Annotated in this window: 54 protein-coding genes and 2 tRNA genes (1 of these 56 only partly in view); 48 read left to right on the top strand and 8 right to left on the bottom strand. The window is 45.6% G+C overall.

The window, feature by feature from the left end:
- The first annotated feature begins 18 nt into the window (after positions 1-18).
- The 16 genes from ACHWTJ_RS12255 to ACHWTJ_RS12180 all read left to right on the top strand — a co-directional run bounded on the left by ACHWTJ_RS12255 (position 19) and on the right by ACHWTJ_RS12180 (position 16,211).
- Positions 19-981: a PhoH family protein gene (locus ACHWTJ_RS12255; protein ID WP_294742970.1), complete on the top strand. Its 963-nt coding sequence runs from the start codon at positions 19-21 to the stop codon at positions 979-981.
- A 36-nt stretch (positions 982-1,017) separates the two neighbouring features.
- Entirely contained in the window at positions 1,018-3,075 is a 2,058-nt protein-coding gene (locus tag ACHWTJ_RS12250) for an HD family phosphohydrolase (protein WP_294742968.1), read from the top strand.
- Positions 3,072-3,548, top strand: a complete 477-nt coding sequence (ybeY, locus tag ACHWTJ_RS12245; protein WP_294742966.1) for an rRNA maturation RNase YbeY — start codon at positions 3,072-3,074, stop codon at positions 3,546-3,548. Before ACHWTJ_RS12250 ends, ybeY begins: the two co-directional genes overlap by 4 nt.
- On the top strand, positions 3,545-3,895 hold the full coding sequence (locus ACHWTJ_RS12240) for a diacylglycerol kinase family protein (protein WP_294742963.1): 351 nt from the start codon (positions 3,545-3,547) through the stop codon (positions 3,893-3,895). The genes ybeY and ACHWTJ_RS12240 overlap by 4 nt, the downstream gene beginning before the upstream one ends.
- A 49-nt stretch (positions 3,896-3,944) precedes the next feature.
- Positions 3,945-4,343 (top strand): cytidine deaminase, encoded by a 399-nt coding sequence (locus ACHWTJ_RS12235; protein ID WP_023467498.1) that lies wholly within the window; start codon positions 3,945-3,947, stop codon positions 4,341-4,343.
- A complete protein-coding gene (gene era, locus ACHWTJ_RS12230; protein WP_023467500.1) occupies positions 4,336-5,244 on the top strand; it encodes a GTPase Era in 909 nt (302 codons plus the stop codon). Before ACHWTJ_RS12235 ends, era begins: the two co-directional genes overlap by 8 nt.
- A gap of 3 nt (positions 5,245-5,247) precedes the next feature.
- The gene (gene recO, locus ACHWTJ_RS12225; RefSeq protein WP_023467502.1) at positions 5,248-5,997 is read left to right on the top strand and encodes a DNA repair protein RecO; all 750 of its coding nucleotides are present in this window, start codon (positions 5,248-5,250) and stop codon (positions 5,995-5,997) included.
- A 289-nt stretch (positions 5,998-6,286) separates the two neighbouring features.
- On the top strand, positions 6,287-7,177 hold the full coding sequence (gene glyQ, locus ACHWTJ_RS12220) for a glycine--tRNA ligase subunit alpha (RefSeq protein WP_029341034.1): 891 nt from the start codon (positions 6,287-6,289) through the stop codon (positions 7,175-7,177).
- On the top strand, positions 7,170-9,230 hold the full coding sequence (gene glyS, locus ACHWTJ_RS12215) for a glycine--tRNA ligase subunit beta (RefSeq protein WP_294742959.1): 2,061 nt from the start codon (positions 7,170-7,172) through the stop codon (positions 9,228-9,230). The genes glyQ and glyS overlap by 8 nt, the downstream gene beginning before the upstream one ends.
- 21 nt (positions 9,231-9,251) lie before the next feature.
- Complete coding sequence (locus ACHWTJ_RS12210) at positions 9,252-9,881, top strand: helix-turn-helix transcriptional regulator (protein ID WP_035398363.1); 630 nt, start codon at positions 9,252-9,254, stop codon at positions 9,879-9,881.
- Between the two features lie 12 nt (positions 9,882-9,893).
- Positions 9,894-10,703: a pyruvate, water dikinase regulatory protein gene (locus ACHWTJ_RS12205; RefSeq protein WP_294742956.1), complete on the top strand. Its 810-nt coding sequence runs from the start codon at positions 9,894-9,896 to the stop codon at positions 10,701-10,703.
- Between the two features lie 146 nt (positions 10,704-10,849).
- Positions 10,850-12,646: a DNA primase gene (gene dnaG, locus ACHWTJ_RS12200; protein ID WP_294742954.1), complete on the top strand. Its 1,797-nt coding sequence runs from the start codon at positions 10,850-10,852 to the stop codon at positions 12,644-12,646.
- A 34-nt stretch (positions 12,647-12,680) separates the two neighbouring features.
- Positions 12,681-13,766 carry an RNA polymerase sigma factor RpoD gene (gene rpoD / locus ACHWTJ_RS12195; protein WP_023467512.1) on the top strand — a complete coding sequence of 362 codons (1,086 nt, stop codon included), beginning with the start codon at positions 12,681-12,683 and terminating at the stop codon, positions 13,764-13,766.
- A gap of 153 nt (positions 13,767-13,919) precedes the next feature.
- A complete protein-coding gene (gene cccA, locus ACHWTJ_RS12190; RefSeq protein ID WP_294742950.1) occupies positions 13,920-14,261 on the top strand; it encodes a cytochrome c550 in 342 nt (113 codons plus the stop codon).
- 118 nt (positions 14,262-14,379) lie between these two features.
- Complete coding sequence (locus ACHWTJ_RS12185; RefSeq protein ID WP_365990029.1) at positions 14,380-15,099, top strand: tRNA (adenine(22)-N(1))-methyltransferase TrmK; 720 nt, start codon at positions 14,380-14,382, stop codon at positions 15,097-15,099.
- Positions 15,099-16,211 (top strand): Nif3-like dinuclear metal center hexameric protein, encoded by a 1,113-nt coding sequence (locus ACHWTJ_RS12180; RefSeq protein ID WP_294747650.1) that lies wholly within the window; start codon positions 15,099-15,101, stop codon positions 16,209-16,211. Before ACHWTJ_RS12185 ends, ACHWTJ_RS12180 begins: the two co-directional genes overlap by 1 nt.
- An 86-nt stretch (positions 16,212-16,297) precedes the next feature.
- Here the strand turns inward: ACHWTJ_RS12180 and ACHWTJ_RS12175 are convergent, their stop codons facing one another.
- On the bottom strand, positions 16,298-17,245 hold the full coding sequence (locus ACHWTJ_RS12175) for a 4-hydroxy-3-methylbut-2-enyl diphosphate reductase (RefSeq protein WP_294742945.1): 948 nt from the start codon (positions 17,243-17,245) through the stop codon (positions 16,298-16,300).
- Between the two features lie 144 nt (positions 17,246-17,389).
- On the opposite strand from ACHWTJ_RS12175, the gene ACHWTJ_RS12170 reads away from it, so the two are divergent.
- The 8 genes from ACHWTJ_RS12170 (at position 17,390) to ACHWTJ_RS12135 (ending at position 25,723) form a co-directional block, all read left to right on the top strand.
- A complete protein-coding gene (locus ACHWTJ_RS12170; RefSeq protein WP_294742942.1) occupies positions 17,390-19,153 on the top strand; it encodes a HAMP domain-containing sensor histidine kinase in 1,764 nt (587 codons plus the stop codon).
- Positions 19,150-20,103 carry a sugar ABC transporter substrate-binding protein gene (locus ACHWTJ_RS12165; RefSeq protein WP_294742940.1) on the top strand — a complete coding sequence of 318 codons (954 nt, stop codon included), beginning with the start codon at positions 19,150-19,152 and terminating at the stop codon, positions 20,101-20,103. Before ACHWTJ_RS12170 ends, ACHWTJ_RS12165 begins: the two co-directional genes overlap by 4 nt.
- A gap of 47 nt (positions 20,104-20,150) precedes the next feature.
- Positions 20,151-21,503 (top strand): DEAD/DEAH box helicase, encoded by a 1,353-nt coding sequence (locus ACHWTJ_RS12160; protein ID WP_064300313.1) that lies wholly within the window; start codon positions 20,151-20,153, stop codon positions 21,501-21,503.
- A gap of 98 nt (positions 21,504-21,601) precedes the next feature.
- Positions 21,602-22,504, top strand: coding sequence for a deoxyribonuclease IV (locus ACHWTJ_RS12155; protein WP_294742937.1), 903 nt, complete (start codon positions 21,602-21,604; stop codon positions 22,502-22,504).
- A gap of 20 nt (positions 22,505-22,524) precedes the next feature.
- Positions 22,525-23,142: a hypothetical protein gene (locus ACHWTJ_RS12150; protein WP_294747643.1), complete on the top strand. Its 618-nt coding sequence runs from the start codon at positions 22,525-22,527 to the stop codon at positions 23,140-23,142.
- A gap of 173 nt (positions 23,143-23,315) precedes the next feature.
- Positions 23,316-23,552 (top strand): FeoA family protein, encoded by a 237-nt coding sequence (locus ACHWTJ_RS12145; protein ID WP_290715567.1) that lies wholly within the window; start codon positions 23,316-23,318, stop codon positions 23,550-23,552.
- Positions 23,549-25,528, top strand: a complete 1,980-nt coding sequence (feoB, locus tag ACHWTJ_RS12140) for a ferrous iron transport protein B (RefSeq protein WP_394679786.1) — start codon at positions 23,549-23,551, stop codon at positions 25,526-25,528. The genes ACHWTJ_RS12145 and feoB overlap by 4 nt, the downstream gene beginning before the upstream one ends.
- 12 nt (positions 25,529-25,540) lie before the next feature.
- Entirely contained in the window at positions 25,541-25,723 is a 183-nt protein-coding gene (locus tag ACHWTJ_RS12135) for a FeoB-associated Cys-rich membrane protein (RefSeq protein ID WP_294742926.1), read from the top strand.
- Positions 25,724-25,778: 55 nt separating this feature from the next.
- Here ACHWTJ_RS12135 and ACHWTJ_RS12130 read toward each other — a convergent pair whose 3' ends face one another.
- The 3 genes from ACHWTJ_RS12130 to ACHWTJ_RS12120 form a co-directional block, all read right to left on the bottom strand.
- On the bottom strand, positions 25,779-25,949 hold the full coding sequence (locus ACHWTJ_RS12130) for a XapX domain-containing protein (RefSeq protein WP_023467523.1): 171 nt from the start codon (positions 25,947-25,949) through the stop codon (positions 25,779-25,781).
- 65 nt (positions 25,950-26,014) lie between these two features.
- Positions 26,015-28,168 carry an RNA degradosome polyphosphate kinase gene (locus ACHWTJ_RS12125; protein ID WP_294747637.1) on the bottom strand — a complete coding sequence of 718 codons (2,154 nt, stop codon included), beginning with the start codon at positions 28,166-28,168 and terminating at the stop codon, positions 26,015-26,017.
- Positions 28,165-29,703: a Ppx/GppA family phosphatase gene (locus ACHWTJ_RS12120; protein WP_394679785.1), complete on the bottom strand. Its 1,539-nt coding sequence runs from the start codon at positions 29,701-29,703 to the stop codon at positions 28,165-28,167. The genes ACHWTJ_RS12125 and ACHWTJ_RS12120 overlap by 4 nt, the downstream gene beginning before the upstream one ends.
- 215 nt (positions 29,704-29,918) lie before the next feature.
- Here ACHWTJ_RS12120 and ACHWTJ_RS12115 point away from each other — a divergent pair, with 215 nt between their 5' ends.
- The 5 genes from ACHWTJ_RS12115 (at position 29,919) to ACHWTJ_RS12095 (ending at position 35,459) form a co-directional block, all read left to right on the top strand.
- The gene (locus ACHWTJ_RS12115) at positions 29,919-30,686 is read left to right on the top strand and encodes a metal ABC transporter ATP-binding protein (RefSeq protein ID WP_294742920.1); all 768 of its coding nucleotides are present in this window, start codon (positions 29,919-29,921) and stop codon (positions 30,684-30,686) included.
- Positions 30,683-31,552 carry a metal ABC transporter permease gene (locus ACHWTJ_RS12110; protein ID WP_294742918.1) on the top strand — a complete coding sequence of 290 codons (870 nt, stop codon included), beginning with the start codon at positions 30,683-30,685 and terminating at the stop codon, positions 31,550-31,552. Before ACHWTJ_RS12115 ends, ACHWTJ_RS12110 begins: the two co-directional genes overlap by 4 nt.
- Positions 31,524-31,955 (top strand): Fur family transcriptional regulator, encoded by a 432-nt coding sequence (locus ACHWTJ_RS12105; RefSeq protein ID WP_294742916.1) that lies wholly within the window; start codon positions 31,524-31,526, stop codon positions 31,953-31,955. Before ACHWTJ_RS12110 ends, ACHWTJ_RS12105 begins: the two co-directional genes overlap by 29 nt.
- Before the next feature lie 89 nt (positions 31,956-32,044).
- Positions 32,045-33,478 (top strand): NAD(P)H-hydrate dehydratase, encoded by a 1,434-nt coding sequence (locus ACHWTJ_RS12100; protein WP_394679784.1) that lies wholly within the window; start codon positions 32,045-32,047, stop codon positions 33,476-33,478.
- Positions 33,479-33,629: 151 nt separating this feature from the next.
- A complete protein-coding gene (locus ACHWTJ_RS12095; protein WP_294742911.1) occupies positions 33,630-35,459 on the top strand; it encodes an EAL domain-containing protein in 1,830 nt (609 codons plus the stop codon).
- Between the two features lie 69 nt (positions 35,460-35,528).
- Here ACHWTJ_RS12095 and ACHWTJ_RS12090 read toward each other — a convergent pair whose 3' ends face one another.
- From ACHWTJ_RS12090 to ACHWTJ_RS12075, 4 genes are all read right to left on the bottom strand, one after another.
- On the bottom strand, positions 35,529-36,608 hold the full coding sequence (locus ACHWTJ_RS12090) for a diguanylate cyclase (RefSeq protein ID WP_294742908.1): 1,080 nt from the start codon (positions 36,606-36,608) through the stop codon (positions 35,529-35,531).
- Between the two features lie 97 nt (positions 36,609-36,705).
- Positions 36,706-37,275 carry a hypothetical protein gene (locus ACHWTJ_RS12085; protein WP_294742905.1) on the bottom strand — a complete coding sequence of 190 codons (570 nt, stop codon included), beginning with the start codon at positions 37,273-37,275 and terminating at the stop codon, positions 36,706-36,708.
- Positions 37,276-37,374: 99 nt separating this feature from the next.
- Positions 37,375-38,484 carry a flavodoxin-dependent (E)-4-hydroxy-3-methylbut-2-enyl-diphosphate synthase gene (ispG, locus tag ACHWTJ_RS12080; RefSeq protein ID WP_023467533.1) on the bottom strand — a complete coding sequence of 370 codons (1,110 nt, stop codon included), beginning with the start codon at positions 38,482-38,484 and terminating at the stop codon, positions 37,375-37,377.
- Between the two features lie 167 nt (positions 38,485-38,651).
- Positions 38,652-39,137, bottom strand: coding sequence for a hypothetical protein (locus ACHWTJ_RS12075; protein WP_394679783.1), 486 nt, complete (start codon positions 39,135-39,137; stop codon positions 38,652-38,654).
- 207 nt (positions 39,138-39,344) lie between these two features.
- Here ACHWTJ_RS12075 and ACHWTJ_RS12070 point away from each other — a divergent pair, with 207 nt between their 5' ends.
- From ACHWTJ_RS12070 to ACHWTJ_RS11980, 19 genes are all read left to right on the top strand, one after another.
- Complete coding sequence (locus ACHWTJ_RS12070; protein WP_394679782.1) at positions 39,345-40,988, top strand: Na/Pi cotransporter family protein; 1,644 nt, start codon at positions 39,345-39,347, stop codon at positions 40,986-40,988.
- Positions 40,989-41,115: 127 nt separating this feature from the next.
- A tRNA-Met gene (locus ACHWTJ_RS12065) sits at positions 41,116-41,189 on the top strand.
- Between the two features lie 11 nt (positions 41,190-41,200).
- Positions 41,201-41,274 (top strand) — tRNA-Ile (locus ACHWTJ_RS12060).
- Between the two features lie 116 nt (positions 41,275-41,390).
- Positions 41,391-42,851 carry an alpha-amylase gene (locus tag ACHWTJ_RS12055; RefSeq protein WP_294742895.1) on the top strand — a complete coding sequence of 487 codons (1,461 nt, stop codon included), beginning with the start codon at positions 41,391-41,393 and terminating at the stop codon, positions 42,849-42,851.
- Positions 42,852-42,944: 93 nt separating this feature from the next.
- Positions 42,945-43,553, top strand: coding sequence for a superoxide dismutase (locus tag ACHWTJ_RS12050; protein ID WP_294742892.1), 609 nt, complete (start codon positions 42,945-42,947; stop codon positions 43,551-43,553).
- A 133-nt stretch (positions 43,554-43,686) separates the two neighbouring features.
- Complete coding sequence (locus ACHWTJ_RS12045) at positions 43,687-45,759, top strand: penicillin-binding protein 2 (protein ID WP_294742889.1); 2,073 nt, start codon at positions 43,687-43,689, stop codon at positions 45,757-45,759.
- A gap of 225 nt (positions 45,760-45,984) precedes the next feature.
- Positions 45,985-46,929, top strand: a complete 945-nt coding sequence (locus ACHWTJ_RS12040) for a PstS family phosphate ABC transporter substrate-binding protein (protein ID WP_294742886.1) — start codon at positions 45,985-45,987, stop codon at positions 46,927-46,929.
- A gap of 89 nt (positions 46,930-47,018) precedes the next feature.
- Positions 47,019-47,960: a phosphate ABC transporter permease subunit PstC gene (pstC, locus tag ACHWTJ_RS12035; protein WP_394679781.1), complete on the top strand. Its 942-nt coding sequence runs from the start codon at positions 47,019-47,021 to the stop codon at positions 47,958-47,960.
- 1 nt (position 47,961) lies between these two features.
- Positions 47,962-48,870 (top strand): phosphate ABC transporter permease PstA, encoded by a 909-nt coding sequence (pstA, locus tag ACHWTJ_RS12030; protein ID WP_294742882.1) that lies wholly within the window; start codon positions 47,962-47,964, stop codon positions 48,868-48,870.
- 95 nt (positions 48,871-48,965) lie between these two features.
- Complete coding sequence (gene pstB, locus ACHWTJ_RS12025) at positions 48,966-49,742, top strand: phosphate ABC transporter ATP-binding protein PstB (protein ID WP_294743384.1); 777 nt, start codon at positions 48,966-48,968, stop codon at positions 49,740-49,742.
- An 18-nt stretch (positions 49,743-49,760) separates the two neighbouring features.
- Positions 49,761-50,423, top strand: coding sequence for a phosphate signaling complex protein PhoU (gene phoU, locus ACHWTJ_RS12020; RefSeq protein ID WP_294742880.1), 663 nt, complete (start codon positions 49,761-49,763; stop codon positions 50,421-50,423).
- 107 nt (positions 50,424-50,530) lie between these two features.
- A complete protein-coding gene (locus tag ACHWTJ_RS12015) occupies positions 50,531-51,256 on the top strand; it encodes a DUF4912 domain-containing protein (RefSeq protein WP_294742878.1) in 726 nt (241 codons plus the stop codon).
- Between the two features lie 32 nt (positions 51,257-51,288).
- Positions 51,289-53,472, top strand: coding sequence for a 1,4-alpha-glucan branching protein domain-containing protein (locus tag ACHWTJ_RS12010; RefSeq protein WP_394679780.1), 2,184 nt, complete (start codon positions 51,289-51,291; stop codon positions 53,470-53,472).
- A gap of 104 nt (positions 53,473-53,576) precedes the next feature.
- Entirely contained in the window at positions 53,577-53,726 is a 150-nt protein-coding gene (rpmG, locus tag ACHWTJ_RS12005; protein WP_012369771.1) for a 50S ribosomal protein L33, read from the top strand.
- 57 nt (positions 53,727-53,783) lie between these two features.
- Positions 53,784-54,329: a 5-formyltetrahydrofolate cyclo-ligase gene (locus ACHWTJ_RS12000; protein ID WP_394679779.1), complete on the top strand. Its 546-nt coding sequence runs from the start codon at positions 53,784-53,786 to the stop codon at positions 54,327-54,329.
- Positions 54,323-55,102: a DUF92 domain-containing protein gene (locus tag ACHWTJ_RS11995; protein ID WP_394679778.1), complete on the top strand. Its 780-nt coding sequence runs from the start codon at positions 54,323-54,325 to the stop codon at positions 55,100-55,102. Before ACHWTJ_RS12000 ends, ACHWTJ_RS11995 begins: the two co-directional genes overlap by 7 nt.
- A 163-nt stretch (positions 55,103-55,265) precedes the next feature.
- Positions 55,266-56,222: an L-lactate dehydrogenase gene (locus tag ACHWTJ_RS11990; RefSeq protein ID WP_294742856.1), complete on the top strand. Its 957-nt coding sequence runs from the start codon at positions 55,266-55,268 to the stop codon at positions 56,220-56,222.
- A 258-nt stretch (positions 56,223-56,480) separates the two neighbouring features.
- A complete protein-coding gene (locus tag ACHWTJ_RS11985; protein WP_294742853.1) occupies positions 56,481-56,990 on the top strand; it encodes a GNAT family N-acetyltransferase in 510 nt (169 codons plus the stop codon).
- A 158-nt stretch (positions 56,991-57,148) separates the two neighbouring features.
- Positions 57,149-57,671, top strand: the 5' portion of a protein-coding gene (locus ACHWTJ_RS11980) for a M42 family metallopeptidase (RefSeq protein ID WP_294742850.1). It continues 515 nt past the right edge of the window; the window shows 523 of its 1,038 coding nt (coding positions 1-523); it begins with the start codon at positions 57,149-57,151; the stop codon falls past the right edge of the window.

Below are 57,671 nucleotides of genomic sequence, written 5' to 3'. Positions count from 1 at the left end.
TAGGAGGCCATTCACAACGTGATATTCAACGAAAGAATCCCATTTGCATTTTCGAATTCAGAACAGATTCAAGCATTCGTCGGTCCGAATGACGCAGTCTTACGTACGATGGAAGCGGAACTCGAAGTTCAGCTTACACATCGTGGAGATGAACTGTTGGCACAATCCGAACAGGAACAGTCTGTGATCTTAGCAGGACAAGTCGTTGGTGTCCTAAAGCAACTTGTGAATCGTGGAGCCGTTTTGACGGAACGTGACGCGACGAGCGCCATTCAACTCGCGCGTCAAGATCGTGTGGATGAACTACTGGAACTTTACGATACGATCATCCACACGAATCATAAAGGAAAACCACTTCGTGCGAAAACGCTCGGTCAAGCGCGTTACGTCCGCGGGATTGATCGCTGTGATTTGACATTCGGTATCGGACCGGCGGGGACCGGGAAAACATATCTCGCAGTCGTGATGGCTGCAAAAGCACTGAAGGAAGGACACGTCAAACGGCTCGTCCTGACGCGCCCAGCAGTAGAAGCAGGAGAGAATCTTGGGTTTCTTCCTGGCGATCTGAAAGAAAAGGTTGATCCATATCTACGTCCTCTATACGATGCGTTACACGACGTGCTTGGTGTCGAACATACGGCTCGTCTGCTTGAGCGTGGTGTCATCGAAATTGCGCCGCTCGCTTATATGCGTGGACGAACACTGGAACATGCTTTTGTCATTCTTGATGAAGCGCAAAATACGACACGTGAACAAATGAAGATGTTCCTGACGCGTCTTGGATTTCATTCGAAGATGATCGTTACAGGTGATTTGACACAAGTCGATCTTCCGCGCGGAAAAGCGTCTGGTCTACAAGAAGCGTTGCATCTGCTCGGAAATGTCAAAGGCATTCATTTCGAACACTTCGGCTCAGCTGATGTCGTGCGTCACCCACTTGTCCGAAAAATCGTTGATGCTTACAGTCAGGAATTGACCTAAGCCGTTACGGAAATAGAGGGAAAAGGGGGAGATGATATGCGCAAGGTTGGGGTCTGGGTCGGACTTTTGACAGTAGTATTCTATCTCGTCGTATCAACGATGATGTATGTCAGTGTCCGACCAGAAGCCTTGTCCGCAGAACCATTCTCAATTGCAGAAGAAGACATTCGGTCGCCTTTGACGATAGAGGACCGGACAGCGACGAATCAAATAAAGGAAAATGCGATCGCTGCAATCGAGAGTCAATACACGATCAAACAAGAGTATGCAGCACAGCAAATTGATAAAGTCGAACAACTTTTTGCGAGTTTATCCGGTATTAAAAAGGCGGATGAAATTAGTAAAATCAAGCAACGCCTTCGCGGTACAGAGGCATCATCCTTGCTCAAGGATGATGAACTGCGACTGCTCGTGACATCGACCACGACTCTTCGGAATACGACGCGTGATGTCGTCATCACCGCAATCGAAGAAGCAATGCGTCAACGCATCTCGTCCGATGGCGGCGAAGTAGCGGAGGCACGTGAGAATGCCCGGACTGATATCGAACGATCACCACTATCCTTTTCACTAAAAGCGGTCGCTAAAGCACTGACTGATCAACTGATCGTGACGAACTACGTCTATGATCCGGAAAAGACAGAACAACTCCGTAAACAGACGAGTGATAAAGTCGAACCGGTCATCATCTCGGAAGGGGAAGTAATCGTCAAACGAGGCGAAGTGATTTCGCAAGACGCTTATCGGCAACTACAACTGGTCGGTTTAATTTCTGACCGTCAGTCGTTGAAACCGTTACTTGGGGCGATGCTTGTCAGTGCATTGATGACCGCCTTCTTATTTGGGTTCATTCAACGCTCGAAGTTGCGGTATGCACAAATGGGCCGTATCCGACTATTTGGTCTTGTCTACCTCGTCGTCAGTTTACAATTACTCGTCATGTACGGCATGGCCTTTTTAGCAGACGACATCAATCCTGCTCTTTACTTACTCACACCGACCGCTTTTGCTTCGCTTGTCCTGCGTAATTTATTGAACGAACGGATTGCATTATCAAGTTCGCTCTTCACAGCTCTTGCCGGAACGTTCTTCTATAGTACGAATCAGAACTTCAGCTTCAACATCGCGATCTATTTATTAGTCGGCGGTTTAGTGGCGACGTTTTTCTTACGATCCAGTTTGTCGCGACGTCGTATTTTTATGAGTAGTGTGTCGATTGCCGGAGCAAACATCGCCATTTTCTTAGCATTCGTTCTATTGCGTAGTGGCACGTTCGAATTACGTGAAACATTGATTTTAGTCGGTTTTGCGATTGCTAGTGGAATTTTGAGTGCCGTCCTAGCGATTGGACTATTGCCGTTCCTTGAAATGACGTTTGGTATCTTAGCACCGACGCGTCTGCTCGAACTATTGAATCCGACGCATCCCTTGTTGAAGAAACTCTTGGTCGAAGCGCCAGGAACGTATCATCACAGCATGATGGTCGCGAACCTCGCGGAAACGGCTTGTGAAGCAATTGGAGCAGATGGGTTGCTCGCACGAGTCGGAGCCTACTATCATGATTTAGGGAAAACACGACGACCGCTTTATTTCATTGAAAATCAGCATGGACGTAATCCACATGATCGATTGACACCGGAAGAGTCGGCACGTGTCATCTTGGCACATACGGAGGATGGTGTTGAATTGCTCGCGGATGCTAAACTGCCTGCCGCGATCATCGATATTTGTCGCCAGCACCATGGAACATCGTTGCTTCGATATTTTTATGTCAAGGCAGCAGAACAAGGTGAGGTCGACGAGGAGACGTTCCGTTACACGGGTCCGAAACCACAAACGCGTGAAGCGGCCGTCATCATGATTGTCGACTCGATTGAAGCGGCCGTTCGTTCGATGAAAGCTCCTTCGGAAGAAGGAATTCGGGACTTGGTCGCGAAAATCATTCGTGAAAAGATGATGGATGACCAATTTGCGGAATGTGACATTACGACACGCGAGATTTATCGCGTCGGTGAAAGTGCATGTCATACCTTATCCGGTTTGTTCCATGAACGAATCGAGTATCCAGAATTAAAGAAAGAGGCAACGAGATGAACATTTATATGACAGACGAAAATAATCGTCTAACGGAAGAACAACGACAGCTTGTCGAATCGATTTTGATTTATACGTCGGAACAAGAAGAAGTAGATCCGAACAGTGAGTTGTCCGTGACTTTCGTCTCAAACGATGAGATTCAAGAGATCAATCGTGAATGGCGTGGGAAGGATCAAGCGACAGACGTGATTTCCTTCGCAATGGAAGAACTCGGTGAAGATGAAATCGATTTTGGATTACTGGAAGACGAACCAATCGTCCTCGGCGATTTGATTATTTCCGTAGAACGATGCCGTGAACAAGCGGCAGAGTATGGCAATCATTTTGAACGCGAACTCGGTTTCCTCGCCGTCCATGGCTTCCTCCATTTACTCGGATACGATCATATTGAAAAAGCGGACGAGGAAGTCATGACGAAGCGACAGGAGGAAATCCTGCATCACTTCGAGTTATATCGGGGCACATTGTGAAAAGCTGGTGGCAACCGTTTCAGCATGCCATGAATGGATTGCGCCAATCGATTCGAGAAGAACGGCACATGAAAGTTCACGTAACAGTTGGTGCTATCGTGTTACTTGTCGCCTTTTTATTACCATTGACGTCTGTCGAGCGAGCGATCATCTTCTTGACGGTCGGAATTGTCATTAGTGCGGAGATGTTTAATACAGCGTTTGAGCGTATCGTGGATCTCGTGACACGAGAGTGGCATCCGCTGGCTAAAGCAGTCAAAGATATCGCGAGTGGTGCTGTTTTAGTGTTGGCGCTTACATCTGTTGCAATTGCACTATGCATCTTCATCCCATATTTGGTACAATAAGAATCCGGCCTTTTTGGCCAATACCGTTCCTAAGAAGGGGAAAATGAACATGAAAACAGAACAATTACTCGAACAAGCTAAACGTGCACGCGAAAAAGCGTATGTTCCATATTCGAAATTCCAAGTAGGTGCTGCTTTACTAACGAAGGACGGACAAGTCTTCCACGGCTGTAACATTGAAAACGCTGCATACGGTCTTTGTAACTGTGCAGAACGGACAGCCATCTTCTCTGCGTGGGCACAAGATGCGCGCGAGTATGCAGCGATGGCTGTCGTTGCAGACACGGAAGGACCGGTCGCACCATGCGGACAGTGTCGCCAAGTGTTATCTGAAATGTGTGATGCGGATATGCCGATCTATTTGACGAACCTTAAAGGAGATGTCACTGAAACAACAGTGGGTGCCTTGTTACCAGGAGCATTCACGAAAGGGGATTTACATGTTTAAAGAAGGATTCAAATCGGGCTTTGTCTCGATCATCGGACGCCCGAACGTCGGAAAATCGACATTTCTCAATCGCGTCATCGGACAAAAGATTGCCATCATGTCTGATAAGCCACAAACGACGCGAAATAAGATCCAAGGTGTTTATACGACAGAAGACGTTCAGACGATCTTCATCGATACACCAGGGATTCACAAACCAAAACATAAACTCGGCGACTTCATGATGAAGGTCGCGACGAACGCATTGCGTGAAGTTGATGCGATTTTGTTCATGGTCAACGTGACGGAACCAAAAGGAAAAGGTGACGATTTCATCATTGAAAAATTGAAGGAACTCGATACACCCATCATTCTCGTCATGAATAAGGTCGACTTGATTCATCCGAATGATATTCCGCCAATCATCGAGTCATATAAAAATGAGCTCGAATTTGCGGCAGTCGTTCCGATCTCTGCGTTACAAGGGAACAACGTCGGACCGTTACTTGAAGAAATCGCGAAGATCTTACCGGAAGGACCAATGTATTACCCGGCGGATCAAGTCACTGACCATCCGGAGCGTTTCATCATCTCAGAGATGATCCGTGAGAAAGTCCTGCAAAAGACACGCGATGAAGTACCACACTCGATCGCGGTCGCGATTGATCAAATCAAGACGCGTGAGAATGGAAACATGGTCGATGTCCATGCGACGATCTTGATCGAGCGCGATTCCCAAAAAGGAATCATCATCGGTAAACGCGGAGCACTTCTAAAAGAAATCGGCTCTGAAGCACGAACGGACATCGAGATGTTACTCGGAACGAAAGTTTACCTGAACTTGTGGGTCAAAGTCCAAAAGGATTGGCGCAATAAGGCCGGTCAATTGCGTGAACTTGGCTTCCGCGATGACGAGTATTAAGCGATGATCGATAAGGCGGAAGGGCTTGTACTACGAACGGTCGTATACGGTGAATCGAATAAGATTGTCACGCTACTGACACGTGAATACGGCAAGCTCGCCGTCATGGCGCGAGGAGCGAAGAAGCCGGGTAGTCGTTTCAATGCGGCAAGCCAGCCTTTCGTTCGAGCCGTCTATATCTATCCACGGTCACGTGGTCTCGGTCAGTTGAAATCGGCAGACGTCATCACGAGTCATGCGCATATCCGGCAAGATGTCGTCTTGATGGCGTATGCGATGTATCTACTGGAACTTGCAGATAAAGCGCTTGATGAACGAGTGCCGCAACCGGCACTGTACGATTTATTCGTCGAAGGACTGGAGGCGATGGATGAAGGACTGGATCCCGACGTCGTCTCCTTCATCATTGAGTTGCGCCTGTTGCGTCATCTAGGGATTGCGCCACACTTGAACGGTTGTACGATTTGCGGGAGTGCTGAAGCACCGTTTGCTTTTTCGTTACACCACGGCGGTCTACTCTGTCGCCGGCACCGTCATGAGGATGAACATGCCGTCTTCATGTCAGAAGCAGTCGCGAAGATGCTCTATGTGTTTTCCGTCTATGATTTCTCGCGGATCGGTACCGTGACGGTGAAGCCGGAAACGAAGCGTCTACTACGTCAAATCATGGACGCTTATATGGAACGCTATAGCGGGTTACGTCTGCGGTCCAAACGCGTTCTCGACCAGTTGATTGATTTCGGCAACGATTGACAGCAACAAGCGGGTTCGGTAGAATGAATGCGGAAGAAGCAACTAAATGAACACGATGACGAAAAGGAGTACCGTCTTTTTCTCAATCAAGCGATTCCAGGGTGGTGTGAGCTGGGAGTGAGAGGGGCGCGAACGGCGTTTCGGAGTGTTCTTTGTCAAAAAGAGTGGCATGCGATTGCATGCAAGTAGGGTGGAACCGCGGGCTCGTCTCGTCCCTATGTGCAACGATTGTTGTACATAGGGGCGTTTTTTGCGTTCCTTAATCATTTCGGAGGTGAAAGTCGTGAAGATGACAGTACAAGACATGATCTTGACATTACAAAAATTTTGGGCAGAACAAGGCTGCTTGACGATGCAAGCATACGACGTAGAAAAAGGAGCCGGTACGATGAATCCGATGACATTCTTACGGAGTCTCGGACCAGAACCATGGAACGTTTGTTATACAGAACCATCACGCCGTCCAGCTGACGGTCGTTACGGGGAAAACCCGAACCGTCTGTATCAACACCATCAATTCCAAGTCATCATGAAACCATCACCTGACAACATTCAGGAATTATACTTACAAAGTCTCGAGTTGCTCGGTATCAATCCACTCGAACATGATATCCGTTTCGTAGAGGATAACTGGGAGAACCCGACATTCGGTGCTGCAGGTCTCGGCTGGGAAGTATGGCTGAACGGAATGGAAATCACGCAATTCACGTATTTCCAACAAGTCGGTGGAATCGAGTGTAATCCGATCGCAGTAGAGATCACTTATGGAATCGAGCGTCTTGCGTCGTACATTCAAGACGTTGAGAGTGTCTTTGATCTCGTTTGGACGGATGGCTTCAAATACGGTGATATCTTCTATCAACCGGAGTTCGAACATTCGAAGTATACGTTTGAAACATCAGATGTCGCCTTACTCTTCACGTTGTTCGATCAATATGAAAAAGAAGCGAATCGTGCCTTGGACGAGAACCTCGTCTTCCCAGCGTATGATTACATCTTGAAATGTTCACATACCTTTAACCTTCTCGACGCGAAGGGTGCGATTTCCGTCACGGAACGTACAGGATTCATCCATCGTGTCCGGAACATGTCGCGCCGTTGTGCGCAAAGTTTCATCGAAGAACGGGAACGTCTTGGCTTCCCATTGATCAAGTCGAAAGCAGGTGAGTCACATGCATGAATTATTACTTGAAATCGGTTTAGAAGAGATGCCGGCTCGATTCGTCCTTCAATCCGAAACACAACTCAAGGAACGCGTGACGCGTTTCCTTGAAGAAGCTCGGATTGAGTTCACAAGTGTCGAATCCTTCTCGACACCACGCCGTCTTGCAGTGTATGTCAAAGGTCTCGCAGCACGTCAAAGTGACCTCGAAGAGACGCTAAAAGGACCAGCAAAACGCATCGCGATGGACGAGGCAGGGAATTGGACGAAAGCAGCCGAAGGATTCGCGCGTGGTAAAGGGTTAACGACGGACGATCTCTTCCTTGGAGAAGAAAAAGGAGTCGAATATCTCTATGCGACACGGAAGGAAGTCGGACAAGCGACAGCCGATCTACTTCCTGGACTAAAACAAGTCGTCGAAGCGATGACATTCCCGAAAAACATGCGTTGGAGCACACAATCATTGCGTTACATGCGCCCGATTCGCTGGTTGATTGCGCTTCTTGACGATCAAGTCATCCCGTTTGAAGTCGCATCCGTCGAAACAGGTCGGACATCACGTGGACATCGTTTCCTCGGACAGGATATCACGATCCTGCGTCCGAACGCTTATGTCGAAGCGCTCGCAGGAGAAAACGTCATCGTCAGTTATGAAGCACGTCGTCAATTGATCGAAGAACAAATCGCAGCGCTTGCGGCACGCGAACAATTCGAAGTGCCAATTGATGCGTCTTTACTTGAAGAAGTCACGAACCTCGTCGAGTATCCGACAGCCTTGTTCGGTGCATTCGATGAAGCGTATCTTGAGTTACCAGAAGAAGTCTTGATTACGACGATGAAAGAACACCAACGTTACTTCCCGGTCAAACGTGACGGTGCATTGCTCCACTATTTCGTCACGGTACGAAACGGAAACGCAACACATCTTGAAAACGTCGCACGCGGAAACGAAAAAGTCATCCGTGCCCGTTTAGCCGATGCGCAGTTCTTCTATGAAGAAGATAAAAAAGCAGATATCGATGAACAGGCGAAGCGTCTTGATAAAATCGTCTTCCATGAAAAATTAGGAACGACAGGTGAAAAAGTCCGTCGCGTCCGTCAGATGGCACTCGCACTTGCCGATCGTGTCGGTGCGGACAAAACACGTGTTGAACGTGCAGGACAAATCTATAAATTCGATCTCGTCAGTCAAATGGTCTATGAATTCACGGAATTACAAGGTCTGATGGGTGAGCGGTATGCAAACATGAAGAATGAGGATCCGGAAGTCGCGGCTGCGATTCGTGAACATTACATGCCACGCTTCGCGGGGGATGCAAGTCCGGAGACACCGACAGGAACACTCTATGCGATTCTTGATAAGATGGACAGCGTCGCTGGATTCTTTGGTGTCGGTATGATTCCGAGTGGATCAGCAGATCCGTATGCATTGCGTCGTCAAGCACAAGGGATTGTTCAGATTTTATCCGATCGTAAGTTGAATCTGACATTGACTGAACTGATTGCTTTCGTCGTTTCAGAACAGGTGGCAGCAGGTCTTTATGCGAAGGATGCCGAAGAAGTTCAAGCTGCATTACAAGACTTCTTTGCACAACGCTTGAAATACCGTCTATCGGAAATGAACTTCCGTCATGATGTCGTCGAAGCCGCTCTGGATCATACGTTGACAGTCGAAGCGAATGAGCAACGTGCTGCGATGCTTGAAAGTGCAACGAAAAAAGAATCGTTCAAGAAAACGGTCGAACAACTCAGCCGTGTCTTAAACATCTCGAAAAAAGCAGAAGACGTCACAACTGTTAATCCAGCGCTCTTTGAAAATGATGCAGAACGCGCGTTGCATGAGGCGATTGAGAAGACCTTGCCAGAGGTCGATCAAGCCATCGCGTCACTTGATTATGAACGAGCGCTTGAGGCACTTGAGGCAACCGTTCCGTCGATCACAGCCTACTTTGACGGTACGATGATCATGACGGACGACGAAACAGTCCGTACGAACCGCCTTAGCGAAATGAAACGATTTGCGCAAGCCATCGAATCAGTCGCCCGGTTCAATGCACTTACTTTAGCGTAAAGAAAAAGGACGGATGAGCCGATGAAGTTAAATGAACGGCAAAAAAAGATACTCCAAATCGTCAAAGAAAACGGTCCGATCACGGGAGAGCAGATTGCTTCTGCACTCTCCCTGACACGGGCGACACTACGTCCCGATTTGTCGATTTTAACGATGACCGGCATGTTAGAAGCACGTCCACGTGTCGGCTATATGTACGTTGGAAAGAAAAATGCGTCCATGCTTCATGAGAAACTCGACACCTTGACCGTCGGCGAATTCATGTCGTCGGCAAAGGTCATTCATGAAGGGATGACCGTATACGATGCGATCGTTCACTTGTTCCTAGAGGATGTCGGTTCGCTGTTCGTCGTCAGTAAAGACCATGCGTTGGTCGGTGTGTTGTCACGAAAGGATTTTCTACGTGCGGCAATCGGTAATCAAGAGTTAGACTCGTTACCGGTCAACATCATCATGACACGGATGCCGAATTTGACGGTCTGTGAAAAATCGGAGACGTTGATTGGTGCTGGCATGAAACTGATTGAAAAGCAGATTGATTCAATGCCAGTCGTCGAAGAGGAGAACGGCGTCTTGAAAGTCGTCGGTCGAATGACGAAGACGAACATGACGAAAGTGTTGGTCGCTTTAGCACGTGATGAAGAAATTTAAGGAGGGCTCCTGATGCGTCAACGGATTTATGTCGTGAGCGATTCTGTCGGAGAGACGTGTGAGCTCGTCGTCCGCGCAGCCGCTATTCAGTTCCCGGAACAAGCCATCGAAACGGTCCGCATTCCGTTCGTCGATGATGAACAAGTCATTTATGACTTGGTTCTTCATGCGAAAGAAGAACAAGCGACGATTGCCTTTACGATCGTTCATGCGACGCACCGTCGTCTACTTGCGGATACAGCGCTTGCGCATGGTGTAAAAGCAATCGATCTACTGGGTCCATTGCTTGATACGATGGAAGATCGTTTGCAGATGCAACCAAAGGAAGAACCAGGATTAATCTATCGTCTAGATGAGGAGTATTTCCGAAAAATCGAAGCGGTCGAATTTGCTGTTAAGTATGACGATGGACGAGATCCGAAAGGAATTAAACGTGCGGATATCGTCTTGATTGGTGTCTCACGTACATCCAAAACGCCACTCTCGCAGTATTTAGCCTTAAAGCGATATAAAGTAGCGAATGTACCACTCGTACCTGAATCGATCCCACCGGCAGAGCTATTCGATATTCCAAAAGAAAAATGTTTTGGACTACTTATCTCACCAGAAAAGTTGATCGATATCCGAATGGAACGTCTGCGTTCATTAGGACTTAAACCAGAAGCAGCGTACGCACAGATGGATCGAATCAATCGGGAACTTGAATACGCACGGAATTTATACGAACGAATCGGTTGCCAAGTCATCGACGTTACGAATAAAGCAGTCGAGGAAACAGCGAACATGATTTTGACCGGAATTTCCGGGAAAGCGCATGACTAGTCAAGCAGTCAGGAACATAGTATACTTGTTTAGCTGATAAATGAGATAATGCCCTTTTTCTAATGAAACGGAACGAGTCATCGTTCCGTTTCATTGCGGGTATGGTCATGTAAGGATAAGTTCTCAAGGAAAGGGGAGAGGACGGAATGAAGCGAATTCCTGATGAAATCGTCGATCAGGTCCGCCAAGCAACGGACATCGTCGAATTGATTTCAGAACGTGTAGAATTAAAAAAACAAGGGAATCGATATTCAGGGCTTTGCCCGTTTCATTCTGAGAAATCACCTTCCTTTTCTGTTTCTCCTGATAAAGGGATGTACTACTGTTTTGGATGTGGTGCAGGTGGAAATGCAATCACTTTCGTCATGGAAACAGAAGGAATGAGTTTCAAGGAAGCTGTTTCGAAATTAGCCGATCGAAGCGATGTCACACTTCCAGAGCTAGAACCGGATCGATTCGAGCAGTCGGAATCGACACCGGAACAGGAAAAGAAGTTCCGGATGCGCGAAGCGCATCGAATCGTCACCGAGCTATATCATGAGGTATTGATTCAAACGGAAGCAGGCGACGTCGGCCGAATCTATTTAGAGAATCGCGGTATTCGTGAAGGTGCGATGCGTGAGTTTCGACTCGGATATGCACCGGATCAAGATCGTTTTACGGTGGATTCCTTGGCACGACGTGGGTTTGATTTAGATGAGATGGTCGAAGCGGGATTGATTTCAATCGGACGTGATGGTGATTATCGAGATCGATTCAACGGTCGGGTCGTATTCCCTATCTCCGATCGTGATGGCACGATTGTCGGATTTAGTGGTCGTTCGATTGACGGTCGTGACCCGAAGTACGTCAATACAGCGGAAACACCTTTGTTCAATAAAAGCGAACTGTTATTCGGATTCGCTCAAGCACGAGGGGCGATGCGCAAAATCAAACAAGTCGTTCTCGTTGAGGGGAATCTTGATGTTGTGCGTGTAGCTCAAGCGGGTATACCTTATACGGTAGCCTCTTTAGGAACAGCTTTAACACCAGTTCATGCCCAAAACTTGGCACGCATCGTCGATGAAGTCATTATTTGTTATGACGGAGACAAAGCAGGACGCGCTGCGACGCTAAAAGCCTTGCAATTGCTTGAAGCCGTTGCCGTCGACTGTTCCGTCATCCGTTTACCGGATGGCGAAGACCCTGACTCTTTCATTGGGAATCAGGGAGAAGAGACATTTTTACACTGGATCGAACAGGAACGAGTTTCAAGTCTTGAATTCAAATCTTTTTATTTTCGACAAGGAAAAAACTTGCGATTAGAAGGAGAACGCGTTCGATATATTGAAACTATGCTTGAAGAGATTGGTCGAACATCCAATCCGTTGTTACGGGACATCTATTTAGGAAAACTTTCTGAGGAATTTAAACTCTCGAAAGACTCCTTGATCACACAAGTGCGTCCAACCGTTCAACAACCGAAAAGAGAACAAATCGTTTCAGATCGCCCAACCGCTGTACCGACAGCACCTCCTGATCGAACGTTCGCGAACTGGAAAAAGGCAGAACGCTTCTTGCTTGCCTACATGATTCGTTCCGAAGAAGTATGTCTAGAAGTGCGTGAGCAGCTGGGTGTCCAATTCAATGATCCGGCACATCAATTGATTGCCGGCAAGTTATATGAATTTTACGGGACAGGTACGCAAGGAAGTCCAGATCGTTTTTTGACGATGCTCCATGATGCTTCCCTGCAACGAATCGTAGCGGATCTAGAATTCATGCTGATGCCTGAATATGATCCTGACTTGCTCAGTCACTACATTCGTGCCGTCCAAAATGAACAGCAACGTCGGTTGCTCGAAGAAGAAAAGTCACGATTGAATCAACAAACAGATATCCGTGCTCAAGCGGAGCTGATGCAGGCGATCATAGAACGGAAGCGTCGTTTAAAAGATCGATGACCTGCTGCATGATGTGGAAGGAGTGTATGGTTCGATGGCAGAAAAAGCAAGATCAGAAGCTGAATTACTCCGTCTCGCGAAAGAGGAACTCATCGCGCTCGGACATAAAAATGGTGAATTGTCACACCAAAAGATCGAAGACAAACTAAGTTCGTTCGAATCAATGGATGCTCAGCAGTTCGAGGAATTCCTTCAATTGCTTGAAACAGAAGGTATCAAGGTCAACAATGACGGCACAGGCGATGAGAAAGAAGAGGCGGATCTAAACGATTTGTCTGTTCCTCCTGGCGTCAAGATCAATGACCCTGTCCGAATGTATCTAAAAGAAATCGGTCGCGTTGATCTGTTGAATGCAGAAGACGAAGTCGAGCTCGCGAAACGAATCGAACAAAACGATGAAGAAGCAAAAAAACGATTGGCGGAAGCAAACTTACGTCTCGTCGTTTCGATTGCGAAGCGTTATGTCGGACGCGGTATGTTGTTCCTTGATTTGATTCAAGAAGGTAACATGGGGCTGATCAAGGCGGTCGAGAAATTCGACTATACGAAGGGATATAAATTCTCGACGTATGCAACATGGTGGATTCGTCAGGCGATCACACGTGCGATCGCCGACCAAGCGCGGACGATCCGGATTCCGGTTCACATGGTTGAGACGATCAATAAATTGATTCGTGTCCAGCGTCAACTCTTGCAAGATCTCGGACGTGAACCTTCACCGGAAGAGATTTCAAAAGAGATGGAAATCACGCCTGAAAAAGTTCGTGAAATCCTGAAAATTGCGCAAGAGCCAGTTTCTCTTGAGACACCAATCGGAGAAGAAGACGATTCACACCTCGGTGATTTCATCGAGGACCAAGATGCGACGGCACCACAAGATGCTGCGGCATATGAACTCTTAAAAGAGCAACTCGAAGATGTGTTAGATACACTGACAGATCGTGAAGAAAACGTCCTTCGTCTTCGCTTCGGACTTGATGACGGTCGGACTCGGACACTCGAAGAAGTCGGTAAGGTGTTTGGCGTCACGCGTGAACGGATTCGTCAAATCGAAGCAAAAGCACTTCGGAAACTTCGTCATCCAAGTCGTTCAAAACGTTTGAAAGACTTCCTCGATTAATTCAAAGTGTGAAGAATATATGAAATTTTAGTGGGAAGGGAGAAAAAAGTTTCGTTTTTTTCTTCCTTCCCTGTTTTTTTTACAGTAGAATAGTAACGGGGAATACCATTCAGTCACCAACTTGGTTGGGTATAGAATATGGGGGGAATCCAAATGCGTAATCCATTAGTACCGTTCGCGGCGATCGCAGTCATCGCCATCATCGCAATGATTTCATTGTCTTACTTTGGGGTCGATCAGGTGAAGGAAGCTCGCAAAGGGCCGTCAACTGCAGAAATGAAGCCAGAAGACTTATTTGCATCTAAAGGATGTACAGGATGTCACGGTGGAAACTTAGAAGGCGGCGTTGGTCCGAATTTAACAAAAATCGGAGCGAAGCTGAAAGCAGACGAAATCAAGAACATCGCAATGAACGGTAAAGGGCAAATGCCTGGCGGTCTTGCGAATGACGAAGAAGCAGAAGTCCTGTCAAAATGGTTAGCTGCTAAGAAATAAGAACAAGAGCATCTATCTCGTTACGAGATGGATGTTTTTTTATGGGCGGATGGTTTCTTTTTTAACGTAAATCCGCTATTTTTAAAAGAGAGTTTTTCGGAAAATAGGAAGGGTGAAGATGATGCAAATGAACGTCGTATTGGATCAACGACTCCAAAAAGTCGTGTCGTATATTCCACAAGGAGCCATCCTTGCAGATATTGGTTCGGATCATGCATTCGTACCGTGTTTTTGTATCCAACAACATAAAATCGAACGCGCAATCGCGGGAGAGGTAAATGAAGGACCGATGGAAGCAGCAAAAGGACAAGTGGCGCTTGTTGGTCTTGAATCGCAGATTGATGTACGTCTCGGGAGTGGTCTATCAGTATTGAAACCGGGAGAAGCGACAGCGATTACGATTGCGGGAATGGGCGGAACATTGATTGCCTCGATCCTTGAAGAAGGAAAAGATCGGTTGTCGGGAAATGAACGTTTAATTCTACAACCGAATGTCGATGCAGTCGATGTTCGGAAGTGGTTGCTGACGAATTCATATGCGTTATTATCTGAAGCTATCGTCGAGGAGAATGGGAAGATTTATGAAATTCTCGTTGCAGAACGTGGAGATGAAACACTTTACTCAGAGGACGAAACAACACGTCAGTGGGAATTGTTCTTTGGACCACAGTTAATGCGGGAACGTGCACCAGAATTCATCGAAAAATGGCAGATTGAAAAACAAAAGCGGGAGTATATCCTAGCTCAGATGAAACAAGGACAAACGACGGAAGTTTTATCTGAAAAAATCGAAGCCATCGAACAATTGATTCAAAAGATGGAAGAGGTGACGAACTAATGGCGAACGGGAACCATGTCATTGAGCAGTTTGAAGCATTCGCTCCGAAAAAATTCGCACTCGAAGGTGATCCGATTGGTCTACAGATTGGATCATTGAACAAGGACGTGAAACGTGTGCTCGTGACACTTGATGTCTTGGAGTCTGTCGTCGATGAAGCGATTGAAAAGAAGATCGATCTCATCATCGCGCATCATCCACCGATTTTTAGTAAGTTAGCAAATGTGACGGATCGTTCTACAACAGGACGGATCGTCACAAAATGTATCAAACACGATATTGCGGTGTATGCTGCACATACGAACCTTGACGTAACACCAGGCGGGGTCAATGACTGGATGGCAGATGCGCTTGGTCTTGAGTCTTGTGAAGTACTAGCACCGACGTTTGAAAATACGCAATATAAACTAAGTGTTTTCGTACCGACTGAGGCTGTAGAGCGCGTTTCAACAGCTCTTGCACAAGCGGGAGCAGGAAAAGACGAAGATTACAGTGATTGTCAATTCCACGTAAATGGAATGGGTCAATTTCGACCATCGCAGGAGGCTACACCTTATATCGGGAAAGCGGGTCAACTCGAGCGGGTATCTGAAGTCCGAATCGAGACGATCGTCACGGAACTGAATCAGAAACAAGTCATTCGAGCGATGAAACAGGCTCATCCATATGAGGAAGTCGCCTATGATCTCGTTCGTCAAGAACGCCCGGCAACATCACTTGGTCTTGGGCGGATTGGTCGGTTACCGGAAGCAATGACGTTACGGGAATTTGCAGAGCATGTTCGCAATGCGTTTGGTGTACAAAACTTACGCTTCGTCGGAGACGAAACACGCCACATTCAAAAAGTAGCAGTCCTTGGTGGTGACGGCAATAAGTACGTCTCGACTGCAGCATTTGCGGGAGCAGATGTCCTTGTGACTGGTGATCTCTATTTCCATGTGGCGCACGATGCGATGGCACTTGGACTAGCGGTTGTTGATCCCGGACATCATGTGGAGTCAGTCATGAAAAAAGGCGTCGTCAACGAATTAAGCAAACGATTCAAAGAAAAGAAGATGGATGTGGAACTCATCGTCTCGACAGCCAATACGAATCCTTTTCAATTTTTGTGATATGCGAAATAGACAAAATTACGATAAAACACCGGACGGCGATGATTCGCTGTCCGGTGTTTGTTATTACTTCTAGCATATTCAGATTAAAGGATTTTTACTTTTGGTAAAATTCGACGTAGTTCAAGGAATGGTGTTTTGTCATGTGTACTGATGTCTGCTGGATCATATTGCTGTAAAAAATCAATGACTTTTTTCGTGATCGGTGTTGGCGTCGATGCACCTGATGTGACGCCAACTTGCTGTACACCTTCAAGCCATGATAGATCGAGTTCTGTTAAATCACCAATCCGATGCGCTGGAGTTCCTGCAATATCGAAGGATACCTGTGCTAGGCGATTCGAGTTGTTCGAACGCGGATCACCGACGACGATGACGAGATCGCAATCTCCTGCTTGATCAGCCACCGCTTCTTGCCGGACTTGTGTTGCGTTACAGATTTCATTGTGTACTTCTACATGCGGATACTTTTTACGAACGTGTTCCATCAAAGCTTGGACATCCCACTGGCTCATCGTTGTCTGATTCGTGACGATGATTTTTTTGTGGGCAAGCTGAGGCGGAAGCTCATCAATATCTTCGACTTTTTCGATGAGATGGACGTGCTCCGGCGCTACACCAACCGCACCTTCAGGCTCAGGATGTCCATGTTTTCCGACATAGATGACTTCATAGTCATCTGCGACGACTTGACGAATCAAATCATGTGTACGCGTTACATCAGGACATGTCGCATCGACGACATGCAGATTTTTTTCGGCAGCGCGTGCATAAACAGCAGGTGAAATACCATGCGCTGTAAAAATGACGGTTCCTTCTTGAATTGTCTCAAGTGCTTCGAGGCGATCGGGACCATCTACTGTGATGACACCCATACTTTCGAACTCACGTGTGACATGAGCATTGTGAACGATCATACCAAGAATATGAATCGGGCGTGGCAAGTCTTTATTCAATGCCGCTTGTTGTGCAAGTTTCATTGCATCGACGACACCGTAGCAATAGCCACGAGGGCTGATTTTTTTTACTAGCATAGTTGTAGATTCTCCCTTTGTGAAAAAGAATGATTAGTTAGAGTGTACCATTGTTTAGACGGGAATGAAAATAGAGGAGTCTGTTTCAGAAACAGAACATGGTATACTATTAAAGTTGCAATTATTCAATAAGGGGGCGAAAGGATGAAGTCTAAGAAAATGATGCGGTCGTATTTTTTTCAGATCACCGCTATCTTATTCATCCTGTTGTGTCTTGTCATTTCAGCGCTTGCCTTCACTGCGGATCGAGTCACGATTTCACGGGTCGAACAGCAAACGGAAAAACAGAGTGAAAAAAGTGTCGAAGTTTCTGGAAATGCGATTCGTGATAATATCGGTAATTTGCATGAAGAAATCATGGGTCTTCAATTGAACGTAAAAAATCTAGAAAAGCTAGATCAAAAAATTGAGGAATCCAATCTTTTGGATATAGATACAGGATTCAAGAGTCTGTTTTATTTTGATCGAGAAACAAAGCGGATTACATGGTTCTCGAGTGAAGAACGTCGAGTTCCGGATGATATGATTGTTCAAGATGATGATTTTTTGCAGACATTAACAAGTACAGATTTTCATATGAGTAAGTTGTATCCGATGGAGTCAGATGCAGTCACGTATATGTTCGTACCTGTTCGAGATGGGAATAAGCGTGTAGGGGTTTTTGGAGGTGGATTAAGTGCGATGAATTCGATCATTTTCCGGAAATCCTTAGAGTCATTCGACGATCAGACGATTGCCTATTTGTTTAATAGTAAAAAAGAGCTACTCGCGACATCAAGTAATCTTGTGACAGATGAAGAAAGACTTGTATCTACAAGTGTCATTAATCGTGCCTTTCAATCCATCGAACCTTCTGAAATCTTTAGTACGAATCAAGATATGTATTATTTTGCGAAAGATTTAAAGGTGACGGACTGGAAAATCCTTGTTCGAACTCCACGGAATGTTTTTTATGAACCAGTTTATACAACACGCCAACAATATTTGATCATCGCTGCGTTGACGCTCGTCCTTAGTCTGATCGTCGGTTATCTGATGTCGAAGCAGTTGACAGCACCTTTGCTAGAACTCGTTCATAAAATTGAAAAAAGCAGTTCTCCGAAACCGATTGTTCTTGAACGAGCGGGGTCCAACGAGGTCAAGACACTTGTTGCCGCTTATAATGAATATTCACAGCGTATGGAAAATGCAAGACTGGAACAATTGAGTCAACAACAAACGATGCTTCATCAAGAAAAACTAGTATCGCTTGGTCAATTGGCAGCTGGAATTGCGCACGAGATTCGTAATCCGTTGACACCGGTGAAGATGACCTTACAGTTGTTAGCGGCTGAAAAAGATCGAGATACCGAAATGTTGATCCTTGCTCTATCGGAACTCGATCGAGCGAATGGTATGATTCAGACGATGCTCGATTTGTCAAAAGGTGAGAACAATGCATTGCAAAAATCAACGATTGATATGAATGATTTAATGAAGAAATTAACCTATATCCTGGAAGCAGAAGCGCATCTGTATGAAGCAGACTGTAAAATTTACACACCTTCCTTTATGCCGAAAATTTATGCGTCAGAAGAAGGGATTTTGCAAATTTTAGCAAATTGCTTGCGGAATGCACTTCAAGCCGTAGCGTTTAAGGGATCAGATGGGATTTGTCATTTGCATGTACACGTTTATCCAGAAGAAGTCGTCTTCATTGTGCAGGACAATGGCGTTGGGATAGACGGAGACCAGATTGATCATATTGGTCAAGCATTCAAAACATCAAAAGTCGATGGGAATGGTCTAGGACTGTTCATGTCGAAACAAATCGTTCGTGATCATAAAGGAAAGATGATCATCGATAGCAAACCTGGCGTTGGCACGACGATTCAAGTACATCTACCACGAAAGGAGCATACGGAATGAAATTCAATAAGGCATGGTTATTCGTCTTAGTCATTTGGGTATCGTCCGTCCTTCTCATTTCGAATATGTTCGTGAATTCAGATTCAAGTCCACGGCGCCATCTTGTTGGTTTTACGATTGTTAACGATAAGCATGAATTTGCCCAGCGGCTTGTTGACGCCTTCAAAGAGCAGGCGAAAATTAATAAATATGATGCAGTAGTAGCGACATCACATAATTCACGTATTAGTGAGAGAGAACAAATCGAAGAATTCATTCGAATGAAAGTGGACGCAATCTTCGTGACGACGCTCGATGACGTGTATATTGCTAGTACATTGGAAAAAGCGGCCCGAGCGGATATACCCGTCTTTGCCATCGATCGATTGATTCGATCCGACGCGGTCGTTAGTTCGATTACCTCAAATAATCAATTAATCGGAGAACAACTCGCTTCGTTCATCAAACATGAACGGATCAAACGAACCGGGCGCGCAACAGCTAATGTCGTTGAAGTTACAGGAACAGCAAACGTCAATACGACGAATGAGCGGCATCATGGATTCTTGAACGGTATTGAGCGAGAGTCAGGAATCCAGATTGTTGATTCTGTGAATGGAGATTACGATCCCGTTACTTCAGAAAAGGTCATGACGCAGGTCATTGAGTCGGGCATTGCGTTTGATGCTGTCTATTGTCACAATGACGATATTGCGCTCGGAGTTCTCGAAGCATTGAAAAAAGCAGGCATTAAAGGAAAAATAATTGTCGGCATTGACGGGAATCGTGCTATATTAGAAGCTGTTGACATGAAATCGATGGATGCGACGGTCGTCCAGAGTGCTGATGAGATGATGAAAGTCGCCTTCAGTGCATTGAAGCTTCATACGAATAACAAAAAGATTCCAACTCGTTTTTATACGTACTCCTATCTGTATGACGGTAGTAGACCCATAACCATGTTGAACTAATCGAGAGGCAGATGCCTCAGCAAATAAGGAAAGGACGGTGTCAATTCATGAATGGATTCAGCCATTATCAATTACACCCGTTCGTCATCGAAGCACTCGATGACGCCCGCATCACAAAACCGACCGATATTCAGTCGCGAATCATCCCGGCTGCAGTAAAGGGACGCGATATCATCGGTCAATCACAAACCGGAACCGGTAAAACGTTATCGTTCCTTCTTCCGATCGTTCAAAACGTCGATCCAAAGCTTCAAGAATTACAAGCAATCATCGTTGCTCCAACGCGCGAACTTGCATGGCAAATTCATGAAGAACTGAAATCATTACTCGTGAAGGAACCAGACTTCATCAAAACGAGTCTTATCACAGGTGGAATGGATCGCGAACGTCAAATCGGTCGTGTGAAAGTCTCACCCCAAATCGTCATCGGAACACCGGGACGTATTTTAGACCTATTCAAAGAACAGGCTTTAAAACCGCATTTCGTGAAGCACTACGTCATCGATGAAGCGGATCAAATGCTCGACATGGGATTCTTGCCAGAAGTTGACCGGATTGCTCAAGCTCTTCCTGAACAGCTTCAGATGATGGTCTTCTCAGCAACGATTCCTGAGAAATTACAACCGTTCTTGAAAAAATACATGAACAATCCACGTTACGCGCATGTGGATCCGAAACAACAGACAGCGAAAAAAATCGTTCACCATACGATTCCGGTCAAGCACCGTGAACGCTCACAATTGACGTTGAAAGTCGCAAAAGCACTGAATCCGTATATCTGTCTAATCTTTACGAATACAAAAGCAGAAGCAATCGAAGTCGAAGCTTTGTTCCTAGAAGCAGGATTGAATGTTGGTTCTCTTCACGGCGATCTTCCAGCTCGTCGTCGTAAGCAAGCGATCAAGGAAATTAACGATGCGAAGTATCAATATGTCATCGTGACGGACCTTGCTGCACGCGGAATTGATATTTCAGGCGTCTCACACGTCATTAACCATGGTATTCCAAAAGATTTAGACTTCTACGTCCACCGTGTCGGTCGGACAGGTCGAGTCGATCAAGATGGATTGGCCTACACACTGTTTGAAGACCACGAGAACGGCATGATCAATCGCTTAGAGGACCGTGGCATTCAATTCACGAACGTCGATGTCAAAGGCAGTCAAATCGTTGAGGTAAAAGAACGTCGTCGTGCGAAGCCGCACATGAAAACTGCTGTCTCGAAGACAGCGCATAGCCGCCTGTCGGGTGAAGCAGCAAAAGCGAAAAAACGCGTTAAACCAGGTTATAAGAAGAAGCATCAATATAAGCTGAAAGAAACAGCAAAACGTGAACGCATCAAAGAACAACGTGGTGTCGGTCGCGCGCAACGTAAAGAAAACGCACGCAAATCCAAATAACACCATCGAAGACACCCGTAAAATGAAAAAACATTTTTCGGGTGTCTTGTCGTTTTTAAGATTTGGTACACTGTAAAAAGAGAAAGGTGGAAAAGAACATGAAAATAGGTTCACACGTCTCCGTTTCGGGGAAAAAAATGCTATTAGGTGCAAGTGAGGAAGCGGCATCTTATGGTGCAACGACAATGATGGTTTATACAGGGGCACCTCAAAATACACGCCGTAAGCCGATGGAAGAGTTACGGATTCCAGAAGCATTACAACATATGAGTGCTAATGGAATAGAGGAAATCGTCGTGCACGCGCCGTATATCATCAACTTGGGGAATACGACGAAACCCGAGACATTCGAACTCGCTGTTTCGTTTTTAGCAGCAGAAATTAAACGAGCAGAAGCGCTTGAAAAGGCGCAACACATCGTATTACATCCAGGTGCGCATGTCGGTGCTGGGGAAGAAGTCGGAATCAAACGGATCGTCGAGGGACTCAATGAAGTACTGACAGGTGACGAACAGGTCAAGATCGCACTTGAAACAATGGCTGGAAAAGGATCAGAAATCGGAAAAACCTTTGAGGAACTTGCTCAGATCATTGAAGGTGTCACACATCATGATCGTTTATCCGTCTGTCTCGATACATGTCACGTGCATGATGCGGGATATGATATCGTACATGACTTAGATGGTGTACTTGAACAATTCGACCGAATCGTCGGACTAGATCGTCTTGGCGTCATCCATGTGAATGACTCAAAGAATATCCGTGGTGCTCGAAAGGACCGTCATGAAAATATTGGTTTCGGTGAGATTGGATTTGATGCCTTACATCGTGTCGTGCATCATCCTGCCCTGGCACATTTACCAAAAATCTTAGAGACGCCATACATCGGGCTCGATCCGAAGAAAAAAGTGGCACCGTATAAACAAGAAATCGATATGTTACGTTCAGGTGCGTTTGATGCAGACTGGCGTCTACCGATTCTAGGAGCACCGGTCGAATAACTCATAAAGGGGTGTCTGTGATGTGTCATATACTCGTCGTTGATGAGACTCGTTTTGCGATACGGCAAGCTGTTGTCCACTATTATGAAACAAAAGAACCGTTTTATTTGCCGGCAGAACTGGCAGAGGGAGAAGAAGTGTTTATTGCGACGACTGATGGAATCATGGCGTATGCAGAAGCCTTGTTCACGGAGTATACAACACGTCCAGAAGATCCGTTTTGGTTGACCGCTGCTGACGATTTAGAAGGATCTTATGTATGTCTTGATCTCATCAGTGTAGATTTACGTCATCCGTTACTTGGACGACCACTCGATCAACTCGGTCTTAAAACAGGACCAGTCGAAGGCGTATTTCGCACGCGTCTGCTTGATTCATGGCAGTATGGGTATTTCGAAACGGATGTGCTGACACTCGAACAGTCTAAACAACGTCGAATCGAGCGATTCAAGGAGCGAAATCATCAAGAACAAATTGCGCGTCAATGTGTTCATTGTGAGGAGTCTCGGCAGTCATTACTTGAATGGCATTTGACACCAGAAGGGTACCAGACGGTGTGTCCGACATGCCACCGATGGTTGCATCAACAGATGCTCCATGCCGTGGATACAGCGGCCGCGACGGAAGAACATGAATAAAGAAAGGCTCTGCTTTCTCCTGACGTTGTTCAGGAAAGTAGAGCTTTTTTGTCGACACGGACACATTCGGTTGATTCATTTGATGAATTCCTATGTAACTAAGGAAGTGATGATGTTATAATCAGGAATGATAATTGTTATCAATGAATGTGAAGATAAATGGGGGAGCAGCTATGATGGATTTAGCTACGGTTCCAATGAACCAGCCTGTCGTGATGACGAACATGAATCACATCGATGATCGATTACGTCGGCGATTACTCGCGCTTGGTTTTTATGAAGGATGTCCGATCATCGTGCGACGAAAAGCGATATTTCAGGGTCCTATGACGATTGAGCAGCAGGATCATCACCAAATGGTTGCTATCCGTCGCAGTGATGCAAAACGAATCGAGGTGTATGTACCATGACAACCCAACGCATTGCATTACTCGGAAATCCGAATACCGGAAAAACGTCTTTGTTCAATCGATTGACGAATTCCTATGCTCATGTCGGGAACTGGTCGGGGGTCACGGTGGACAAAAAAATCGGACAGTTGCGTGGAAATCGTGGGCAATTGATTGACTTACCGGGTGTATACGACTTAGATCCATTGTCTGCAGATGAAGCAGTCGTTGCTCGATTTTTAATGGAGGACTCATTTGACTCGATGATTAACATCATCGATGCGTCCCAGCTTGAGCGAAATCTACAATTAACTGCGCAGTTACTGGAAATCGGAAAACCTCTTCAAATTGGGCTGAACATGATGGATGTAGCCGATCATCGTGGGATGAAAGTCGATCCAGTACGTTTAGCAAGTGTGTTACAGGTTGATGTTTTCCCGATCGTCGCCCGAACGGGTGATGGATGTGATGTATTATTATCTTCCTTACAACAGGAACCACAGCCCGTCCTTCGAATCGATTACGGTTCAGAAACCGAACAGGCGATTGAGGATATCCTCGAAATCGTCGACATGCCGGAGATGGAACGATGGATGGCTGTTCAATATTTAGCAGGGAACCGTGTTTTTGTTGATGTGCTAGAGCAACGGACACCACAGATCGCAACGATTCGTAAACAGCTAGAACAACAGCTAGGACGATTCGTTCATGCGCATATCACGGAGTGTCGCCGGCACTGGGCAGTGGCGACGAGAGCTGCTGTCGTCACGGAAGAACAGACGACAAGAACGAACTGGACGGAACGGATTGATGCGGTCGTCACACATCCGATTTTAGGATTACCCATTTTCTTTGCGATTCTTTATCTTTTGTTCCATGTGACGTTCAACTGGATTGGATCGCCGATGTCGGATTTACTGGACGGATTCATCGCCGGACCACTTTCAAAAGGGCTTAATAGTCTGTTAGGTACGCTTGGTGCCTCACCGTTCATTCAAGATTTACTCGTTGAAGGTGTCGTGGCTGGGGTTGGTGGGGTACTTGTATTCGTCCCGCAAATCTTCGTCCTCTTCTTCTTCATCTCGTTTTTGGAGGACTCGGGTTATATGGCACGTGTCGCGATCGTCATGGATCGATTCATGCAGATGGTTGGCTTAAACGGGAAAAGCTTCATTCCGATGATCATTGGCTTCGGTTGTAATGTGCCGGGCATCATGGCTGCTCGTTCTGTAGAAGAAGAACGAGAGCGCTTAGTGACGATTTTTATCTCGCCATTCATGTCTTGTTCTGCTCGTTTACCGATTTACGCTGTTTTTGCGGGAAGCTTCTTTGCGACGAATCAGGCACTCGTCGTCTTATCGCTCTATATCCTTGGGATTGTACTAGCCCTCATTGCAGCAAAAGTCTTTTCAAAAGTCTTAGCTGCAGAAGATGCGACGAGCTTGTTCTTAGTCGAACAACCACCATACCGGATTCCGCAAGGGTTGACTTTGTGGCGGAGTACATGGCAAAAAGGAAAAGGGTTTGTTCGAAAGGCGGGAACGTTCATCTTTGGGGGATCGGTCGTCATTTGGCTGCTTGCTTATACTGGGCCTGGTGGACTGGACGTCAATATGAATGATAGTTTTCTTGCGATGATCGGTGGCATCATTGCTACCGTGCTCGTACCGCTTGGATTCGGAACATGGCAGGCAGGTGCTGCCCTCATTACCGGATTTCTTGCGAAGGAAGTCGTTGTCTCAACGATGGCAATCATTTATGCTGTCAATGAATCGGAACTAGGACGTCATATCGCGCAACAGTTCACACCGCTCAGCGCGTATAGTTTCATGGTCTTCGTCTTGCTTTACGTCCCGTGCTTAGCAACGGTCGCTGTCATTCGTCGTGAAGTCGGAAGTGCGAAGTGGACGTGGATTGCTAGTTTATATGGCTTATTCGTTGCTTACGGGGTGGCGTTCATCATTTATCAAACAGGACAATGGTTAGGATTCGCTTAAGGGGGAGAACAGATGCATTTCATCGATATACTCATCGGATTGATCGTCTTTAGTTATGCTGGTTTTTCACTTGTTCGCTTTACGAAAAAAGCGAAAAAAGGAAAATGTGCGACATGTGAAGTAGAGCCGACGTGTGAGACGGCATGCGATGAGGTCAACTGGGATCGTGTGATCGCAGAAGCCTTAAAAAAATAATTAAAAACCGTTCTCTTTTCTGCTTCGGGCAGTCAGAGAACGGTTTTTGTTTGGATTAGAAAAAGCGTTCTACTAAAAATAGATAGATTTTCATCCCAAGGAAGACACCAAAGATTCCGACGACGGCTGGAAAAACGGGTGGAGCAGGAATCGGCAGTTTCAGTGCGGTGAACACAACGCCGCAGATGACTCCGGCGAGAAGAGATAATAAGATTTGCTGAAGCATACATTTCGTCCTTTCTGCTGTAAATCAGCATTTGAAGTAGAATACGTGGTAAAACATGACCAAAATCATGTAGCATTTTGATCAAGAATGACTTTGTCCTCCTTCTTTTCAATCGTGATCCACTTTTGTGTCAATGGAGCTGTAAAACTAGGTTTTTGTTTTAGTTTGCCGCTCGTATAGTCTTGAATCAGCAATTGTGATTCACAGCTCTGTTTTCCATCCTTCACGTAATGATAGGATCCATCAGCTGCCTGCTCACGCGACTTCACATTATCAGCAAGAGCGAGGGCGAGACAATCCTTTAAATACTCTTTATGTTCTTCATCCATGATTGGGAACAAGATTTCGATCCGTTTTCGCATGTTGCGTGTCATCCAGTCCGCGCTTGACCCATACATCAAATCCTGACCGTTATGATGGAAGTAGAAGATGCGTGAATGTTCCAAGTAACGATCGACGATCGAAATGACGCGAATGTTCTCTGAAACATCTGGAATGCCAGGACGCAGACAACAGACACCACGAACGATAAGTTCGACTTGCACACCAGCGCGCGATGCCTTGTAGAGACGTAAAATGATGTCCTTCTCCGTTAAACTATTCATCTTAGCGACGATTCGACCATTTCCATGTTTTTTATGATGATGAATTTCTTCGTCAATCAATGACAGGAACTTTTCGAGCATCGCGTTCGGTGAAGTTTGGATGACGTTCCATTCTGGTTGTTCTCCGTATCCAGATAACCAGTTGAAGAAGTTCGTCGCATCTTCGGCAATCTCTTCCCGAGCGGTCAATAATCCGACGTCCGTGTATAGCTTCGCCGTCGAATCGTTATAGTTGCCGGTACCAAGATGGACGAAACGCTGAATCTTGCCTTCATGGAGTCGGACGACGAGCGTAATCTTCGAGTGTGTCTTTAAGTCACTATATCCATAAATGACATGAGCGCCAGCCTTTTCCAGTTGTTTTGCCCATTCGATGTTCTTCGCCTCGTCGAATCGAGCCTTGAGTTCGACGAGAACGGTGACTTGTTTCCCATTTTCTGCTGCCGTTTTTAAGGCCTTGATGATCGGTGAATCACCAGATACGCGATAAAGCGTTTGTTTGATGGCAAGAACGTTCGGATCATTCGCCGCTTGGACGATGAACCGGACGATGGGATCAAACGTATGATACGGATGATGCAAAAGATAATCGCGTTCCAGTAATTGATTAAACAGATTTTTTGAACTATCGAGTGCCGGTGGGTCGACTGGCATGATCGTCTGATAGATCAAATGATCATATTCAATACCGATTTGACTGTAGAAGGCAAAGGAGAATGTTAAATCAATGGGACCATCCACGGCAAAGATGTCGCGTTCCTGCAAATCCAGTACATCGCGTAACATGTTGAGCAGTTCGGTGTTAATGGCAGCTTTTTGGACTTCAAGTCGAATCGCAACCCCCCAACGCCGTTTTTTTAATTCTTTCTCAATTAGCTTTAATAAATCATGCGTACCTTCCTCGTGAAACGGAAGGTCGGCATTTCGGGTGATCCGAAACGGCATGGCAGATAACACGCGATAGCCTTTGAATAGACTATCGATGAAGGCGATGATGACGTCTTCGAGTAAGATGATAGCTGTCGTCTCGTCATCTTCTACCGGTAAATCGACGAATCGCGGTAAAACAGCAGGTACTTGTACGAGTGCTAAATTCCGTTTCGTCCCGTCCTCTGCCTCGAGTACCGTTGCGATGTTGAGTGACTTTGAAGACAACATCGGGAACGGACGATAGGCATCGACAGCAACGGGCGTGAGAACCGGAAAGACCTGTTCGCGGAAAAAGGATTTCACATAGGTCGTTTGTTCTGAAGTCAGAGCGTCGTATTTCAAGAATGTAATGCCTTCATCTGATAACGTCTGATTGATTGCTTGAAATGCTTCGTATTGTCGATCGACAAGCTCTTTTGTTTTCGCCGCAATCGCACGTAACTGTTGTTTAGGTGTCATCTGTTGTTTGTTTTCTGGTTTATTGAATCCGGCGAGTACTTCATCCTTTAAACCACCGACCCGTACCATATAGAATTCATCTAAATTGGAACTAAAGATACCGAGAAATTTAAAACGTTCCATTAACGGATTTCGTGTATCAAACGCTTCATCCAGTACCCGTTCGTTGAATTGAAGCCAACTGAGCTCACGATTATTGAAATGTTCCGGTATGTCGAGCTTCATGAAGGAAGATCTCCTTTCGTTTCGAAGGTAATCGTACAATCAATGATTCGTTCCAAATGTTTCTTTTGTTTTTCCGCTTTTTCGACTTCGAACCCATAATCATGATCCCCTGTATCGAGGACGAATTGGAGTTGATCCTTCTCAAGGAACAGCTCCAAGTGATCGACTGCTTTTCGTTCCGTCACGTCGAGCGCATGACTTAATTTGAGGAGAGAACCGAGCAAGTCGAAGCGATCCAGCGATTTTTCTGTAAACCAGTCCTTAAAAGGTTTCGCTAATTGATTCATCCGTTTCGCTGAAGAATAGGAGCTGACGAGCGACAGAGCAACGCGATCCTTGTGCGTCATGCCATTCAGTTCGGTGTTCGTCAATAAATAGAACGTCTGATCCGATCGCGTGTCCGGATTAATATATTGTCCACAATAAAATAAACGGCTTGCGGAATCGAGGAGGCGTAAATCGGATGCTCGTTCTGATATCAGGTCTAACGTGACGAGTTGTCGGTACATCGATTTCGCAAGTGTACCGATATACGTAGCGCGATCACGATTGACCTTATAATCACTCTCGAGCTGATAAAGACTCTGCTCACGTACGTTTTCGATCCGGCGATACGCTTCATCTTGAACGTCAAATTCATAAACGAGACCTTCACGAAGACCGAGATTACTCATGACGAACTCTTCGGCTTCGATGTGTTGAGCTAACTCTTGAATTGCAATCAATGCCGGCAAGAAAATATCGATTCGATCTTTCGATAAGCCTTCGATTTTTGAAAGTTGCTTTGCCGACTTTCCTTCGAGATCGTCGACCATCTTCGCGAGTTCCTTCGCTTTAATTTGATATTGATGAATGCTTCGAAGTGGATAGTCCTGATTCGACTGATGGATCCGAACAAAGTTTCGGGCAGAACCACCGACACCGATTAAAGGAAGCTTTTTGTTACTCAGCCATGGAATCGATTCGAATTGTTCCCGTAGGAATTTCACCAATTTCTTCTTATCACTTGCACTTAGTGTTTCGTCGTAAACGAATTGTCGTGTCAAGGTGACGGCACCAAATGGAAAGCTATGATACGCCACCATTTCGCGATTCTCAATCAAGGTGACTTCCATGGAGCCACCACCGATATCGACAGAAAATCCGTCTTCAAGGAAGGTTGAGTTGATGATAGCAAAATAGCCATAGTATGCTTCTTGTTCATCTGTCAGAACCTGAATGGCAAAAGGCGTATTCTCGGTAACGGATTCAACGATGGCGTCTCGATTCGTTGCGTTACGAATGGCAGCGGTCGCGACACAGATCGTCTCTTCGACCTCATGGGTGACACCGACTTCGTAAAATCGATGTAACGTTTCTTCGAGTAAGGCAATTCCTTCATCGTCGAGTGCTCCATCCTCATTGATATGAGCAGATAAACGCGCGACGACTTTAATGTTAATCTTCTCGATGTAACGACCGGAAGCGATCGGATGGAAGATGACATAACGAATTGAGTTGGAACCGATATCGATGACTGCAAGTTCTTGTTTCAAATGACTCCGACTCCTCTCTGCGATGCGTGCATTAAAAGATTTCCCTCTCTGAACAAGCCGGAAACAGCTAGCTTCTGTCTTTATTGTACCTTGATTGTTTTCAAAGGAGGACAGGAAGTTGCCAGAGTTGCACCAATAATTAGCGGACGCTATAATAAGACAGTTGATTAAGACGTAATTATTCCGTTTTACGAAAACGGAAGGAGTGAAAATAAATGGAAACACCAATCATCGAAATCGATCAAGTCAGCTATGATTATCCGGATCGCCGGGTGCTGAATCAAGTTTCGTTTCAGGTCCAGCAAGGACAATTCTTAGCAATCGTTGGAGAAAATGGATCCGGGAAATCGACGCTGATCAAATGTATTTTAGGTTTATTGCAACCGAAAGGAACGATTCGCTTATTCGGACAATCACAATCACAATTCAGTGAATGGTGGCGAATCAGCTATGTCTCGCAAAAAGCGGCAGCGTTCAACTCCGGTTTTCCGGTGACTGTCGCAGAAGTCGTCGAGATGGGATTGTACGCTAAAAAAGGACTTTTTCGTCGTTTGTCTCGTGACGATCGAGACAAAGTGCGAACTGCTCTTGAAACGGTTGGGATGTGGGAGCGACGTGATTCAAAAGTCGGCGACCTATCCGGTGGTCAGCAACAACGCGTCTTCATCGCACGTGCGCTCGTTAACGATCCCGATTTAATGATCTTAGATGAACCAACTGTTGGTGTCGATCAGCGATATGTGAAAGAATTTTATGAAATTCTAGAAGAACTTCGTCGAGATAAACGACGGACGTTCGTCCTTGTGACACACGATATCCATTTCGTCAGCAAACTCGTCACGGATGTCATTCATTTGGTCGATGGACGTTTAGGGTGTAACTGTGGCATTAAAGAATACTGGGAACTAGATGAACAGACGATTCGCTCCCTCTACCCGGTTCCAGGACGCGTTCTTGTTCATGAAGGGAAGAGTGTCCAATGATCGAAGCGTTCATGACGTTGAAGTTTTTACAGTATGCATTGGTGGCTGCCATTTTGATCGGATTCACGGCACCATTGATCGGTTCATTCGTCGTCGTCCGGCGGATGAGCCTGATTGCAGATGCACTTTCGCATGTCACGTTAGCTGGGATTGCACTCAGTCTCTTGATTTCTGGTATGGTCGCACAACTAGCAGATCTGAATCCATTGTATTTAGGCATCGTGACGGCTGTCATTGCGGCACTGACGATCGATTGGTTGCGTTCGAAATATAAGCATTTTCAAGAACTTGCGATTCCGATCATCATGGCGACAGGGATGGGACTTGGTGCGACGTTCATTAGTCTTGCGAACGGCTTTTCGATGGATCTTGTTTCCTTCTTGTTCGGAACGGTTTCGGCCGTCGCCTTGACAGATGTATATACGATCCTAGCTGTGACGGTCGTGGTCATCATCTTCGTATTTGCCTTTTATAAGGAATTGTTGTTCCTCTCCTTTGACGAGGAGCAGGCGCGCGTTTCCGGGATTCGCCTTCGCTTAGTGCATATTCTCTTTATGATCGTCGTTGCGCTCGTCATCGCGATCAGTATGCGGATCGTCGGGATTTTACTTGTCTCAAGCTTAATCACGTTACCGGTTGCGGCAGCACTTCGCATTGCGAAGAGTTTTAAGATGACGATCTTTTTAGCAATTATCTTCGGCGAAATCGCAACAGTACTTGGTCTTGTCCTGGCTTATCAGTTTGATTTAGCACCAGGTGGAATGATCGTCTTGCTTGCGGTAATTGAGCTGATCATCGTGATGCTGTTGGAACGTTTTTGGATAGGAGGGAAAACACATGAAGACGAACATCGAACAAGCGCGTGAACGCATGAAAGCTTCCGGGTTTAAAATGACCCCGAAGCGTCTTGATTTGCTATCGTATCTGTTTGAAGTGAACCGGTATGTCAGTGCGCGGGAAGTAGCAGAAGCTCTCCGGACGTCTCATCCTTCGTTAAGTTACGATACGATTTATCGAAACTTAAATGATTTTTCAGGAATCGACTTATTAGAAGTGACGGAATTAGACGGAGAGATGAAATACCGGGCTGCCTGTGCTTCTGGTCATCACCATCATCATTTGATATGCCGAATCTGCGGCAAGACGGAGACGTTGAATGTCTGCCCGATGGAGTGGATTTCACCCGTCCAAGAGACTGGTTTTGAAGTTGAAGATCATAAATTCGAAATCTATGGACGTTGTGCGAATTGTCAACGCTTGACGTCTTAAATAGAGGGAATGTCCATATGGGCGTTCTCTTTTTTGTTTTAGAAGACTAGTCCTGCTTAAAACGGGAATAGTCGAACAGAGGTGATAAGATGATGATTTATGATACGCAGGAAGCACGACAAATTGATGAATGGGCACGAACATCCGGACTACCGCTTGAGGTATTAATGGAGCGAGCTGGAAGTCACATCGCAACACGTATCAAGGAGCGTCATAGAAAGACGGAGCGAATCTTGATTTTATGTGGGACAGGCAATAACGGTGGGGATGGGTATGTCATTGGTCGCGAATTGATACGCGACGGATTTGATGTCACGCTACATGCGCCATTTGGAGAGAATCGTTCGGATACATCCATCATTCATGTCCATTATGCAGAAGCGTTTGGACTCGTGACCGAACAACCGTGTGGTCAATATGATGTCATTATAGATGCCTTATATGGAACGGGATTTGATCCAAAACGGATGAATAAGCTATTCGAAGTGCAGTGTGAATTCGTATCGGAACAAAAGCGGCAAGGGGCACGTATCTATGCAATAGATGTTCCAAGCGGAGTGCCGACAGATCACGCAACGGAATTTAAAGAGACAGCGATTCGTGCAGACGTGACATTCCAATTGCATGCAATGAAACGATCTGCCTTTTTAGTACGAACAGCACCGTTTTATGGAAAATCAGAAACGGTTGATATCGGATTACCGACTTTTGGTGAATGGCGCGTATCACCTGAGGATGTGACCACTTTATTCAAGCGGGAACTATACGGTCATAAAGGGACTTATGGGACGGCGCTATTGATTGGTGGAAGCGAGACGATGCCGGGTTCCATCCAACTCGCGACACGGGCAGCCCTAAGAACGGGAGTCGGTAAACTACAAGTGGCAACGACGGCACTTGCAAAACAGGGAATCATCGTCCAAGCGCCGGAAGCGATGGTCATTGATCAGACGTTATCAGCAATTCAGGAGATGCTCCCCTCCATCTCAGCAGTTGGAATCGGTCCCGGATTATCGCAAGAGGCAGTCGAAACATGGGTGGACTATCTGCTTGAGAGTGATTTGCCAGTTGTATTAGATGCTGCAGCTCTAGTAAAAGAAAGTTATCCCGAACGAACAGCGCCGATCGTCGTCACACCACATATCGGTGAATTTGCCCGGATGACGAATCAGAGTGTCGCAAGTATTCAAGATGATCTTTTCGGTCAGGCAACCGACTATGCCGTCTTGCATCAAGTAACTGTCGTCTTAAAGTCCCACGTCATCTTAATCGCAAAACCGGATGGAGGCGGATTTGTCGTCTCTGGTGCATCGAGCGGTCTCGCAAAGGGCGGAAGCGGAGATACCCTGTTCGGAATTTTGACGAGTCTCCTTGCGCAACAGCCAACAGGAGATATCGAAAGAACAATAGCGCTAGGAGCAGAGTGGTATGCGCGTGCTTCAAAACAAGTCGAACGACGGTTACATCCCAGCAGTTTATTAGCAACGGATGTCATCGAAGAGTTAGGTCGACTTGACTTATAGAACACTAGATGTGAGTGAAAAGTCTTCCGTGGCAAGTATAAGGGAAGACTTTTCTTTTTAGGAAAGAATTGACACATTCTATATGACAGGAGTATCATCAAGCGATGTCGAAACCTATATACGAAAAATCTACTGGAAAGGAGGGGAATACATGGAGGACATTGTCCGGAAACAACAATGGTGGATTGGAAATTTTGCTCTTTTCATGATGCTTGTTGGTGCTCTAATCATTTATACGACGACGGAAGAGACGATCAAGAATGCATATTTGAGTCGTTCTGTCATTATTTCATTTTTAGTTATCATGGGATTTTTTATTTTTTATATCAGTCGTCGTAATATGGGCATGGTGCTCCAAACTCACTTATTGTCCTTGATGTTGCTCGTCGTTCCAATCACTTCGATTAGCTTTTTACCTTATGCGGCGGTCACTGTTTGGGCTAGCAGCTTTCTGTTTTTAATGATCGCTTTAATCTCGTATCAACGAATCATGATGTGGTATGCCATCGTGATTGCTGTGGCAACTAGTTTTTACGTCATGTGGAATTCTGATACCGTGACGGTGCAAATTGATCCGACTGATCATTATGGACGAATTGGCATGATTATAATTGGTGTTTCAATCGCCTTGGTCATCAATCATTTGCATATCCGTAATTTAAATCGTTTGAATGATCTTGCGATACAACTACACGATACGGCGCGTCGTGACGAAGAGACGGGTGTCTTAAATCGTCAAGGGTTGAACGAAGTCGATTTCCCGCGACCAGAACAACAGCTCATTTTTGTCGGGATTCATTTAGAAAATTATTATGAGTTGGCACGGTATTTTGGAGAAGACATTCAGTTACACGTTTTACGAGTGTGTATCGAACGGCTCAAGCGAAAACTACCTCCTTATCAAGCGTTTGCTCGAATCGAAGCGGGAACGTTATTGATCGTCATGGAAAAGCCGGACGAGGTGGCGTGTAAGGAAGCAATGGAAGAATTGAGTCAAGAAATCTCCATACCCTATGAAATTGAGGGGCATCATGTCTACGTCAACATATCCATCGTCATCGATAATGGAGAAGGAGCGACGGACAATCGGAAGCGTCGGGTACAGCAGTTATTGACTGCGCTACAGGAAGCCGCTCAACAAAACGAACGTGTGATGTGCATTGACCAAGCCTGGCGTAAGGATCAAGAATTACGAGTCAAAGCAGCACAATCGCTAGCACAGGCTAATATTGAAACGGATTTTCACCTCGTCTATCAACTGCAATACGATGTTCGATCAGAGCAATTCATCGGTCTTGAAGCATTGGTTCGATGGAAGACCCTGCTACAGGGAGCCAATCGACCATCCGTGTTCATCCCGATCGCTGAAAAAAGTGACTTAATCATTCGTCTAGGTGAGTGGATCTTTGAGGAAGGATGTAAGACGCGTAAAGCATTGGTCGGTCTGGTTCCGGATGAATTTACGTTGTCGGTCAACGTATCGCCACGACAGTTGACGAGTGAGTCGTTCATGCCATTCATTGAACGAACGCTACTCAAGTATGCATTAAAGCCGCAACAGATTAAGATTGAGATCACGGAGAGTCAGTCGCTCGATTTTGAGAGTCAGTCGATTCATCGAGCGCTCAAGCGCATTAAAACGCTTGATTTCCCAGTTTCGCTTGATGATTTCGGTACTGGTCATGCGTCTTATCATGTTCTCGAACGTTTATTACCGTTACGTCAATTAAAAATTCCGAAGCAATTCATTGAACAAATTGGAGCATCGGAGAAACGACAATCGATTCTTGAGTCGATTTTTCAATTGAGTGAGTCGATGCATGTCGAATGTATCGTCGAGGGGGTAGAGACAGGAGAGGAAGTGCGAATTGCCAAAGAAATCGGGATTCATTTGTTCCAAGGCTATTTCTTCGCTAAACCTGTACCACTCGAAGAAATCATCTGTCTGCTACAAAAAACGAATGAAGGAACGATTCATTAATCAAAAAAAAGCCACTTCAGTCCGAATCATTCGGAGAGAAGTGGCTTTTTCATGCAATACTTATGATATTTATGATTGGTACAGTCGATATTGATTTCGGCCTTGCGTTTTTGCCTCATACAAAGCGGCATCTGCTTGCTTGAAGACCATTTCAGCAGGCTGATGATGAGCGTAAGCAATTCCAGCGGATACAGTGATTGATACGGCATGATCCTGCATCACGAATGGTGTTTGCTGAACGGCTGTTACGATCGTTTCCGCTATGATAACAGGAGAGTATTGTTCGCTATCCGGAATGATGATAATGAATTCTTCACCTCCATATCGGCCAACCGTGACTGGTACAGGACAATATTCATTCAATATAATCGAAAAATGGCGTAAGACGGCGTCACCGATGGCGTGACCATGTGTATCGTTCACAGTCTTGAAATGATCCAAATCGAATAGAATCACACTCCAAGAGGCATTACTTTTTTCGAGCGTCGTTACTTTTTCTAAAATGACATGTCGATTCGCAAGTCGTGTCAATTGATCGGTCGATGCGAGGTAGGATTGATAGGAGTACAGAACAAAGTGCTGTTGAAGGAGCGAGGATAACCGATAAAACAAAAACGCTCCACCAATCGTTAGGATAAAGTATGGAATATAGATCGTTTCCCATGCATCACTAGGAGAATTGCTTATGATCAGTCGCCAAAGAACAAGTAATGAACCAACCGTGACGATGGCGGAAAAGAAGTATCCTTGTCGTGTGATAAATCGGCGGCAAATAAACGAAAGAATTAAAAAACCAAGTAGCGTGATGACAGAACTAAGTAGAACATTCAGTGAAGCGCCGTCATGGATCAAGAACCGATAAAATAGAAGCATCGTCCCCGTTACTGCGATACTGACGTTACCGCCAAATAAAGCGGATAAAGCGAGAGGTAACAATCGTAAATCGATCAGTGCCCCATTTAAATCGATGGCGTGGTGCATAAGGAGAATTCCTGTCACTCCATTCGCGAGTCCGAAATACAGGCGAGTGGATATCATCGAGTCCGGTTGAATCGGTAAGCGATCACGCAATAGATAAAAGGTGAATGTAGAGACAAGAAAGATAATACAGATATTGACGAAAAAGATATTCACTGTCGTAAGCATCATGAAACCCTTTCTATTAGAAAATCTAAATCTAATGCCATTGTATGCTATCTCATCGGATAATTGCATAGAAAATGGAAAAAACAGCCTAATCGGCTGTTTAACGAATTGGTGCGAATTTTTGAATCTCCTGAACGGCCTCATTCCAGGAAGCGACACGAATGACATTTTGCGGTATCGCTTTACGGTTATAAGGTGCGTCGAACAAGATTACAGGAATGGATGTATCTTCTGCAATCTGCACGGCATTCTCTAATCGATCTTCCATGAAGAGATCGAGTGATAGATCACGAACGACTTGTACTTTGTCGTGTGATCCCGTCATGATCAAGGAATCAAGAGGAAGTTCGTGTTGTTTGATCCACTCTTCTGTTACAGGACGAACGAGTTCCGATCGTGCTGTCACGTAATGGAGATCATATTGCTTCCGCAAATTCCATAAGTGGTGGCGAACATGTTCTTGAGGGATCGATTCACGATAAATACCTGTCTCGTGACCAGAGTTCACCATGTAGTCCCAAAATTCGATTTGATTCATATCGGTATACGTATGCAATTCATACTCGGACGCCTGATTGAAGTCAATCGACGTGCCAAGATATTTATTCATGTAAGTGAAGCAAGAGGATGGATGTGTGATCGTTCCATCGATGTCGATTCCAATTTTCATTTACAGTCACCCACGTTCTAAGAATTTTTCTTCACTTAGTATAACATAGTCGAAATCGAGATAGGAAAAAAGACTCCTCGCCAGGGAGGAGTCTTCAACTTATGCGTGATTTGCTTTTTCGGCTTCTTTTTCAGCCTGTTTTTCGAGAACGATTGCATCGATCTCTTTTTTCAATTCTTCGACCATCGTTGCTTCCGGTACTTTACGGATGATTTCTCCGTGACGGAACAACAATCCTTCGTTACGTGCGCCAGCGATACCGATATCGGCTTCGCGCGCTTCACCAGGACCGTTGACCGCACAACCTAGAACCGCGACTTTAATGTTCGCTTGGATGTTTTCGATATAGTCTTCGATTTCTGCGGCGATCGACATCAAATCGATTTCGATCCGACCGCATGTTGGGCATGAAATCAATGTCGCCGCGTTCGCCGCGAGACCAAATGATTTCAAGACTTCTTTTGCGACCTTTACTTCTTCGACAGGATCCGCTGAAAGAGAGACACGAACCGTGTTTCCGATTCCGCGTGACAAGATCGCGCCAAGTCCCGCTGCTGATTTTAACGAACCAGAACGAAGTGGACCCGATTCCGTAATCCCGACGTGAAGTGGGTAGTCGAATGATTCAGAAGCGAGCTGATACGCTTCAAGTGCCAACTGTACGTCTGATGCCTTAAGCGAGACGATGATGTCATGGAAGTCGAGATCTTCGAGAATCTTGATGTGGTGCAAGGCACTCTCGACCATACCACGAGCAGTTGGATAGCCATATTTTTCAAGAATATGCTTTTCAAGTGAACCGGCGTTTACCCCGATCCGGATTGGGATGTTTTTCGCTTTTGCTGCTGTAACGACGGCTTCGACTTTTTCGCGACGACCGATGTTACCCGGGTTAATGCGGATTTTATCGACGCCAGCTTCGATCGCCATGAGCGCGAGTTTATAGTTGAAGTGGATGTCTACGACAAGCGGAATGTTGATTCGGCTTTTGATTTCTGCAAGTGCGAGCGCATCACGTTCTTCAGGACAAGCGACGCGAACGATTTGGCAACCAGCTTCTTCAAGACGTAGGATTTCAGCGACTGTCGCTTCGACGTCGTGTGTTTTAGTTGTCGTCATACTTTGGATGATGACTTCATTATTTCCACCAATGACAAGGTCCCCTACACGAACGGGACGAGTCTTAGAGCGATGGACCATTTTCGGCATATCGAAAATCTCCTTTTGTGGCATACCGCCATATTGTTTATGTTTACCTTTTCTATCATATCGAACTATTCCCTAAAAATCGAGAAACAAGAACGAAAATTGAACATTTACAATTGTTTAATGAAAGAAGGACGTCCGTCAATCCGTCGGACGCCTGATTTTTATACTCATTGAGGTTTACGTGAAGAACGCGGCTTCGAGGAACGGGCAATCCATAAAGGCACCAACGTGTAAATCAAGTGTCCGATGATGAGCAAAGCAACTCCTATTTGATGATGACCCAATTGATAAAGCAGCATACCAAAGGGGAAGGTCCATAAATTCGTAGCTACTGTATAAGGAAACGTTTGACGATATGCCCATGGGCGAGGGAGCAACAGTCGAACGAATCCTTTTGTCAGATACGCCATGAAAAGTAGATAAAGTAATACGGCGATTGTGATGAAGGTGAAATGGAGAATGAACCAGACGACGATTGGGATGTTTTTTTGTGAAAAGAAGGAATCAATAACCGTCGTCCAAAATGAAATCCAAGCTAATCCACAAAAATAAAGGGAAACATCTGCCAAACGAAGACGCAAAAACGGACGATTTGGAATTAAGGAAGTTTGTAAGTAATTAATCAGTTGACGTAAAAATGACAAGTGAATCACTCTTTCTATTGTTTTATAACAGATTATAATTATTTAATTTTTATTGGTAATAAAGGTTTTTTGTGTGTTGATACAGATTAATAAAACCTTAACAATCGGATGTTGTAAAAACTGTTTACAAGTTCATTAGACCTTTACATAATAGGGGGGTCGAAAAAATAAACTTTACAAACACATCAATCCACATCAAATAAAGGAGCTGGCAAGATGAACTATGATTTGCAGGAAATGATTTTCACCTTCATCGGTGGACTTGGGATTTTCCTTTTCGGTATTAAGTATATGGGAGATGGTCTCCAAAAAACAGCGGGAGACCGATTACGTTATATCCTCGATAAGTATACGACGAATCCACTATTAGGTATCTTAGCAGGTATCGTAGTCACGATACTGATTCAGTCGTCCTCCGGTACGACCGTTATCGTCGTTGGACTCGTTAGTGCGGGTCTGATGAATTTACGACAAGCGATCGGTGTCGTCATGGGAGCGAACATCGGTACGACGATCACTGCCTTCATCATTGGCTTCAATGTTAAAGAAGCGGCACTTCCCGCCATCGCTATTGGTGCGTTCTTGATCTTCTTCTTCAATAAAGAACGTGTTCAGTATATCGGACAGATTTTCTTTGGTTTCGGTGCATTGTTCTACGGTCTCACATTGATGGGGGACGGGATGGCTCCACTTGAATCAAGTGCCTGGTTCCGTGAGTTGACTGTCTCGATGTCAGATAATCCATTACTTGGTGTCTTTGTCGGAACAATCTTTACTGTACTCGTTCAGTCGTCATCTGCGACGATTGGTATCTTACAAGAGTTGTATGCTGGTGGCATGATCGATATCAAAGCGGCACTACCAGTCTTGTTCGGGGATAACATTGGAACGACGATTACGGCAGTACTTGCAGCACTTGGTGCGTCGATCGCAGCTAAACGGACAGCCACCGCACATGTCATCTTCAATATCATCGGAACAATTTTGTTCTTGATCGCATTACCAGTGTTCTCTAGCTTCATTGCGTGGATCACAGGTGCGCTTGGTTTAGAACCAAAAATGCAAATCGCCTTTGCACACGGAACGTTCAACGTCGTCAACACATTGATTCAATGTTGGTTCATCGCACAAATCGCATGGCTTGTTCAAAAAATCGTACCGGGTACGGATACGACGATCGATTCAAAACCACGTCATCTCGATCAGAACATCTTAAACCAGTCTTCTGCGCTTGCATTAAACCAAGCGAAACTTGAAGTCTTACGTATGGGTGAATTCTCAAAAGACGCACTTGCGAAAGCAAATCGTTACACGCAATCGCATGATAAGAAGGATGTATCGGAATCAGCGCAGATTGAATACGCGATCAACCACTTAAATACAGAAGTCACGAGTTATCTTGTCAAAGTAGCTGCGCATGATTTATCAGAGCGTGAATCAAATGATCATTCGCTACTGATGCATGCTGTCAATGACTTCGAGCGGATCGGTGATCATGTCGAGAATATCGTCGAATTGGTCGATTTCCAGATCGTCAACCGGATTCAGTTCACATCGTCAGCAAAACAAGAGCTAGATGACATGTATGCTTTGACACAAGAAATCGTCGACTGTGCCGTTCGCGCCGTCGAAGAGAATGATGTCACACGGGCTCGCAAAGTTCTTGAACTCGAGGGCAAACTCGATGCACTAGAACGTTCATTCCGTAAGCATCATGTCCTTCGCGTGAATGCTGGCGAATGTACGGGACAAGCAGGGATGATCTTCGTCGATTTACTATCAAACCTTGAACGAATTGGCGATCACGCTGTCAACATCACGGATCTCGTGCTTGAACAGCGGACCGCAGTAACGAACTAAACAAAATACGATTCATCTATGACAGCTGATTTCAAAAAATGAAATCAGCTGTTTATTTTTTTGAAATAGCATATTGACAAGTTCCGCCACATCTCGTAATCTAGTAAGAGTAAGAAACATACATCATGGCGGTGTAGCTCAGCTGGCTAGAGCGTACGGTTCATACCCGTGAGGTCGTGGGTTCGACTCCCTCCGCCGCTACTATTACTTAAGGACCCTTAGCTCAGCTGGTCAGAGCAGACGGCTCATAACCGTCCGGTCGCAGGTTCGAGCCCTGCAGGGTCCATTCAGTAGAACGCTTCTCGTTAAAAAACGAGGAGCGTTTATTTTTGTTCCCCCGGGGAATAGTAAAGATATTGTAATAATATTCATACTATAGTAACTAAGGGAGAGCGAAGAGAGATGGAACGTAACCATACGATGATGCAGTTTTTTGAGTGGCATGTAGAGAATGATGGGAAGCACTGGCAACGCTTGAAAGAGCGGGCGCCTGAATTACGTGCTGCCGGCATCACGTCCGTGTGGATTCCACCGGCGTCAAAAGGTCAATCGGATGAAGATACAGGATATGGCATCTATGACGTCTACGATTTAGGTGAATTTGATCAAAAAGGAACGGTCCGTACGAAATATGGTACGAAAGATGAACTCGTCGAAGCGATCCAGGTTGCTCGCGAAAACGATATCGCTGTCTACGCGGATGTCGTCATGAACCATAAGGCAGCGGCCGATGAACTCGAGACGATCAATGTCGTCGAAGTCCATCCTGAAGATCGTTCGAAAGAAATTTCAGAAGAGTTTGAAATCGAAGCGTGGACGAAGTTTACGTTCCCAGGACGTAACGGAAAATATTCAGATTTCATCTGGACACATGAATTTTTCAATGGAACGGATTTTGATGCCCGTGAAGAAAAAACGGGTGTCTTTAAAATTTCCGGTAAAAATAAAGATTGGAATGATCAAGTCGATGATGAATTCGGAAACTATGACTATTTGATGTTCGCGAACATCGATTATAATCACCCGGAAGTCCGCGAAGAAATGATCCGCTGGGGGCATTGGTTCCAGGAAACAATTGATTGCCAAGGTTTCCGACTCGACGCCATCAAACATATCAATTATGAATTCGTTCATGAATTCGCAAAATCGATGATTGAAAAAAGTGAAGGTGATTTCTATATGGTCGGCGAGTTCTGGAAATCAGATCTCGATGATTGTCGTCATTTCCTCGATAGCGTCGACTATACGATCGATTTGTTCGATGTTCCGCTTCATTATAAGTTTCATGAAGCTTCGAAGCAGGGACAGGACTTTGATATGACATCGTTATTTGCAGATACCCTTGTCGAATCACACCCGACGAATGCCGTCACGTTCGTCGACAATCACGATTCTCAACCAGGAGAATCACTTGAGTCGTGGGTGGATGACTGGTTTAAACAACATGCTTACGCGGCGATTTTACTTCGTAAAGACGGTTACCCATGTGTCTTCTACGGTGACTATTATGGAGTGCAAGGACCACATCCGGTAGAAGGGAAAAAAGAAATGATTGATGCTTTACTCTATGCACGGTATCACAAAGCATATGGTGAGCAGGAAGATTATCTCGATGATCCACATTGTGTCGGTTGGGTTCGTCGTGGAGTTGAGGAAATTGAGAACTCTGGCTGTGCGGTCTTATTGTCGAATGCCGATATGTGTGAAAAACGGATGTTCGTAGGCGATGAGCGTGCCGGACAAGAATGGTTCGACTATACGAATCATCAAGATCATCCTGTCGTGATCGACGAGGAAGGATTTGGTGTCTTCCCGGTACCGGGTGGTGGTGTCTCGGTTTTTGCTCCACGAGAAGTCGAGTAAATCCGAGGGTCTTGACTTGCGTCAACACAGGTTCTTTTGCTAGTCTTAAAGGGCATTGAAGTTTTCGAAAATAGCACAAAGGGGGACATGAACATGTCAAAATTTGAATTACCAGAACTCGGCTACGCTTATGATGCGCTTGAGCCACATATCGATGCTCGTACGATGGAGATTCACCACACGAAACACCACAACACGTATGTCACGAACGTGAATGCGGCGCTTGAGGGTACGGAACATGAAGGAAAGTCACTTGAAGAACTTCTTCAAAACTTGGATGCTCTCCCAGCAAACATTCAAACTGCAGTCCGTAACAACGGTGGCGGTCACTGGAATCACTCATTCTTCTGGAAACTGTTGAAGAAGAACGACGGCGCTGCTCCAACAGGCGAACTCGCAACAGCAATCGACGAAGCATTCGGATCATTTGATGCATTCAAAGATGAGTTCGCAAAAGCAGCAACAACTCGTTTCGGTTCAGGTTGGGCTTGGCTGATCGTTGACGGTGGAAAATTGGCAGTCGTTTCGACACCAAACCAAGATACACCAGTCATGGAAGGCAAAACACCAATCCTCGGTCTTGATGTATGGGAACATGCATACTACCTCAACTATCAAAACCGTCGTCCGGATTACATCAATGCGTTCTTCAACGTCGTTGATTGGGATCACGTAGCAAAGCTTTACGCTGACGCGAAGTAATGAAAAAAAGCGTATCGTTCAATTGTGAACGATACGCTTTTTTTAATGCGGAAAATGATGGGATAGGTTGTTATGGAAAGTTTCCTTCTATATAATGAAACAAGATGACTTTTGAACGATAGGGGAGTACGCCATGGCTAAACGAATCACCGTACGAGGAAGACGGCGTAATCATCTGCCGCTTCGTCTGAATTTAATGTTCTTCGTCGTTTTTTTATTGTTCGCGATTTTGATTTTCCGTCTAGGGGTCGTGCAAATCGTCAATGGTGAAAAAATTTCGCGGGAAGTTCAAAAAACAGAAATGATCGCATCCAAATATGAGGTGCCACGCGGAAAGATTTATGATCGAGATGGTCGTCTTTTGGTTGATACGATTTCTAAATATTCGATTGTCTATCGCCGCGCACAAACGACGAAAGTAGATGAACGTATTGAAATCGCGCAGCGTCTTGCGGCAATCATTGATCTACCTAAAAAAGACTGGAAAGTCACGGAACGTGACATCAAGGATTTTTGGGTGGCGACGAATACAAAAGAATCGGATCGTCGATACCAAGAGGCAGTGAAAAAGAAATATCCTTCAACAGAAGAACAAAGTAAGCTTTCGATTGCAGAGCAAGATCAGATTCGCTTAGATGCAATCACGAAAAAAGATATTGATTATGATGACAAGACGATGGAAGTCATCGCAATCAAACATAATATGGAAGTCGGTTATGCACTTGATCCACAGCTCGTCAAACTCGGTGCGTCTGCAAAAGAGATGGCGATCATTGATGAGAACTTAGAAGATCTGAAGGGTGTATCGGTCGAACCGTTCTATGAGCGATCGTATCCATATAAAGATACGCTTCGCAATATCTTTGGGAAGTACTCGAAGATTCCGGCAGAACAACAAGCGGAGTTCAAAGCAAAAGGATATAGTTTGAATGATCGTGTCGGGACATCATTCCTTGAACAACAGTATGAAGACCTTCTGCGCGGGAAACCAGCATACGATGTGTATGAGACGTTCAATGGTGAACCAGTTGGAGATCCGAAACGTGAAGAAGGTGAGTCCGGGAAAGACCTCGTTCTAACCGTTGATGCGGAATACAATAAAAAAGTAGATCAAATCATGCAACAAGCAATCAAGATGGGTCGCGGCATGGGTAGTCGTTATTTAAAAGAAGGCTATGCCGTCGTCATGAATCCAAAAACCGGTGAAATTTTAGCAATGTCAGGTCAAAAGCTCGATCCTTCGACTGGGAAATTCACGGATGTGGCGATCAACAACGTCTTGACGTCATTACAAATCGGTTCGACCATTAAGGGTGCAACAGTTGCAATGGGATTACAGGAAGGTGTCATTCGTCAAAACGAAGTCATTAACGATGCGCCGATCACGATCGGAGGTACAAAAAAAGCATCATATGTTAACATGGGACCGATTACGGATTTAACGGCGCTCGAGCGTTCGTCAAACGTCTATATGTTTAACATCGCGATGCGGATGGCGAAATATCCGAGCAACGGTATCGCGGGAGCAAGCGTAGATGCAGCGGCTGCCATCATGCAGAATTACTATAGCCAGTTCGGTCTTGGTGTGACGACAGGTATTGATTTACCGTACGAAGCAAAAGGTGTTCAAGGGACGCCAGACCGTGTCACATTACTGATGGACCGAGTCATCGGACAGTACGATGCTTTCACGCCGCTTCAAGTCGCGCAGTACATTTCAACACTTGCGAACGGTGGTTATCGTGTTCAGCCTCATTTCTTAAAAGAAGTGTTGGCGTCTAACTCGATTGAAAAGGGTACGAAAAAAGTTGATTACAGCTTTAAAACGAATTATCTGAACCGGATTGAAGTCAGTCAAGATAACATTGATCATGTCCGAGAAGGGTTGCACCGTGTTGTTAAAGGTGAGCGTGGTACAGCGAAAGTCATCGCACAAACAGGAATCGATGCTGCAGCGAAAACAGGTACTGCTCAGGTCAGCGTTTACGGTGATGACGGAATCGCCTTACGTGATGGTAGCGGGCAACCGGTTCGTTCATTGAACTCGAACCTTGTCGGCTGGGCACCATATGACAATCCAGAAATGGCGTGGGCTGTGTTCCTTCCTTATATGGAGCAAGAGACGGTCAACTCGAAAATCGGTCATGATCTTGTCAAAGCGTATTTCAACGTCAAGGATGTACCGTGGCAAACTAAGCCAAATTAACTAGAAACTAAGCGAGAGTGAGCTATCACTCTCGTTTTTTTGTTTGTATTGACCTTTTTTTCTAATGGATTTCGAATTGTAAACACTAAAAAACACGCCTTTACAATTCTTTTACGTTGGATTCATTTCGTTTTAATAGTTCGTCCGTAGTATAAGTCTTGTAAGGAAAACGGATAAAAAGTCGTAGCATCGTCAGCGACATACTTTCGAGGAGGAAAATTAATCATGTCTTGGATGAAAAAAACAGCACTCATCACAACGGTAGCATCAATCGCAGTAGTGGGGGCAGCATGTGGTAACGATAAAGGCGGATCTGCTAGTTCATCTGATTTAAAAGGGAAAATCGCAATCGACGGTTCTTCTACAGTCTTCCCGATCATGGAAGCTGTCGGTGAAGAGTATTCGACTGAGCAACCAGATGTTGATGTCACAGTCGGTGTTTCTGGTACAGGTGGCGGCTTCAAACGCTTCGTCGTTGGTGAAACGGATCTCTCGAACGCATCGCGTGAAATTAAAGAAGAAGAAGCAGCGGAAGCGAAAAAGAACAACATCGAATATACAAAACTTGCGCTCGCATATGATGGTTTGACTGTTGCAGTCAGCAAAGACAATACATGGGTAAAAGAACTCTCGCTTGATCAACTCGAGAAAATCTGGCTCGACCCAAACGTTAAGACATGGAAAGATGTCGATTCTTCTTACCCGGCTGAACCACTGAAATTCTTCAGCCCAGGGAAAGATTCAGGAACATTTGACTTCTTCTCTGAAAAAGTACTCGAGAAGAAAGACATGCGTAAAGACGTTCAATTGTCTGAGGATGACAATGTCCTCGTTAAAGGTGTCGAAGGAACGAAAGGTGCGATCGGCTACTTCGGTTATGCTTACTACGCTGAAAACAAAGACAAGTTAAAAGAAGTACCACTTTCAGCTGAAGGTAAAGACGCAATCGATCCAACACCTGAAACGATCAAGGATCTATCTTACCCGCTTTCACGTGAAATCTACACGTATGTCAACAACAAATCGTTGAATGACAAAAAACAGGTAGCAGACTTCGTGAAATTCACGAACGAAAATGCTGGAGATTTAGCTGAAGAAGTCGGTTATATCAAAATGCCACAAGATCGTTACGATGAAAATGCAAAAGCAATCAAAGACGCAATGAAATAATCATCGAGTCATGAGGATGGCCCAACCGGGGAAGTCTGTACCGGTTGGGTCCCGTTCTCATGTCAAGAAGGAGTAGGGAGCGAAGAAGGATGAATTCAACACCCAATAAATCGGTTCGCGAGCTGATTCAACAGAACCGACAGCAAAAATTCAGTATGAAAAACGTCATGGAACGCATCATGCCGATCGTTTTGTTTCTGTGTGCGTTTGTCTCGGTCGTTACGACCATCGGCATCATTCTCACGTTAGTCATTGAAACCGAACACTTCTTTGAAGTCGTTCCGTTCAAGGAATTCTTCGGCAGTACGAGCTGGTATCCATTGAACTCTCAACCGGAGTACGGGATTTGGCCGCTTGTCGTCGGTACGCTTGAGATTACCGTGATTGCGATGCTAGTTGCCGTGCCGATCGGCCTCACTTCCGCAATTTATTTAAGTGAGTATGCGTCTGACCGCGCGCGCCGTATCTTAAAACCGATTTTAGAAGTATTAGCTGGTGTTCCGACGATCGTTTTCGGATTCTTCGCGTTGACGTTCGTCACACCACTACTCGTCAAATTAATTCCGGGCATTCAAATCTACAATGCCCTCAGTCCAGGGATCGTCGTCGGGATTATGATTATTCCAATGATCGCTTCGATTTCTGAGGATGCGATGAGCTCTGTCCCGAAAAAAATTCGGGACGGTGCGCTTGCCCTTGGTTCGACACGTCTTGAAGTCGCACTAAAAGTCGTTGTTCCAGCTGCCTTGTCAGGAATCATTGCTTCGATCGTACTCGGGATGTCTCGTGCGATCGGTGAGACGATGATCGTGACGATCGCTGGTGGTTCGAATCCGACAGCTGCCGTTGATCCACTGGAGCCGGTCCAGACGATGACAGCGTATATCGTTCAGGTCGCTTTAGGCGATGCTGGATTTGGAACAGTTGAATATTACAGTATCTATGCGGTTGGTACGCTCTTGTTCGTCTTTACGTTATTGATGAACTTACTTGCGAACTGGATTACACGCCGCTTCAGAGAGGAGTATTAAGATGGCCTTACCAGAAAAGCAACCTGTCACGAAAAAATTCATCGATCCGGTCGCGGTTAAGAAATCGATTAGCCAACGCCTCGTCGTCAATAATGTAACGAAAGTCATTTTCCTCGTCGGTCTGTTTTTCGGTCTCGTCGTCTTAGGTATTCTCCTATACGGCGTCATCCGTGACGGCGCTTCGTGGTTATCACTAGAATTTCTACAAAATGCACCTTCTCGTCGTGCAGAACGTGCCGGGATCTATCCAGCATTAATGGGTTCTATCTATTTAATGCTCTTGATCATCCCGATGATCTTTATCATTGGTGTCGGAGCAGCGATCTATTTAGAAGAATATGCGAAAAAGAGTCGGATGACATCGTTCATCGAAGTCAATATCTCGAATCTCGCGGGTGTTCCGTCGATCGTCTTCGGATTACTCGGATTGACGTTCTTCGTTCGTAACATGGGCTTCGGTTCGACATTGATTGCTGGAGCTTTGACGCTCGCATTGATGAGTCTTCCAGTCGTCATTGTTTCTTCTCAAGAAGCGATTCGCGCCGTGCCACAAGCGATGCGTCATGCATCACTCGCACTCGGTGCATCGAAATGGCAAACGACGTTTAAAGTCGTTCTTCCGGCATCACTTCCGGGTGTCATTACGGGAATCATCTTAGCCGTATCCCGAGCGATCGGTGAGACAGCACCGTTGATCATGGTCGGAGCTGCCATTTTCATCGCTCGTGCGCCAGAAGGAATCTTCTCGGAGTTCACGGCATTACCAATTCAAATCTATAACTGGACAAGTCGTCCACAAGCGGACTTCCAAGGACTTGCAGCGGCAGGAATCATCATCTTGATGGTCATCCTATTGACGATGAATTCAATTGCGATCTGGATCCGGAACCGTTTCTCAAAACGCTATTAATCGAACGAGATAGAAGGGATTTCTTTTAAGGAGGAAGACAGATGATGGATACGAAGCTGAACACGAAATCAGTCGTTACAGAAGGGACAGAGCGTATGAACCAACCAGTAGCAGCACGCGAGAGCGTCTATAACGTCAAAGATTTAAACTTATGGTACGGTGACGATCACGCGCTTAAAGATGTCAATCTTGATATTAAGAAAAATGAAGTCACGGCGATCATTGGACCGTCAGGATGCGGGAAGTCGACATTCATCAAAACGTTGAACCGAATGGTCGAACTCGTTCCAATCGTGCGGACGAATGGTGTCATTGAATATCACGGACGTAATATCTTCGAAAAAGAGTACGGTGTCGAAGAATTACGGACATCGGTCGGAATGGTCTTCCAACAACCTAACCCATTCCCGAAATCGATTTACGATAACATCGCTTATGGTCCACGTGTCCATGGCGTTAAAAACAAAAAAATTCTCGACGAGATCGTGGAACGGAGTTTACGTCGCGCGGCGATTTGGGATGAAGTCAAAGATCGTTTGAACGAAAATGCCTATGGACTCTCTGGTGGTCAGCAACAACGTCTCTGTATCGCGCGTTGTCTTGCAATCGAGCCGGACGTCATCTTGATGGATGAGCCGACATCGGCACTTGACCCAATCTCTACATTAAAAGTAGAAGAACTCGTTCAAGAGTTGAAATCGGACTACTCGATCATCATCGTGACACACAACATGCAGCAAGCTGCACGTGTATCTGATAAAACAGCATTCTTCTTGAACGGGGAAGTCGTCGAGTTCGATCAAACAGACCGAATCTTTGGAAATCCGAGCGACAAACGGACGGAAGATTACATTTCAGGACGATTCGGATAAGAAGGGGAGACGAGACGAATGGCAGCGAACCGTACGATTTTTGGAGAAAACCTTGCAATACTCGATCAAAAAGTCTTTTTACTAGCACGTAAAACGATGCAACAAATCGCAACGACAGCAGAGGCGCTCGAAAAATACGATCAAGATATCGCACGTAGTGTCATCGCAAACGATAATGAACTCGATGATCTTGAACTTGAAATCAATGATGATGCGATTCTCTTAATCGCGAAGCAACAACCCGTTGCGACGGATTTGCGTCGGATCATCACAGCCATGAAGATTTCATCAGATCTCGAACGGATTGCCGACTATGCAGGGAATATCTCTAAAGCAGTTCTTCGTGTCGAGACATTCCCATACGTCATCGATATCTCCTTGTTGAAGGAAGCGTTCGAGACATTGTTGGATATGACGGAAACAGCGATCGTTGCATACCGTGACGGAGATGTCGAAAAGGCAAAAGCCTTGTCGGATCTCGATAACGTCATCGATGAAACGACATATAAGGCGCTTCGGCAATATATGCGTCATATGTCCCTGCAACCGATCGTTGTCGATGAGGTCATGCAATTCACGAATATTTGCCGCTACATTGAGCGGATGGGTGACCACTTGACGAACGTCGGGGAACATTTAATCTATCTCGAAAAAGGAAAACATTATGATTTAAACGGGTGAACTAAGTAGGCAGGAGGAATTTCCTCTGCCTACTTTTTTTGTAAAGGGATTCGAAACACGTTTGTAGAATAGGAAAGAAGTGAATAATGACAGAGAGGTGATTGGGAATGCTTGAGCAAATCATTAAAATGAAAGAACAAGGGCTGACAACAAAACAAATCGCAGCTCAATTGGATACGACTGAAGGGAAAATCAAATATGCTTGGACCAAATACCGTAAGTCGTTGACAGAACAACCTGCTGTAGCAGCGCCGAAAGTAAAATCAAAGACTGTCAAACAGACAAAAAAGTCGACTGCACCGGTATTGGATGTCGTACCGTCTACGCAAGTGGTGCCGTCACTCGAACGAGACGCGTTCGGAATGGCGACGCATTATGAAGATGATATTCTCCATGCGATCGTTCAGTCACCTACTGCGTTTTACGTCTATTGGGAATTGTCTGAACTGTCGAAACAGTTGCTTGAGACGCACTACCACACGACATTCGATTCGTTTCGTAAAGAGTTACGTATCATTGATGTCACACTCGTTAATTTCGAACAAGGACAAGCGAATCGTACGTATCAGTTCGAACTACCCGAGATGACGAATGCGTGGTTCGTCCGCCCCGTCGCCCCGAATACTACATACATCATTGAATGGGGCGTTCAAACGATTGATGGAGACTTTGTTCCAGTGCTGCGTTCGAAACCGATCGAGACACCACGCGACGAACCAGTCACGGATGGACGTTTCGCAGAAGTCGTGCACCATTGGCAATATGGAGAGGTCGAACAACCGGAATGGGTCGAAGTCTTACGACCATATTCTTATTTCGATCGCGTCCGGTAATGGAACTAGAGAGAGGGAAAGGGAGAGAAGCAATGCGAAAAGGATATTTTTCACTTGTCTTACATGCACACTTACCATATATCCGTCACGAAGAGGAGCATCGTCTTGAGGAACGGTGGATGTATGAAGCGATCTCAGAAACCTACATTCCATTATTGTGGGAAGTCGACCGCTTATCACGTCCGCTCGGTTGGACAGTCAGTATTTCACCGCCGGTCATCGAGATGCTTGCCGATCCATTGATTCAAGAGCGCTATATTGAGCATATCGAGGACACATTACGTTTGATTCGCCAGGAACTGGAGCGAGAGCTTGATCAAAAGGAACGAGATGCCCTTTTATTCTATCAAGAACGCTATCAAGATTTATTGAATACGTTCTTGCACTGGGAAAAAGACTTGAACCGGGCATTTCGCCATTACAAGGAGCGAGGCTATCTTGATTTGATTACCTGTACGGCGACTCATGGATTCAGTCCGCACATGTTGTCTGAACAAGCGGCGCGTTCTGAAATTCAGACTGGCTTGAACTGTTTCGAGCGTCATTACGGATTCCGACCATCTGGTCTTTGGATGCCGGAATGTGCCTATACGCCAGGGCTTGATCGGATTTTATATGAAGAAGGCATTCGCTATACGTTTGTCGATGAACATTCGATTTTAAACGCCGATCCGGCACCAAAATACGGAATTGGGGCACCCGTCTATTCGCCACACGGTGTAGCACTCTTCCCGCGTGACCAAATCATTTCCGGAAAGATCTGGAGTTCTGTCATCGGATATCCGGGACATCCGGATTACCGTGAATTTTATCGGGATCTTGCGTACGATCGGGAGTGGGATCAAATCGCCGAGTTCATGCACCCAGAAGGCCTACGTTATGATACAGGGTTGAAATTGCATCGCGTAACAGGAGAAACGGATCAAAAAGACTATTACGTGCGTGATTGGGCATGGCAACGGACGAGTGACCACGCAGCAGACTTTGCGCAAGCACTCGGCGAACATTTAGATGCGCATCAAGGACAAGACTTCCCACCCTTCCTTGTCACAGCACCATTTGATGCCGAATTGTTCGGTCACTGGTGGTTTGAAGGTCCCGACTTCCTTGGTAAAGCGATGGAACGTTTAGAAGATCAGGCGATCGAGTCGATCTCACCAGCTATGTTCCTCGAACGTCATTTCCAAGACATCGATACTGTCCATGTTGCGATGGGGACGTGGGGACGTAAAGGCTATGCGGAAGTCTGGATCAATGAACGGAATGACTGGATGATTCGCCATCTCCATCAGCTCGAAAAGAGACTAGCAGGAATCGTGGCGCGAAACCGCCATCAAGATGCGTTGACTGTCAGGGCGAAACGCCAGCTCATTCGAGAATACCTACTTGCGGTCTCGAGCGATTGGCCATTCATTTTAGACGGGCAGACGACAGCACAATATGCTGCGAACCGGTTCCGTGAACATGTCTTACGATTTGAGGAAACCGAACGTCGTCTCGATGCACAAGAATTGACGATGGACTGGCTGGAGAGACGCTATCAGCAATATCCGTTCCTACAAGATGAAGACATCGAACCGGATGTTTTCTTAACTGCTCATGACTATTATGTTGCGGTCAAACGCGATGCTGCTTTAAATAAAGATGGTATCCTCATGTTCGCTCGGGATTACGAACAATCCCATCGTCCGGTTCGTGATATAGCAAAACGACTAGCGGCAGCAGGAGAGAACGTTTACGTCGTGACGGAAAACCCGGAAACATATCGATTCGAAGAGGGTGTTCACGTATACGGGGTACAAGTGACGGGTCTACCGCTCGTTCAGACATACAATCAACTGGCAGCGTTAAACCTAGCCTTCTTACGTCAAGCGCAAGCTTTATCTAAGATTGTTGATTTCCAAGTCGTCCATAACTTCAACATGGAGACGGCGTCAGCTGCTCAGGCAATCGCTAAGATAAAGGAATTACCACTTGTCAGTAATGTCTATGATGTCGAAAGTGAGCGTTCACCGGATCGGTCAGGTGGTTTGGTCGTAGCGCTAAAGCGACTTGAAGGAGACGCATTGCGTCAATCGGCTGTCGTTTATTTAGAACGAGAAGAGTCACGTCAAGGGGTGGAACAGGAGTATCACGTCGAAAAGAAACCCCTTCGTTTTGAAGAGAACCTTGAAAAACCATATCAACACGTGACGAATCCGAAAAAGAACGGATGAACAGTTGCAATTCCCTTCCTTTCTTGGTACGATACTTGAGTATGCTTAACCTTATGTAAAGCAAAATCACTTGATACATCGAGAGCTAGATAGGAGGGAATCCCATGCGCGTTAAAATCACATTAGCTTGCACTGAAACTGGTGACCGTACTTATATCACTAAAAAGAACAAGCGTAACAACCCAGAGCGTCTTGAGTTGAAGAAATACAACCCACGTCTCCGTAAGCACACACTTCACCGTGAAGTGAAATAATTGAGATGGAAGCCGTCACTTCGTGTGATGGCTTTTTTTGTTGAAAGGAAGACAGCCATGAACAAACAAGAAGTACGCCGTCTGATCAAAGAACGCCTAGAGGTGATGGACAACCGTGCTGAAAAGGAACGGTTAATCCATGAACATGTTTTGCTATTGCCCGAATGGCAACAAGCTACCTGTGTCGCAATCACGTTAGCGTTTCGAAATGAATGCGATACGAGAATGTTGATTGAACGAGCGTGGCAAGAGGACAAGACGGTCTTGATACCGAAAGTAGTCGGAGAAGAGATGGTCTTTTATGAATATAGACCAGAAGATCAATTGCAGCATAATCAGATGGGGATCGCAGAACCAATGGATTCGGCTCGTCGCACAACACTTGATCAAGCTGCATTTTGTCTCGTTCCGGGACGTGCCTATCGGCGAGATGGCTATCGATTAGGGTGGGGGGGCGGTTATTATGATCGTGCACTCGTGACCTACACAGGTTGCAAAGTATCCATTGCCTTTTCCGAACAGCTCCTTTCAGATTTCGAAGTGGAAGACTTCGATATCCCAGTTGATCTCATCGTCACGGACCAAGAGGTCATCCGATGTTAAGTATCGCGATTTTGTTTTGTCTCTTCCTTGCCTGGACCGGACGACATTTCCGTTTATTGACGACAAGTGGAGCTGTCTTTACGATGCTCGTCGGCAGTGGTGTTTCATTTGGATTCGGCTGGAGCGGTTTGGTAGTGCTCTTACTCTTCTTTGGTAGCTCAAGTCTTTTATCGAAAATAGGACGTACTAGAAAAAAATCCGTGGATGCGATTGTCGAAAAAGATGGTGCACGTGATGGATGGCAAGTTCTTGCGAATGGTGGAGTTGCATTCATCGCTGCCATAGCCTACACTATGACGATGGATAAAGCGTACCTATTGTTATTCTTATTTGTCATCGCCGCATCGAATGCCGATACATGGGCATCGGAAATCGGACCACTTTCAAGTCGTGATCCATGGTCTCTGAAAACTTTACGACGGGTACCAGCAGGAACGAGCGGCGCGATGTCTTTAATCGGAACGCTAGGAACAATTGCTGGGGCTGCGTTTATTGCTTTAGCAGCACATTGGATCTTCTCTCTTTCTTTGACAGATACCTTACTTGTAATAGGCATCGGAGTCATCGGCAGTCTACTCGATACGCTATTTGGAGCAATGTGGCAACGTGTTTATCAATGTTCAGTTTGCGGGGAACGTACGGAAAAGCGAGAGCATCATGGACAACTGACAATTTACGTCTCGGGTATTCGACTTCTTGGAAATGATGCTGTGAACGTCTTGACGAGTGGTCTAGCGAGTGGAATTGGGTTTATTATCATCCGATTCTGGTAAGTGGAAAGTATAACGATGTAATTCCTTATGTTAGGATATCGATGACACAAAATGGACAAATGTGATTATTTTCACATGTTACAAAGAATGTGAAAGATGTTACAATTTATTTGTGATATAGTTAACAAACTCTTAGAACGAATGAAAGGGTGGACATAACGAGATGGAATTACATGCGAAAGTAACACGAGTGGCGCTAATTGGAGCCGGTGCAGTCGGTTCAAGCTTTGCTTATCAGATGTCAACAGCTGGACTTTGTGAGGAACTCGTCATCATTGATGTCAATAAAGCCAAAGCAGAAGGGGAAGCGATGGACTTGAACCATGGAACCCCGTTCAGCTCTTCACCGATGCGGATCTGGGCTGGAGACTACGCGGACTGCCGGGAAGCGGAGGTCGTCGTCATCACGGCGGGAGCGCCACAAAAGCCTGGGGAGACGAGACTCGATCTCGTCGCAAAGAATGCATTGATCATGAGAGAAATGATTCGTCAAATCATGGATTCCGGTTTTGACGGCATCATCGTCGTGGCGTCCAATCCGGTCGATATCATGGCTCATCTGGCTTGGAAGTATTCTGGTCTTCCAAAATCACGTGTATTTGGATCAGGAACGGTGCTCGACACAGCGCGTCTACGTCAAATGCTCGGAGAATACTTTCACATCGATTCCCGTAATGCCCATGCCTACATTCTTGGAGAACATGGAGATACGGAATTCGCTGCCTGGAGCAATAGCCGTATCTATGGAAAAACGATTGACGAGCTGCTTGCTGAGGACGATCGTTATTCTCAAGCAGACCTCGATCAAATCTATATCAATGTTCGAGATGCCGCCTACCATATCATCGAACGAAAAGGAGCAACCTACTACGCGATCGGACTTGGACTTGTTCGAATCGTGCGTGCTATCCTTGGGAACGAGAACTGTTTGTTGACGGTCGGGGCACATGTGGATGGACAATACGGGATTTCTGGCATTCACATCGGAGTACCGGCGATCATCAATCGTCAAGGTGTGCGGGAAATCATTGAAGTTGCATTAACGGAAGAAGAAATGAAGAAGTTTCATCATTCTGCTGATGTATTGCGTCAAACGCTCGAACCTGTCTTGCAAGGTTAACGGGGCGAATCGTGACGAAAACCTCATAAATTGAGAGTTAAGAAACTCAAGTGGTGGTCCTGTATCGTAGTGTCCATCCTTGAGTTTTTTTTTGAAAAGAAAAGATGAAGCGAATATCACTACTGTGTTTGAGTGAAATAAAAAGAGAAAAAAATCTAGGTTTTATTTTACTAGAAAAAGGTTAAGTAAGAGATAGAAGCGTTTTTACGTCATTTGATTGTACGTCATGAAACCCAAAAAAGGAGAGAACCGACAGTCATGTATACTTTTCGAAAATTAACTAAAGAGGATGCAGAACAATACTGGAATCTACGCCTTGAGGGATTGAAAAATCATCCAGATGCGTTCGGTCATTCGTTTGACGATGAACAGCAAACCCCGCTCCGCGAAGTACGAGAAGGTCTAGAAGGAGAACCCGACTCCGATGAGGTTTGGCTCGGTATGTTCGACGGTGATACATTGTTTGGGTTTGGTCAGGTCAAACCATATGAATTGTCACGTGAATCGCATAAAGCGATGATTTCCGGAGTATACGTATCACCTGAATATCGTGGGGGCACTGGACGCGCCTTGATGGAAGCCTTGATCGACGAAGCAAAGAAACTGCCAGATGTCGAGCAGGTCATCCTCGCTGTGTTATCGGGAAATGAAGCAGCACAAAGTCTCTATGAATCACTTGGTTTTGAAGTGTATGCAGAAGATCCAGACTCCGTAAAATTAGAAGACGGCACATATCGTGATGATATTTGGATGAAGAAGTACGTCTAAGTTCTTCAGATGGTGTGGAAAAAGCTGTAGCAGAAAAGTGCTACAGCTTTTTCGTATGGTACTAGTAGGATATCAGTACCGGCAATGAATGAATATTTGTTATCATGAGAACAAAGCGGATGGTACGTCGTAGTCCGATTGAAAGGGAGCGAATGAACATGAAAGAAGTCATACGTACGATTGAAGAGCTTGTTTCGATTCCGAGTCCGACAGGTTCGACGAAAGAAGCGATTACATATGTAGAAAAGCGATTGGTGGCAGAAGGAATCACGTATCGAAAGCTTGAGAAAGGCGCCATCCTAGCGACACTACCGGGTGCTTCAACACGAACGCGATTACTGACGGCACACGTCGATACGTTAGGTGCGATGGTAAAAGAGATTTTGCCGACGGGACGACTCAGTTTATCTCAATTGGGAGGGTATGCGTGGACAGCCATCGAAGGAGAAAACTGTCTGATTCATAAGATGGATGGTCAAACGATTTCTGGAACGATCGTCTTCCATCATTCGAGTGTCCATACGTCACGCGAGACGAATAAGACGGAACGCTCCGCTGATAATATCGAAGTGCGATTAGACATCCGTTCGACGACAGCGGAAGAGACACGAGTCGCAGGGATTGAAGTGGGAGACATCGTGACGTTTGAACCACGTTTCCTCTATACAGAAACCGGTTTCG

The sequence above is a fragment of the uncultured Exiguobacterium sp. genome (assembly GCF_964277885.1).
GTDB lineage: Bacteria > Bacillota > Bacilli > Exiguobacteriales > Exiguobacteriaceae > Exiguobacterium_A.
The sequence above is the reverse complement of the archived record's forward strand: the minus strand, read 5'-3'. Positions and strand labels throughout refer to the sequence as shown.

Bases quoted from the DNA above. Each gene is read 5' to 3' on its own strand.
- ACHWTJ_RS12250 (WP_294742968.1), top strand. From the start codon at position 1,018: ATGCGCAAGGTTGGGGTCTGGGTCGGACTTTTGACAGTAGTATTCTAT.
- ybeY (WP_294742966.1), top strand. From the start codon at position 3,072: ATGAACATTTATATGACAGACGAAAATAATCGTCTAACGGAAGAACAA.
- ACHWTJ_RS12235 (WP_023467498.1), top strand. From the start codon at position 3,945: ATGAAAACAGAACAATTACTCGAACAAGCTAAACGTGCACGCGAAAAA.
- era (WP_023467500.1), top strand. From the start codon at position 4,336: ATGTTTAAAGAAGGATTCAAATCGGGCTTTGTCTCGATCATCGGACGC.
- recO (WP_023467502.1), top strand. From the start codon at position 5,248: ATGATCGATAAGGCGGAAGGGCTTGTACTACGAACGGTCGTATACGGT.
- glyQ (WP_029341034.1), top strand. From the start codon at position 6,287: ATGACAGTACAAGACATGATCTTGACATTACAAAAATTTTGGGCAGAA.
- glyS (WP_294742959.1), top strand. From the start codon at position 7,170: ATGCATGAATTATTACTTGAAATCGGTTTAGAAGAGATGCCGGCTCGA.
- ACHWTJ_RS12210 (WP_035398363.1), top strand. From the start codon at position 9,252: ATGAAGTTAAATGAACGGCAAAAAAAGATACTCCAAATCGTCAAAGAA.
- ACHWTJ_RS12205 (WP_294742956.1), top strand. From the start codon at position 9,894: ATGCGTCAACGGATTTATGTCGTGAGCGATTCTGTCGGAGAGACGTGT.
- dnaG (WP_294742954.1), top strand. From the start codon at position 10,850: ATGAAGCGAATTCCTGATGAAATCGTCGATCAGGTCCGCCAAGCAACG.
- rpoD (WP_023467512.1), top strand. From the start codon at position 12,681: ATGGCAGAAAAAGCAAGATCAGAAGCTGAATTACTCCGTCTCGCGAAA.
- cccA (WP_294742950.1), top strand. From the start codon at position 13,920: ATGCGTAATCCATTAGTACCGTTCGCGGCGATCGCAGTCATCGCCATC.
- ACHWTJ_RS12185 (WP_365990029.1), top strand. From the start codon at position 14,380: ATGATGCAAATGAACGTCGTATTGGATCAACGACTCCAAAAAGTCGTG.
- ACHWTJ_RS12180 (WP_294747650.1), top strand. From the start codon at position 15,099: ATGGCGAACGGGAACCATGTCATTGAGCAGTTTGAAGCATTCGCTCCG.
- ACHWTJ_RS12175 (WP_294742945.1), bottom strand. From the start codon at position 17,245: ATGCTAGTAAAAAAAATCAGCCCTCGTGGCTATTGCTACGGTGTCGTC.
- ACHWTJ_RS12170 (WP_294742942.1), top strand. From the start codon at position 17,390: ATGAAGTCTAAGAAAATGATGCGGTCGTATTTTTTTCAGATCACCGCT.
- ACHWTJ_RS12165 (WP_294742940.1), top strand. From the start codon at position 19,150: ATGAAATTCAATAAGGCATGGTTATTCGTCTTAGTCATTTGGGTATCG.
- ACHWTJ_RS12160 (WP_064300313.1), top strand. From the start codon at position 20,151: ATGAATGGATTCAGCCATTATCAATTACACCCGTTCGTCATCGAAGCA.
- ACHWTJ_RS12155 (WP_294742937.1), top strand. From the start codon at position 21,602: ATGAAAATAGGTTCACACGTCTCCGTTTCGGGGAAAAAAATGCTATTA.
- ACHWTJ_RS12150 (WP_294747643.1), top strand. From the start codon at position 22,525: ATGTGTCATATACTCGTCGTTGATGAGACTCGTTTTGCGATACGGCAA.
- ACHWTJ_RS12145 (WP_290715567.1), top strand. From the start codon at position 23,316: ATGATGGATTTAGCTACGGTTCCAATGAACCAGCCTGTCGTGATGACG.
- feoB (WP_394679786.1), top strand. From the start codon at position 23,549: ATGACAACCCAACGCATTGCATTACTCGGAAATCCGAATACCGGAAAA.
- ACHWTJ_RS12135 (WP_294742926.1), top strand. From the start codon at position 25,541: ATGCATTTCATCGATATACTCATCGGATTGATCGTCTTTAGTTATGCT.
- ACHWTJ_RS12130 (WP_023467523.1), bottom strand. From the start codon at position 25,949: ATGCTTCAGCAAATCTTATTATCTCTTCTCGCCGGAGTCATCTGCGGC.
- ACHWTJ_RS12125 (WP_294747637.1), bottom strand. From the start codon at position 28,168: ATGAAGCTCGACATACCGGAACATTTCAATAATCGTGAGCTCAGTTGG.
- ACHWTJ_RS12115 (WP_294742920.1), top strand. From the start codon at position 29,919: ATGGAAACACCAATCATCGAAATCGATCAAGTCAGCTATGATTATCCG.
- ACHWTJ_RS12110 (WP_294742918.1), top strand. From the start codon at position 30,683: ATGATCGAAGCGTTCATGACGTTGAAGTTTTTACAGTATGCATTGGTG.
- ACHWTJ_RS12105 (WP_294742916.1), top strand. From the start codon at position 31,524: ATGAAGACGAACATCGAACAAGCGCGTGAACGCATGAAAGCTTCCGGG.
- ACHWTJ_RS12100 (WP_394679784.1), top strand. From the start codon at position 32,045: ATGATGATTTATGATACGCAGGAAGCACGACAAATTGATGAATGGGCA.
- ACHWTJ_RS12095 (WP_294742911.1), top strand. From the start codon at position 33,630: ATGGAGGACATTGTCCGGAAACAACAATGGTGGATTGGAAATTTTGCT.
- ACHWTJ_RS12090 (WP_294742908.1), bottom strand. From the start codon at position 36,608: ATGATGCTTACGACAGTGAATATCTTTTTCGTCAATATCTGTATTATC.
- ACHWTJ_RS12085 (WP_294742905.1), bottom strand. From the start codon at position 37,275: ATGAAAATTGGAATCGACATCGATGGAACGATCACACATCCATCCTCT.
- ispG (WP_023467533.1), bottom strand. From the start codon at position 38,484: ATGCCGAAAATGGTCCATCGCTCTAAGACTCGTCCCGTTCGTGTAGGG.
- ACHWTJ_RS12070 (WP_394679782.1), top strand. From the start codon at position 39,345: ATGAACTATGATTTGCAGGAAATGATTTTCACCTTCATCGGTGGACTT.
- ACHWTJ_RS12055 (WP_294742895.1), top strand. From the start codon at position 41,391: ATGGAACGTAACCATACGATGATGCAGTTTTTTGAGTGGCATGTAGAG.
- ACHWTJ_RS12050 (WP_294742892.1), top strand. From the start codon at position 42,945: ATGTCAAAATTTGAATTACCAGAACTCGGCTACGCTTATGATGCGCTT.
- ACHWTJ_RS12045 (WP_294742889.1), top strand. From the start codon at position 43,687: ATGGCTAAACGAATCACCGTACGAGGAAGACGGCGTAATCATCTGCCG.
- ACHWTJ_RS12040 (WP_294742886.1), top strand. From the start codon at position 45,985: ATGTCTTGGATGAAAAAAACAGCACTCATCACAACGGTAGCATCAATC.
- pstC (WP_394679781.1), top strand. From the start codon at position 47,019: ATGAATTCAACACCCAATAAATCGGTTCGCGAGCTGATTCAACAGAAC.
- pstA (WP_294742882.1), top strand. From the start codon at position 47,962: ATGGCCTTACCAGAAAAGCAACCTGTCACGAAAAAATTCATCGATCCG.
- pstB (WP_294743384.1), top strand. From the start codon at position 48,966: ATGAACCAACCAGTAGCAGCACGCGAGAGCGTCTATAACGTCAAAGAT.
- phoU (WP_294742880.1), top strand. From the start codon at position 49,761: ATGGCAGCGAACCGTACGATTTTTGGAGAAAACCTTGCAATACTCGAT.
- ACHWTJ_RS12015 (WP_294742878.1), top strand. From the start codon at position 50,531: ATGCTTGAGCAAATCATTAAAATGAAAGAACAAGGGCTGACAACAAAA.
- ACHWTJ_RS12010 (WP_394679780.1), top strand. From the start codon at position 51,289: ATGCGAAAAGGATATTTTTCACTTGTCTTACATGCACACTTACCATAT.
- rpmG (WP_012369771.1), top strand. From the start codon at position 53,577: ATGCGCGTTAAAATCACATTAGCTTGCACTGAAACTGGTGACCGTACT.
- ACHWTJ_RS12000 (WP_394679779.1), top strand. From the start codon at position 53,784: ATGAACAAACAAGAAGTACGCCGTCTGATCAAAGAACGCCTAGAGGTG.
- ACHWTJ_RS11995 (WP_394679778.1), top strand. From the start codon at position 54,323: ATGTTAAGTATCGCGATTTTGTTTTGTCTCTTCCTTGCCTGGACCGGA.
- ACHWTJ_RS11990 (WP_294742856.1), top strand. From the start codon at position 55,266: ATGGAATTACATGCGAAAGTAACACGAGTGGCGCTAATTGGAGCCGGT.
- ACHWTJ_RS11985 (WP_294742853.1), top strand. From the start codon at position 56,481: ATGTATACTTTTCGAAAATTAACTAAAGAGGATGCAGAACAATACTGG.